The sequence below is a fragment of the Prosthecobacter vanneervenii genome (assembly GCF_014203095.1).
Classification (GTDB): domain Bacteria; phylum Verrucomicrobiota; class Verrucomicrobiia; order Verrucomicrobiales; family Verrucomicrobiaceae; genus Prosthecobacter; species Prosthecobacter vanneervenii.
In genome coordinates this window covers 57437-114313 of the sequence record NZ_JACHIG010000011.1, presented here as the reverse complement: position 1 = coordinate 114313, position 56877 = coordinate 57437, and the positions used below count along the sequence as shown (strand labels likewise).

Sequence of the window (56877 nt, the reverse complement as noted above, 5' to 3'; positions counted from 1 at the left end):
ACAAGTGACAAAACCGCGGTCTGCCCGCTGCAAGGTGGCACGCTCGCTGCGCGTTTGGTTTTTGGTGGGAAGTGATGTAGGATCACCCCCTCCGAACCCCCACATGACCCCGCGTTTCCAGTTTCCCTCTCTCGTTTTGGGCGGCTTTGCCGTCGCCTGCTCGGCCGCGTCCGCCGCCGAGTCGTTCCCACCGGACCAGATCGAGTTCTTTGAGAAAAACGTCCGCCCTGTGCTGGCGGAGCGCTGCTACGACTGCCACGGTGCCAACAAGCACCAGAACGGCCTGCGCCTCGATTCACGTGCCGCAGTTATTCACGGCAGCGATTACGGCAAGGTCGTGGAGCCCGGCAATCCCAGCGCCAGCAAGCTGATCAAGGCTATCAACCACGCCGCAGGCGTTGAGGCGATGCCGAAAAAGGGCGACAAACTGCCCGCGCCGCAGATCGCAGCGCTGGAAAAGTGGATCAGCATGGGCCTGCCTTGGCCCGCCGAAGCCGCGCCTGCTGCGCACGCCAAGGCCGACCCCATGCAGCACTGGGCCTACAAGCCGGTACAAAAACCCGCCCTCCCTGCAGGTTTCACCGGCAATCCCATCGACGCCTTTGTGGGTGCCAAGCTCAAGGCGGCTGGTCTTGATTTCGCGGCACCCGCTGATGCCGCCACGCTGACTCGCCGTCTCTACCTTACCATCACGGGCCTGCCGCCCACGTACGATGAGCTGCAGAAAAAGCAGGATCCTCAGAAGCTGGTCTCCGAACTTCTCTCCAAGCCCGCCTACGGAGAGCGCTGGGCGCGCTTCTGGATGGATGTGGTGCGCTACGCCGACACCAATGGCTACCAGGTGGCCGGACGCAGCAACTTCTACCCCTACGCCTACACCTACCGTGACTGGATCGTGAAGGCGTTCAACGACGACATGCCTTATGACAAATTTGTGAGCTATCAGCTCGCGGCAGATCGTCTCACTGCCAGCACGCCGAACTCTCCCGACCTCGCCGCACTGGGCTTCTACAATGTGGGAGAGCGCTTCATCAATGACCGCCTGCTCATCGCGGATGACCGCATCGACGTCATCGGCCGCGGACTTCTGGGCCTCACCGTGGCCTGCGCCCGCTGCCACGACCACAAGTTTGACCCCATCCCCAGCCGCGACTACTACGCGCTCTACAGCATCCTCAACAGCAGCGACGAGCCGGACGACACCGCCATGCCCGTCATCGGCAAAGCGGCCAATGAAAACGACGCCAAGGACTACGATGCCAAGGTGGCTGAGATCGCCAAGAAGGAGCTCGACTTCAAGCGCACCGTTTATGACGAATTCCGCAAGCCGGAACGTCTGGCCGAATACCTTGCCTTTGCTCAGGAGACCGTGGACATCAAAGACAGCACAGACTTCAAAGGCAAGGCTGGCCAGATGAAGCTGCGCGATCGCGTGGCCAATCAATGGCGCGATTTCCTCAAACGCTATGCACTGACTGCCAAGCCGCACGCTGCCATGGTAGCCTGGAGCCGCTTTGCCAAGCTGCCCGAGGCTGAATTCGCCGCCAAATCCCCCGCCATCGTGCAGGAACTGGCCAAGCCAGAGAGCGGCTGCACGCCCGAAGTGGCCGCCGCATTCGCCCAGACGCCGCCAAAGTCCATGAAGGACGTGGCCCTCTCCTACGCGCGCATCATTCTCGACAGCAAGGTGGAGCCTGTGCGCCAGCTCATGCAGGACAAGCTCTCCCCCATGTCCGTACCGGTGGAGGGTGCGAATGTGTTTTTCACCCGCAAGGACAGCGAGACCGTGGTGCGCTACAACAACGAACGCACCAAGCTCGACAGCACGCATCCCGGCACACCACCGCGCGCCATGGTCATGCTGGACAAGCCCAAACCGCAGGACGTCCGCGTCTTCATCCGTGGCAATCCTGGACGTCAGGGCGATCCCGCTCCACGCGCCTGGCTCACCATGTTTGGCGGCGAGAAATTCACCGACGGCAGCGGCCGTCTTGAGCTGGCCAAACACATCGCCAGCAAGGACAACCCGCTCACTGCACGCGTGATCGTTAACCGCGTCTGGCTGCAGCACTTTGGCAAACCACTCGTCTCCCAGACCAGCGACTTCGGCGTGCAGACTCCAAAGCCCGTCCAGGCGGAATTGCTCGACTATCTCGCAGCCACCTTCATGGAAAACGGCTGGAGCCTCAAGAAACTGCACACCTTGATCCTCACCTCCCGCACCTTCCAGCAGAGCAGCCATGCCACGCCGGAAAAAACCGTGAAGGATGCGGAAAACGACCTCATCAGCCGCTTCAACCGCCAGCGCCTGGACTACGAAACCATGCGCGATGCAATCCTTGCCGCCACGGGCGAGCTAAACACGACCAAGCACGGCGGCCGCCCGGTGGAGCTCAACGCCAAGGACGCCGACACCCTGCGCACCCTCTACCTCAAAGTGGATCGCTACGATCAGGCAAGCGTGCCTGCTATGTTTGACTTCGCCAATCCAGACGGCCACAGCCCGCAGCGCTTCAATACCACCGTGCCACAGCAGGCGCTCTTTCTCATGAACAGCCCCTTCATGCGCGGTCGGGCCGATGCCATCGCCAAAGCCACACCGCTCAATGGCACCACGCTCGACTCCGAATCCATCCGCTCCATGTACCACCGCGTGCTTGCTCGCGATCCCAAGCCCGACGAAGTGGAGCTGGCCCAGCGCTTCGCCGCCGATGCAACTGCTCTCAATGCCGAGAAGCCCTTCCGCTGGAGCTACGGCACCATGAAGTTCTCCCGCACACCCGATGGCAAGCCATCATTCACCGACTTCCAGGCCTTTGCACATCTGACTGAGCGCGGGAATGGCGGCCAGCGGCTTTGGAGCCCCGCCCCAAAAATCCCAGACCCACAATGGGGCCACGTCTTCTGGGCCAACTACGGTGGCCACGCTGCACCTGACGGACTCGTCGTCACGGCACGCTGGCATGCTCCCAGTGACATGAAAGTCTCCATCGACAGCACCCTCAGCCGCAGCAGTGATCGCGGTGATGGCGTGCGTGGCTGGATCTACAACATGCGCACCGGCATCTTGGCCGAGCAGCTCTGCACACCGCAGAACAAGAAGATCCCCATCCAGCTCACCACCGAGGTCAAGCGCGGCGACATTCTCTGCTTCATCATCCACAACGAAGGCGGCACCGACAGCGACAGCTTTGACTGGCAGCCCACCATCAGCCGTGCTGACAACGGAGAAATGCTCACCAACCTCAAGAACGACTTCTGCGACTCCAGCCGCTGGCCCTTCGGCCGCGCCAAGCCTCAGAGTCCCCTCAGCCAGCTCGCTCAGGTGCTGCTCATGAGCAACGAGTTCATGTTCGAGGATTGAGGCTTCAAAACTGCTTCTTACCGCGCCAGAGCGAGAAACTTTTTCTCCTCTGGCAGGAGAAGAGCCGTGGAAATTTTCTCGGCTATTTGAAATCCCGCAGCTGTATCACCACGAGTCGCCAGCATCGCCGCCAGGACGGCGCGTGGGCCAGGTTCCCAAGGCTGATCCCGCAGTTTTTTCAGCGCCTCCAGGTCCTGCACCCGATTGTGAAGGCGGAATGCCACCATGGCTCTGAGCAGCAGCAGGCGGGGGTAAAATGCGGCGTCAGCCGACGTTTGCATGGCAGCAATACGTGAAGCCACGAGCTCCATCGATTCCCCCGCCAGCAGCGCCAGATAATCAGCTCGAAATGCATTGGCTTGATTGCCTGGAGTCAGGCCCGCGACTTCCGTGGCCATCAGAAGCATGCCATGAGTGTCGTGGGCATCGAGATGCAAAGCATAGGCCTTCTCCAGAAGAGCAATGCGAAACTGCGGCGAGGATGCCAGAGCAGCCATGGCTCGATAGAAAGCGGCGGCAAGATCCTGAGCTCCGAGCTTTTCCGCAGCTTCCGCCACCTGCACCGCAGCTTGAGAATCCTGCCCACGGTCAGTGGCGCTGAAGGCCAGATTTAAATGCTGCTGCACACGGGAAACATCACCTCCTTGAGCGGCTAGGCTCCTGGCCAGCCAGAGATTGAATGAAACGGCACCAAGAATCTTCTCAAGGTCATGGTCCAGGGCCGCATGCAGTTCATCCCAGCGGCCAGCCTGCGCCAACGCTTCCAGTTTCAGCCGGGCCATGTCTGCGGACATTTCTTTCCATTTCAACTCGGCGGGCAGGAATGCCAGCAGGCGCTTGTGCTCATTCAAAGAGGAAAGCCAGCATGCGAAGGCCAGCCTTTGAGACTCCTCCTTGTCGGCCACAGTCGCTGTCTCACGATTCAAGATGGCATCACGCTCTTCCGGCCGGAGCCGCACGAGAGCTGCAAGCACCGCGTAGCGGAGCGCTTGTTTGTCCGCATGCTTCACTCCCTCCACGATCTCCAACAGGCGCTCCCCCTCCCCGGCGGACAGCAAAGGATCGGCGGAAAGGATGCCGATGGCTTCCACAGCATACGCTCCCCCCTCCCGAGCCATGCGCCAGAGCCTTTTCCGACCACGCTCACGAATTTCTGGATGCGGTTGCTTGAGATCGAGAATCGCCAGTTTAAGCGAAGTCTCAACGTCATCGCTGCCGGCGTTCAGCGCCACCCTGAGCCGTGCGTCCGCCTCGCTGTCTCGTCGCTCCATTTTCAGCAGGTAGGCTTCTGCCTCGGCAGCCTCTGCGCTGTTTGAACGCACGGTTTCGGGCAGTTGCGCCAGAGTTTTGTGCGCAGCCTCATAGGAACCCAGATCAACCTGGGCGCGCATGAGCTTGATGCTATCCTCATGGGCGGTATCTCGCGTGCTTGAAAGACGCTGAAGCGTTTGAATGACGTCGGAGGGATGGGCGTGCGTTCGAATCTGAAAATCCGCAATAGCTCGAACCACTTCAGGATCATCCGGCGCTCTTTCAAAGGCTTCCCGCATCCAGCGCGCGGTCTCGCCCCACTCCTCCCTTTCCATTTGGGAGCGGGCTGCCGCCAGAAACTCGCCAGCCTGCCGGGAGCGCCACCACCGCAGAGCAGGTCGGCCTCCCAGCCAAATGGCAGCCGAAAGCAGAAAACCGCTCATCAAGATCAGGCTCATCCATGAGGATCTAGGCCGAGGCCTGCGTTCAGCAGACGCACTGGAGCGGCACTTTTTCATCTGCATGACTGGGGGCAAACAATTTGGGAAAATAGAAAAGATGACCCGGCGGGAGAAATCTCCCCACCGGGTCATCCAAGCAGGCAACACATCAGTTACACACGACGACGGCGAAACACCGCGCCGCATGCACCAAACCCCAGCAGCAGAACCCGCGAAGGTTCCGGAGCCGCAGACACTGTGGTCAGGCTAAGGTTGTCATAGAAAGCACCGGCAGGCAGTACGACCTTGCTGACTCCGGAGAGCGCAAGAGACGACTGGCTGACCGAGAATCCGGGAGACGTCTGGTTCACATCGATGCTGTAAAGCAGGGTATCCAGGGCGTTGTAGAACTCGATCGCCGTGCCAAACGGGGTGCCAAGCGTGCTGTTGTCCAGCGTCACTCCAAAGGCCGAGATGTTCTGCGGAGTGCTGAAGCTGAACAAGACCGACTGGTCCACCGCATCAAGCGCATTGCCAGAGATCGGCGCGCCATAGCCACGTGCTGATGGATCTCCCACAGTAATGGCTGGTGCGGTGGTGTCAGGACGGTAGCTTGGTGCAGGCAGCGGATCGCCGTTGGCATCGAGGGTTTCGATGTAGGCGTAAGCGGCCGATACGGTTCCGACGAGAGAGTCGCCGGAGACATTAGGCGTGGCATCGGAGGAGAACGAATAGTTCAGCACCGTGGCCGCCTGAGTGCTGGCGCACATGGCGGCCAGCGCGAGTAAAGGAAGAAATCGCTTCATGAAGATGACAGATGAAGGGCCTGTTATTTGGCTCCGCCGATGGCGGCCTGCATTGCTTTGAAGAAGGCGTCGGTGTTGTCAAAGACACCGGTAAAAGCGGCGGCACCACGTCCACCAGCTGAGAGGGGAATGTCGGAGGCCGTATGAACGGCGCTCTGCACCCCAGTACCAGGCTGCTGGCCGGTGACCAGGAAATTACCAGCGGTGTCGCGGGCAATGGGGTCCTGGTTGTAGGTCGGATTGGTCAGCCAGTCTTCGTAACGGTCAGAGTTGCCGGCATAGCCAATCAGCATGCGGTAGTCCACATCCATCGTGGTGGGATAGCCGTCGGCCGCATTGGTGTAAGCAGGGAACTTGGCGTTGTCATAGGTGCCTACGACAGGAGCGCGGAGCTGCGCGGCCCCGCCACCCGATGCAGCGCGGGTGACCAGGGAGCTGTTGGTGACAAGACTGCCGCCAATGATGTTGATGCCGGCGCACTCATGGTCGGCGGTCACAATGATGAGCGTGTCGGGGTTTGCGGCCTGGAAGGCAATGCACTTAGCAACAGCGCGATCAAGTTCGATGGCATCATGCACCCAACGCTCAGTGTCCATGTTATGAGCCTGCTTGTCCACGGAGGCTGCCTCGATCATGATGACGAATCCATTGGCGTTCTTGCTCAGCACGCTCAGCGCCTTATCGGTCATTTCCTCCAGCATGGGCTGGTCAGGATAGGTGCTGATCAGGCTCCCTGCCGCAGCAGTTCCGGTGCGACGGTAGGCGATCTTGTCCAGCGAAACGTCCATGTGCCCGGAGTTGAACAGCCCGAGCAGCTTGGTTTCGCTTCCAGTCATGGCGTTGAGCCCTGCCAGATTCGGAGCATAGTAGAATCCCGCGGTCTGAAAATCAGCAATCAAGTCGCGGTTCGGATCGACCGCACCGGCGGGCACGCTCCAGCCAGCCTGGATGTCGCTCGGCACCACATAGTCAGCGCCGGAGGCGGTGCTGCTGTTGACACGACCGGAACCGCTCGTCGTGGAAGGAAGAAACCACTTGCGACCACCGCCCATGAGAACATGAAGGTTGTGATTGGTAGCAGCTTCATCCAGATACATGTCACAGATGCCGGTGCCAGCGCCGCGGTCCTGGGTGGAGACGGCGAAAGCAGCGGGCGTGGCGTCTTCCACATCTGCCGTGGTGACAATTCCAAGCCACTTGTTCTGCGTGCGGGCAAGGTAGTTGCCCATGTGCTCGACTCGTGGGTTGTCCCACTTGTCTGCAGTGTCATCAGGGAACACTCCTTCCTGGCCATTGTTGGCCTTGTTGCCGGTGGAATAGCAGTGGGCGCCAGGGGCGGAGTCAGTGACAATCGAGTTCAGGGAATGCGTCGTGACGATGCCGGTGACTGGCAGCGTGTCGATGGCCAGAGGATCCACGGCCTTGCCAAGCGCAGCTCCTTTGGAGACGATGCGCGCAGCAGTGCGGTGGGCGATCCCAGTGCCATCACCGATGACCCAGATGATGTTCTTTGCCTTGCGTCCAGCGTTCAGGGTGATGCTTGCGATCTCAAAGTTTCCCGTTGCAGAGGCTTGAAGAGAGTCGCTCTGCGTGGCTTCCACCGTCAGTGTTTTCACACCTGGGGTGTTGTTGGAATACGCACGGACAGTGGCGCTGAACTTGTCAGAACCAATGCTGGTGATGGCAGAGGCGCCAGTGGCAGGAACCACGGCGACGCCATTGACCTTGAAGACGACGCTCGTGATCGTCTTCCCGGCATCAGCCTGAATGGTGGCCTGCAGGTCAAATCGCTGGGCCGGAAGGAAGCGTGAGATGTAGGGAGGTGTGGCGTCGTTATAGCTGAACAGTGCACTGGGCGGGTTCAGACGGGTGACGGAGGGCGCCGCGAAGGCGCTGCTAAGGGCGCTAAGGCCGCTCAACGCAGCAATGAAGTGCGTGGCATGTTTGAGTTTCATGGAGTGTCGGAGGTGAGGTTGTTGTCTCGGTTTCTTCTGGGGTTGAAGAAAGGGGCGGGGATGTCTGAGCGCGGCAGCGCACCCACATCATTGGGCAGCGGCACTGCCCGGCCTGTCTGAAAGGCAATGGGCTTCCGCACTTCCAGCAAGGCTCCGGTCTGGGCATCAGTCACGGCTTCACAGTGGAGCCGCAGGTGTGAGACCCGGCCGCTCAACTCCTGGTGAGATCCCAGCTCAAGCGTGCCATAAAGGGTCATTTTTTCCCGCCTCCAGGCAGGTGCATCATTTCCCCTCACAGGCAGGATGACATAAAGCATGTGGGGAGGAATGCTGTCCGCCAGCCCCTCTTCACGCTCATTATAGACACGTGGAGTCGCGCAGAAAAGAAAGGCGCTTGTGTCGATGTCGGCATGCCTGACCATGAAGCCCGTGATGCAGATCTTTCGGCCGTTCAGAGCCTTGATTTTGGTGGTGTATTCCAGCCCCTTGGGTCCGGCTGGCGTCACAAACACTTCATCAAAAGAGAGTGGCTCATGAACCCTGCGACTCTCTTCAGGAAAAGTCTCCGTTTCCTGCTCCGCCTGGGTTGGCCCTCCCTGTTTGTTCTCCTTGGATTCCTCGGAGGCACTGTCTCCCGCCAGCACCATGAACAGCACTGCAGCCAGTGCAGCGAGAGGAATCAGCAAGGTAAGCGGGCGGAGTTTCATCGCCGCCGACAGGAGCACTCATCATTTTGGCATCAATGAATCAAGCGGAACGAAATCGTTCCGGGAACGTTTTCGTTGCACAGACTCATGAGTCAAAAATGTTTCAATGAACATGTCCTGTCTTCTTCGAAAAAGAAGACTTCATCATCAGCAGATGGTGAACGTTGTGTCACTTGCCAGTCAGACCCAGCTCACTCTTCTGATGAAGCTGGCCCTCTGATTTCCCTCGGAACATGACCGGTTATTCCAGAACTCATCACACCAAAAATCGCCACGCCATGAAATGCTTGTTCATGGTATTGATTCTTGTTGAAGTTCATGTCCAATCAGAAAACCCGTCCTCATTCACTCCACCTCACCCTTATTCTTTGTCCCGCTACGAAACCATGTGGGAAAAGAATCCCTTCACGCTCAAGACAACGCCGGCCGTGGAGCAACGCGCCCCCTTTGCCGATCACTTGGTCATCGCTTCCGTGTACGGAAACCTGGCAGATCCGACCGTGGTTCTGGCCAATGTTAAAACTCACGAAAGGATCCGCCTGCAAACGAGCCGGGCGAACGGCAGCGGCATCCAACTGGTGCGCTTGTACAGGGGGAATGGAAAACGGGATGACATGCTGGCCATTGTGTCCATGGGCGCAGAGAGATCCGAAATCCGATATGGCACGGATTACCTGAAGCAAGTGTCAGCCTCCGGGGGCACCCAGCCAACTCAGTCTGTCCTGCAAAAACGCCAGCAGTCTCTCAGTCAGCACTCGGGCGGCGTAGCTCAGCCGCCGCCATCCACACCGCCGCAGGTTGCAGGAGGCAGCGCTTCAGCCCCCGGTTTCCTGCCAGGGGCCGCCCCTCAGCAGGAAGGATGGCTCGTCGCTGGTTCCTCCAATCAATCCACCGGCGGCGGCACACAAAGCAGCCAGACTGGCTCCTCACAAAGTGACAATCACACATCGACACCATCATTGGCTGAGGGGCCTTCAGGCACTGCGTATCCGTCTCTCCGCCGCTACACCTTTCGCTCTGGAGATGAATTCCCCATCCCCAACCCTGATCCTCAGTAGGCACACGATGCTTGGCGTCTAGTGGCCAGCCAGGCGTCATTCAGCAAAGCTGCACGATCAGCCAAGCTGCGAGCGCAGATCCACCACCTTCGTCCTGGCAAACTCGTCATGCAGCGTACGCTTGTTGCCGCGAAAGATCATCAGGGTGTCGATGAACATGAAGATGAAATTGACCACCGGAATCAGATAAACGACCTGCAATGCCACAATGCGCCGGGTGATGATACGCGCTCTTTCACATGGGCCTCCTTCGATGTTATCGATGCGAATTTTAAGAGCCTTCTTGCCAATCGTCTGGCCTTTGATCAGAAAATTCCAATTGATGCCGATCATGACGAGCAGCCCAACAATCGCCCAGAGGATGTTCTCAGCTCTGAAGGCAAACATGGAGCCGCCAGCCGCCTGGCGAGACATCTCCCTCTGAAAGGTGCCCGTTAAAAATTGCAGCGGCATAAATATGGCCATGAGGATGAGTGAATCGAGAAATGACGCGCAGAGCCGATGCCAGCGGCTGGCGAGAGGCAGTTCCTGATCGGGCAATGGCGCAGTCAAAACGGCGGACTGCGGTGCGGCGTAAGGATTGAATTCTTCATTCATGACAAAAGGCGCTTATCACAAAGCCCGCTCACGAGTCGATGCCAAACCGCTCCGACGGCCTGAAACAGCCAATTGCCACATCCCCTCCCCCGGCATGGACTTTCCTGCCCGGCCTCGACGATCTACCCTCAAACCGGCAAGATCACGCATTCCTTGTCGTACATGCCCCCGATATTGACCTTCCATTTCAACCCTTAGCACACCATGTTCCGCATTCCTGGCGTCCCCGGCAAAGACCTTTGCGACAAAAACCTCGGCTTCTCGCGCCGTGACATCCTGCGCGTGGGCGGAGGATCCATGATGGGCCTCACGCTCAACAATGTCCTCCGTGGCCAGGCCATGGCGGCAAACTCCCCCAACGCAGGCCGCGCCGGCTGGGGCAAGGCCAAGCATGTGCTCATGATTTACCTCCAGGGCGGCCCCAGCCACCTGGACCTCTGGGATCCAAAGGAAAACGTGCCGGACAAGGTGCGCAGTGCTTTCAAGACTATCCCGACCAAAATCCCGGGAAAGCACTTCACCGAGATCCTTCCCGGCCTCGCCAAGGTGAACGACAAGTTCACCATGATCAATTCGATGAGCTACACGCCCAATGGTCTTTTCAACCACACGGCGGCCATCTACCAGATCATGACTGGCTACACGACGGACAAGGTCAGCCCCTCCGGCCAGTTGGAACCGCCGAACGCCAAGGACTTCCCGAATTTCGGCAGCAACATCGTTCGCCTCAAGCCGCTGCAGGAGCCCATGCTCCCCTTCGTGCAGCTTCCCCGCCCCCTGCAGGAGTCCAACGTCGTCGGCAAAGGTGGTGGTGCTGGCTTCCTCGGCAAGGCCTACGATCCCTACACTCTCTTCCCCGATGGCGATGACCTCGACATGGGCAAGATGGACCGCATCAAAATCGAAGACCTGCAGCTCCGCCCCGATCTGTTCAGCGTGCGCCTGGAACGCCGCGCCAAGCTGCGCGATGCCATCAATGACCAGATGCCCCAGATCGAGGCTGCCGTGAAGGACATGAGCCTGGACAGCTACTACAGCCAGGCCCTGAACCTCATCTCCAGCGGCCGTGCCCGCGATGCCTTCGCCCTCGATCGCGAGCCCGCCAAGCTGCGCGACCGCTACGGACGCAATACCTTCGGCCAGAGCTGCCTGCTCGCCCGCCGTCTGCTTGAAGCCGGAACCCGCGTCGTCGAAGTCATCTGGCCCAAGGTCGCCAACTCCGACAACCACTCCTGGGACCACCATGTGGGCCTGACCGAGCGCATGAAGAACAAGTCCGGCCCCATGCTGGACCAGGGCCTCAGCGCCTTGTTTGAAGATCTGGACGCCAGTGGCCTGCTGGACGAAACCATCGTCGTGGCTCTCGGTGAATTCGGCCGAAGCCCTGAGAAAGGCGTGTCCACCAGCGGCAACGGCAACAGCGCCGATGGCCGCGACCACTGGCCATACTGCTACACCGCCATCGTCGGCGGTGCCGGCATCAAGCGCGGCTACGTCCACGGCAAATCCGACGCCACCGGCTCCGCCCCCGTGGAGGACGCCGTGCATCCCACCGAGCTCCTCGCCACCATCTACCACGCCGTCGGCATTGATCCCGAGACGATTGTTTACAATCACCTCAACCAGCCGCGTGAGCTGGTGAAGGCCAAGCCGGTGACAAAGCTCTTCGCCTGATCTGCTGATAAACTTCAAACCCGTGGGGTAGGACGAAAGTCCTGCCCCATTTTTGTTATTCCGGCTTCTGCGGCACCTTGGCCAGCAGGCTTGTATCGTAGCCCTGCATCGCCATCCTCTCCAAAATGCCGTTGTAGGTTGCCTCATCGAGCACCGGTTTACGGCTGAGCACCCAGGCCAGTTTGCGATTGGGATAGCCTACCACGCTCCAGCGGTAGTCCGGGTCGAGATCAATGATCAGATACGGCACCTTCAGCGGCCAGAAAAACTGTACGCGCCACTCGGCATTAGTCTCCTTATTGTGCACCCAGGCCACTCCCTTCCACTGCTCCAGCGGCGCGTCTAGACTGCCGCGTCGGAAGAGGAAGATGTTATCCATCCGTCCATCTGCACGCAGCGCGTAGCGGTCCAGCGTGCCCACCTTGCCCTTTTCCAAAAGATACGGGATGTGAGCAAAGACGAACCAGTCACCTTGATAGCGCTGAAGATCGACCTTGGGGACCGTTTTCAACGGCATCTGTTTCATGGAGGCGCAGGAGATCAGGCCGGGCATCAGGCAGCCGAGAATCAAAGATCGAAAGAGCATGCCTGATTAACGAATCCGATGGACGCGTGGACATGAATTAAAGCGTATCATCTCCAAATGCCTGCCGCCCCTACGCTCGAATCCCGCCTCGCCTTCCGCGAGTGCCCTCGTAGTGCCCATGTGATGCTGCAGCGCTGGGAGAAGCTGGCTTTCCTGCACTGGCGCTGGGATCCTGCGGATATCCAGCGCACACTGCCACCCGGCCTGTACGTTGATACCTTTGAGGGAGACGCCTGGCTGGCCATCGTGCCGTTTTTCATGCGCGGCATCCGCCCGCGCTTCTGCCCTCCCGTTCCAGGTATCAGCAACTTTCTGGAACTCAATGTGCGCACCTACGTGCATGACGAACAGGGCCGCTCGGGTGTGTGGTTCTACTCCCTCGACTGCAATCAATCCTTCGCCGTCTGGACTGCGCGCACCTTTTTCCATCTTCCCTATCAGCATGCCCGCATGCAGGCTGCGCACAGCCAGGGATGGATCGACTACCGCTGCAAGCGAAACGGAACCACCGTCGAATCTCGCTTTCATTATCGCATCGCATCCGAAACACACGCGGCGGCACCGGGATCATTGGAGTTCTTCCTCGCGGAGCGTTACCTGCTGTTTTCACAGACATCTCGCGGACTGCGCTGCGGGCAGGTGCATCATGCTCCGTATCCTCTGGCAGAGGCAGCCGTGCACACATGGGACGTCAGCCCGCTGTTACAGGCAGGCTTTGCAGATCCAAAACGACCTCCGGATCACCTCATAGGGTCGCCAGGCGTGGATGTGCGGGTGTATCCGCTTACCTCATGAAAACCGAAATCCCCGCCTCCACGACAGGCTTCACCGACCGCAGCACTTTGTCGGTGGAGGGAATTTCTCTTTCTCCGCAAATCTGATCTGGGAGATTTTCCATCTGTGGTGTGAAGCGCACGCTCACCTTCCCATAGAGCTTGCCTCCCTCAAAGTTGGCATAGCCGCCGTAGTCCCAGCCAAAGCCGGAGATCTTGAAGGCCTTGCCATTGACCTTTTCCACTTCTTCCACGGTCATTCCCACCCGCAGTCCGTTGTCAAACTTCCAGGCCTTTCCAACGATGGAGATGTCAAACACGATCTGGGCTTTTTCCTTTTCCGGATCCCAGGTGATCAACAGTTCCCGGTCTGTGTCGGGAAAAAGTCGTGCCCCATCCACTTCTTCGCCATCAGCCCCTGGGATCTTCTGAAACTTGAGGTTCTGCTGGCCATAGGCACGTCCGATGTCCTTGAGCGTCATGCCCGGCTTGATCAGCCCCACGCGCGTCCCAGGCACCACCGTGTTGTCCTTGGGATCAAATTCATCCGCATGGAGGCAGACCGGCAACAGCAGCAGGCAGGCAAAGATTCGGTTCATGCTGGGACACATCCACAGCATGTCTTCAAATCAAGCGTCTTTTACTTTGAGAAAAGGCCACGTGCGCATCTTCCAGCTCCACGCCAGAAAAGCCAGCGCCCCTGCCAGCAGCGCTGCCATGCCATACCCCACCAGCGTGCGGTCCGTGGTCACGAGAAGATAAGTCCACCCCGCCAGGGCCAGCAGCGCCGGCAGAGGATAAAGCCACATGCGAAACGGTCTTTCCAACTCAGGCTTCATGCGCCGCAGCAGCACCAGCGCACCAATCTGTCCGGCAAACTGCACCACGATGCGCGTCGTCAGCAACGCATCGATCAAAGTGCCCAGCTTTACAAATGTGGCTGCCGCCGAAACAACACCTATCACAATCAGTGACACATGGGGAAATCCCAGGCTTGCATGCAACCTCCCAAAAACCTTGAAAAAACTGCCATCTCTTGCCGCCGCATACGGGATGCGGGAATAACCCAGCAGCATGGCGAAACAGCACGCCACCATCGTCCACAGCACCAGAAGGGTGAAAAGCTGCGCAAAGCCGCTGCCATAAACTTTCGTCATCATTATAGTCACCACCGGCTCGCTTACTCCCTCCGTGCTCACGAGCTCCCGCCATGGCACCACTCCTATGATCGAAAGATTCACGGCAAAATAAATGAGCGCCACCAGCACCAGGCTCAGCATGACTGCACGCGGAATCACCCGCCCAGGCTGCTTCACTTCATCACCGATAAAGCAGATGTCATAGTAGCCCAGATAGTCATACATGCCGATCCGCGCCGCCGCCCCCAGCGCCACCCACTTGGTGACATCGAAGCTCCAGGCATCCGCAGGGAAATCAAAAGCAAGCTTCGCATCGAAATTTCGGACGCCAGTCCAGATCACCACCGCCATTGCCAGCAGCACGCCTGCCCATAGTGTCATCATGATGCTGCCGATCGATTCAATGCGTCGATAAAGCAGCACGATCATCATCAGCCCCACCACTGCACCTGCGCTCAACCGCGCCAGCTCACTGCTCTGCGGCCATAGCGACTGCAGATACTGCGCCACCCCCACATAGGCCGTGGCCAGTTCCAGCGGCCCGCTCAGGATGAACTGCCAGATGAAGAGAAAGCCCATGAAGCGCCCCCACTTTTCGCGCCCGTATCCCTCCCTCAGATAGACATACGATCCGCCGGACTTTTGCAGCGCCGCCCCCAGTTCGCTCCACACCAGCCCGTCTGCCAGCGCCAGAATCAGCGCCACTCCCCAGCCCAGCATGGACTGTGGCCCGCCCATCGTAGCCATCAGTGCAGGGATCGTGATAAACGGCCCGGCCCCCAGCATGTTGGACATGTTCAGCGCCGTGGCTTGCAGCAGGCCAAAGCGGCGATCAGGTGCTATGGCATCAGCCTGTTTCATACAGTCATGATTGTCCAGCCGCCGTCTTTTTCATACGCTCCTCCAGCCAGTCAACCAGCACACTTTCAGGCATTCGATTTTCTTCCGCCAGCTTGGCGCATGCTTCAGCTTTATGCCGCATTCTCTCATCCTCCAGGCAGCGCTTCAGCAGCGGCAGTGCACGGTCAAAGTTAAACCGGCTCACATCCAGCTTCACCCCCACTCCCATCTTCTCCAGCCGTTCGGCATTGTCCGGCTGATCGCAGGCCATCGGCACAATAAACTGAGGCAGCCCGGCCATGCACCCCAGAGCCAGCGTGCCAATCCCGCCATGATGTACAAAAACACGCGCATGTGGCAGCAACGCACTGAAAGCCGCATATTGCACCGCATGGATCGTACTCGGCAGATCATCAGGTATCTGGCTCTGATCGCGGCTCAAAAACACCGCCCTGCAGCCCAGTCTCTCGCAAAGCTTCACCGCTGTGGTGAAAAAATGCAGCGCATGGTGATTGCCCGTCCCCAAGGTGAACACCACAGGCTTTTCGCCTGCGTCCAAAAACGCACACAGCTCAGCCGGCAATGCTTTTTCCGTCGACAGGTCCTCTCTCGGAAAATCCCATTGCAGACAGTTTTTGGGCCAGTCGGGTTGCGGTTGCCCATACCAACTGGGAAAGAGCGCCAGCACACCCTCAGGCGGATAGCCCCATTCGCGGTTTAGCTTTCTCGGCGGCATCACACCATGCGCCAGACAACTCTCACGCACATAGGGCATCACAAAGCTGTCATACGGTGCCACCATGGCAAAGATCATCTTGCGCACAAAGACCGGCAGAAGACGCAGCAAACCAGCAGCGAGAATGCCCGCAGGCACCTCATACGCACTGACGAAACCCATGGGATAGATGACGACTGAGACAAACGACACTCCCAGCTTCTCGCGCAACAGACGCGCGGCAAAGTTCGATCTCGGAGCCAGCAGCAGGTCAGGCGCGCCATTGCATGCCATGTCTTCAAAAAAGGCCTTCAACCGCGGCTCCAGGCAGCGCCCCGCGCAAGCAAAGCCCAATTTCAGCCCCTCGTGAGGATGCCACGCCGCCGGGTTTTTCAGCATCTCCTCAAAGCCGCCATCATCCATCGCCACATACTGCAGGCCCGCCCGCTCGGCGGCTGCCCGGAAGGACTCGATCCAAATCATCGTCACCCGATGGCCACGCTCGACCAGTTTTCGTCCCAGAAAAATATACGGCAGCACATCTCCTGCGGTGCCATGGGGTAGAAGGACGATTTGACTCATAGATGGGGACGGCTTTTGCCACCTGACTTCATTCATTTTCACCTGCCGTCAAAGTCGAAAGACAGATGTTGTGCATCAGATCGCATGCCACAGTTGCACCTGGCGCTGATCTTGCAGCCAGCACTTGATAAAGTCCACACACTCATGGGCATGCGTCATCCCGATCATATGACCTCCGTTTAAATACGCATCCGCATGGGCAGGCACGTTCACCAGTTTGTCCAGCTTGCCATGGATTCGGATCACACGGGCATTTGGCGTATCAGCACCCTCCCAACTTGAAATGGCATCAAACATGCCCCGGTAAAAAGCTGCCTGGCACGCGCAAAACATCTGCATGGAGTCCAGCACAGCCCTCGTCAGAGGAGTGCCTCCACGCCCCCAGACAAACTCCAGCCAAGGCTGTGCGCGCCGCAGCAGAGTCTGCACCAGCCGTAATGGCAGCACACGTGTCAGCAGTTTCATCCTGCCGGTCGTCACGAAATCTCGACCCGATGTGGAACTGGCCACGAGAACCACCGCATGCACGGGCAGAAACTTCGCGATCTCACAGGCCACGATTCCCCCGAAGGAAGAGCCCACCAGCACAGCGCCCGGTGGCAGCTGCCACTTTTCTGCCATGAATCTGGCCACTTCAGGCACGGAGGATGGCCCGTGATATTCCTCCCATTCCAGCCGCGTGCAGCCCGGCAGCTCTGTCCAGACGTCAGGATAGTTGCGCCTGTCAGCCCCCAGTCCCGGAATGAGATAAATCGGAAGCCGCTCCTGTGTCATGCTTGTGGGTGTTGGTTCCGGCATTTTTCCTCCAGCCACTGCAGCATCACAGCCGGGTCACGTTTGGTTTTCATGCGTGCGGCATGCTCTACAGCCCTGGCACGCATCGTCGGGTCCGAAATGCAGCGCTGCAGCAGCGGCCGCGCTCTTTCTGTCGAAAAACGACTGGCAGGAATGCTCAGCCCCACGCCCAGCTGTTCCAGCCGCTCGGCGTTGTCATGCTGATCCAGCGCCATGTCCACCACCAGCTGCGGTATGCCTGCTGCCAGGCTTTGAGACATGGTTCCGATTCCGCCATGATGCACAAAGGCACGGGCATGCGGCAGCAGCGTGCTGAAGGGGGCATAAGCGGTCACATAAACGGAAGGCGGCAGTTCCTTGGGCACCTGCCCGGCTTTGGCACTGATGAAAACGGCTCGACACCCCAGCTGCTGCGTCAGCTCCAGAGCTGTGGCAAAAAATTTCTCGGCGTGAAACTGCCCGGAACCCGCCGTGAACATCACCGGTTGGGGCCCCTCCTGCAGAAAGTTCATCAGCTCCTGCTCCAACGGCTTTTCATCCACCATATCCTCCATTGGAAAATCCCACTGCAGCAGATTGCCGGGCCAGTCAGGCTGCGGCGCTGCAAACCATGCTGGAAACAAAGCCAGCACCCCATCCGGCGAATGCCACCACTGCCGCCACAAGCTCATAGGCCGCGTGACAGCATGCTCGTCGCAGCATGCCCAAACGCCGCGCAGGGCCATGAAGTCGAGCGGGTTGGGCATGGCCAGCACAATCTTGCGCAGCCACAGCGGCAGTCTGCGCAGCCAGCGAAAGACCCGTGCCACCAACGGCGGCGCATGCGCACTGACAAACATCATGGGATAGAGGTGCACGCTTATCAGCGGGATTCCCCGTTTCTCACGCATGAGCCTGGCTCCAAAACAAATCATCGGGGCAAGCATCAGATCCGGCACGCCTTCCCTGGCGATGAGCACCTCGATTGCCTCCACGTAATATCGCGTGGCTTCACCCGCGTGCTGATAGGCCACTTTGGAGCCATGCACCTCGCGCCAGAGATCCGCCTCATTCAGCATCCTTTCCACCACGTCACTGCCCAGTGGAATGAAGTTCAGCCCTGCGCTGGCAGCCGCTTTCTCATGAATGCCTGCCGTGATCATCGTTACCCGATGGCCTCGCCTCAGCAGCAGGCGGCCAAGCCAGATAAACGGAAACACACTGCCGGAAGTGCCGAAAGGCAGCAGCAAAATGTGGCCGGGGTCACGGTTTTCAGACAATGCATCCATAGGCAAAAAAATCAGACGATGGCCGCTGAGGCTGGGCTTGCGGGCTTCATTTTTGTTTCGAGCCACTCCGCCAGCTCAGAAACCGGTTTGCGCTGGCGCAGCCGCTCCGCGCACTCTTTTGCACTGCGTCGGATGCCCTCGTCCTCCAGGCAGCGCATCAGCAGGGGCAGCGCATTCGCCACGGACCATCGGTTCAAATTCAGCTGCAGCCCTGCGCCCAGGCTTTCGACAAAGTGAGCATTGTCAAACTGGTCAAAAACCATGGGCACGATGATCTGTGGCAGCCCGGCGGCAAAACACTGGGAGAGGGTGCCCATGCCCCCGTAATGCACACACACGCTCACATGCGGCAGCAGCAGGCTGAATGGCACATAAGTCGTGGTATGAATGGTATCCGGAAGATTGTCTGGCACCTGATCTCCCTGACGGATCACAAAAACAGCCCGGCTGCTAATGCGTTCCACCAGCTCGGCAGCCACACTGTAAAATGGCCTCGATCGCGTGGCATCACTTCCGAAACGAAAAACAACCGGCGCTTCCCCCGCATCAAGAAAAGCAGCCAGTCCTGGCTCCAGTTTTTTCGAGTGCACGAGATCTTCCATGGGAAAATCCCACTGATAGGTGTTCACCGGCCAGTCAGGCTGCGGAGGCACATACCACGCAGGAAAAAAAACCAGGGAGCCATCCGGCGAATAAAACCAGTCCCGCAGCCAGCGTGGCGGCTTCTCTCCCGGCTCTGTGCAGCATTGCCTCAGGTGCGGCTTCGCCAGGTGATCATAGGGTGCCACCCGATGAAGCAGGGCACGTCTCACAGGCAGCGGCAGGATTCGCAGCAGCTTTCCACACGGCACACCCAGCGGCACTTTGTGCGCGCTCAGCAGCTGCAGCGTGCTCATGTGCGTGGTGATCAATGGTGCTCCCAGCCGCGATCTTAAAATGGGTGCGGCGAAGCTCATGATGGGCGCCATCAGCAGATCCGGCCTGCCATGACTCTGCATCCACTTCGTCACTGCGTTGATGCACATGACGGCACAACGGCCCGCAAAATCATAGGATAGCCTGAGACCTTCATGCATCTTCCAGTAACCGGCATTTCGGATCGGTTCTTCGCAGTCGTCCTCCCCATACCCTCCGAAATCCAGCCCGGCCTCGCGCACCATGTCACGGTATTCCTCCAGCCAAAACAAGACCACCTCATGTCCACGTGCCTTCATCTGGCGTCCGATCCAGATCATCGGCAGCAAGTCGCCCGTGGTTCCTATGGGAAGGAGATAAATTTTAGCCATGCACGTGAAATAATAGCCTTGCCAGCCCAGCCTGACTTGAGACTCGGTTCTCCGTCAAGCCTTGAGAAAATGGCTGCTCGAATAAATGAGGCTCCAGTCGTCCCCGAACCTCAGGCAGCCGGTTGAATGGGCTGCATGCACGCCTCGATCATGCTCATCAGATCATCAGCACCGGCCGTGTGTCTGAGCTTTGTGGCGCATTCCTTCGCAGCCAGCTGGATGCGCTCGTCATTCAGCAGCCTCTTCAGCTCCGTTTCCACCCTGCCAGCTCTAAACTGCCGCACACTCAGCCCCTTGCCCGCACCCAATCTTTCCAGCCGGTCAGCGTTGTCAGGCTGGTCGTGCGCCATGGCCATGATCAGCTGTGGCACACCTGCGGCAAATCCCTGGGACATCGTGCCGACTCCGCCATGATGCACAAACACCGCCGCATGCCGCAGCAAGGTGCTGAAGGGGGCGTATTCCACCGTGATGACGCCTGCCGGCAGATCCTTCGGCACCTGGCCTGGATCACGGGTCACAAACACCGCCCGGCAGCCGATTCGACGCACCGCCTCCGCCGCCACGACAAAGAAACGTGAGGCCTGCACGTTCGCGCTTCCAGGAGTGAAAACGACGGGGCGCTCTCCTTGATCTAGGAACGCCTGCAGCTCCGGCGTCAGAGCCTGCTCTTTCGCAAGATCCTCGAGCGGGAAAGTCCACTGCATCAGCTTAACCGGCCAGTCGGGCTGCGGCTGCGCAAACCACTCTGGAAACAGAGCCAGCACCCCGTCCGGAGAATCCCACCACTCGCGCCACAGGCTGCGCGGCGGCTTGACGCCGTTTGCCTGACAAATCCGGCGCACTGTTGGCAGGGCAAAGAGATCCACCGGATTGGGCAGAGCCAAAAACAGCCGCTTCAGCCAGACGGGCAGCTTGTTAAACAAACGCATGGCCGGATGCAGCAGCGGCGTCTCATGCGCACTCACAAATACCGCCGGCTGCAAATGCACCGTAAGGAGAGGGATGCCGTGCTTTTCACGCGCCAGTCGTGCGGCAAAGGCTGTGACAGGTGCCAGCATCAGATCCACCGGACCGCAGCTTTCGATCGCAGCCAGATAAGGCTCCACGGACTTGGCGGCAAAATCGAAAACGACTTTTGTGCCGATGCCTGATTTCCAGATGCGCGGATCTCGCATCATCACCTCAAACTCATCCCTCTTGCCGAGGGAGATAAACTCCAGCCCGGCCCTGAGCGCATGCTCTTCAAACAAACACGCGGTGATCATCCGCACCCGATGCCCGCGCGCCTTGAGCTGCCTCCCCAGCCAGATGAAGGGAAAGACATCGCCGGCGCTGCCAAAGGGAAGCAGTAGGATTTCAGCCATGTTGCTTGCCTGTGGTCCAGCGTTTGAGCAAGGCAGGCAGTGCCTGCGGGCGCGACATCGTTACATACACACCGCCCACCACCGCTGCGGCTCCGCACAGCCAGAAGATGTCTCCAGGTGTCCAGCCCAGGCGGGTGTTCAGCTCCTTCTGCAGCATCGCGGCGGCAGAGATACCCACCCAGGAAAGCCACGAGGCCGCGCCCTGCACCGCCCCCTTGCGATCCGCCGGTGGCCGATGCTGCAGCACAGCCGCCAGCGGCACGATGAACATGCCTCCTCCAATGCCCAGCAGCGTGAGGCAGATGGTAAACACCGTCCTGGAAATATCCGCACATCCCAGCACGAAACCCATGACCGCCATCAAAAACGCCCCAAGTGGGATCAGCCCATATTCCACGTGATCTCCGCTTAGCTTCCCCGCCAGCATGCTCCCTGACGCCATGCCAATCGCCAGCGCCACCTGCAACGCGCTGTTTTCCATCGGTTTGATGTGCAGCACCTGCTCAGCGTACAGCACCAGATTCATCTGAATCAGGATGGCGATGAAAAAGAAGCCCGTGTTGCCCAGATTCGCCCGCCACAGATCACGATCTGTGCGCATCCAGCGAAACTCCCGCCACAGATCCCCCAAGAAATTGAGCCGCAGTGGTTTGTCTGGCGATGCAGCCGGGACTTTGGTGATCCCCAGGCTCATCAGCCAGCCTGTCATCGCCAGCCCCAGCAGGATGGCCCCTGCCCATTCCGGCTTGTCTGCAAAGCTCTCTGCCAGCCATGCTGCCGCCAGCGTGCCAAAGATGGCCGCCAGAAAGGTCAGCATCTCGATCACTCCATTGGCCCATGAAAGCCGAGACGCAGGCACCAGCTCTGGAAGCACCCCATACTTTGATGCCGCAAAGAACGCACTGTGCACCCCCATGAGGCAGATGCTCGCCAGTTGCAGCCCCATTCTGCCGGAGGCCAGCGCATACGTGGCAAAGAGCATGATGCCGATCTCCATCACCTTCACCCCCATCATCACGCTCCTCTTGCTGAATCGGTCCGCCATCCAGCCGCCCAGCATGGAAAGCAGCAGAAACGGAATGGCAAAATACATGCCCGAGTCAGACACCAGTGCGTCCAACTGTTCCTTCGGCAGCTTCCGCGCGATAACCAGATAAACCACCAGCCACTTGAGTACATTGTCAGAAAACGCCCCCTGAAATTGCGTGCCCATCAGGCTCCAGAAGCCGCGCTGCCATGAGGTGGTGGGGGGTGGAGATGCGATATCGTTCATGCGCGTTTGGCGGCAGCTTGTTCAGGCGTAGGGCAGAGTTTCTTCAGCACGAGATGCGTGGGCACATAAACCACGATGCTCAGCAGCGCGACCCATGCCACGAGATAAAGATCGGGATGCATCCACGCCTGCGGTTGTGCGTCGTTCAGGCCAAAGACGTAGTTCACGTTGCGCGGCAGGTTTGGGTCTGTAAGCACGGCCCCTGCTGGGGGCAGAAACGCATACGCCACCACGCACAGCCCCGCCGCCGAGGTCGTCCACCCCTTCAAAGCACGCCGGTCATACCCCAGCCGGGCAACGAGAAACACCAGCAGAAACGGCAGCCAGCCATGGAAGAGCGACAGGCCGCGCAGAAAAAGCGGCCTCTTTTCATCAAACATGTAGGCCGTCATGCCGCTCATCTGGAATCCACAGAGCTGCACCACGTAGTCCACGCACCAGAGCGCCTGCGGCAGCAGGATCCCCACCGCAGGCAGGGAGATGAGCAGCGGGCTCTCCCGCCAGATGCCTACCAGCGTGAGCAGCAGTGCCACATCACAAAAATAAAGAAAATTGGTGGGTCCGTAATGGTGCCAATAAACAGGGATCAGTACCGCCATAAACGCGGTGTAGCCGAGCTTGAGCCAGAGGGGAATCGCGGGTGATGAACTCGTTTTCATGTAGCTTGAGCTTCCAGTCTCCCGTCCTGTCTGACCAATCGACCATTTGTGAGCTAGCATTGAGAAAATGCATAACCCACCGCAGCCTGGCTACTGCACCGCCAGACAGACCATGTCTCCGGCGGCATTGCGCACGTAGATGTGGCCATTGGCCAGCACCGGCGTGCTCCAGCAGCGCCCCGTCAGAACGGGTGTGCGGGAGATGGGCTCAAATTTGGCCTCACTGGCCTTGGCGATGATGAGTTCCCCCTTGGCCGTCATGATGATCAGCTTGCCATCGGCTGCCATCAGCGAGCAGAAGCCCACGTCCGGCGCAGTCCACTTTTCCGCGCCCGTGGCAAAGTCGATGCACTTCAAGCTCGCAGACTTCCCTTCATCCCCGTCGCTGCCATACAGATGGCCCTCGATCAGCACGCTGGAGTTAAACTGGTTTTTCATCACCCGATTGCGCCAGACCTCCTTCGGCTCAGCGGAGGCCAGGTCCAGCAGCGCACAGCCTTTGTTGTAGCCGGAGGAAATGAAGAGCTGCGTGCCGCTGAGTATCGGGTCCGCCGCATTCACCCCATAGCTGGTCGACCACGTGTGCTCCCACAGCACACTGCCGTTCGTGGGATCCACTCCCTTGTAGGCTCGTCCGGAGCTCAGCACCACCTGCGCCTTGCCGTTCGCCGTGATCGGATAGGGCGTGCAGTACCCAGAGCTGGCCTTGTCACTCGTCCACACCATTTTGCCCGTGGCCTTCTCCACGGCGGTGCCCGCCTTGCCCACATTCACGATGAGCAGATTGCCCAGCACCAGCGGCGAACCTGCAAACCCCCAGTCAGGAATGTCCGCGCCCGTTTCCTTCTGAATGTTCTTCTGCCAGTCGATCTTCCCTGTCGCGGCATCAAAGCAAATGAGGTCTCCCCAGCGGCTCAGATGGTAGGCCTTGCCATCGGCGATCGTCGGTGTGGCCGAGGTCCCGCCTTCGTAGTACTTGTCTCCCAGATCGGCGGCATAGGCGTGCTTCCACACTTCCTTGCCGCTCGCAGCATCAAAGCAGAAGACCGTGTCCTTCCCATCCGCGTGTCCGGTAGTGTACACCTTTCCAGCCGCTACGGCAAATGAGGCAAAGCCGGTGCCGATCTGTGCACCCCACACTTTTTTGACTGCTGTTCCGGCCAGTTTCTCATTGGAGATGCCGTCATGGTTGGGACCGCGCCAGATGGGCCAGTCGGCTGCCTGCAAAGTGGTGGCGGCGGCAAGGAGGAAGAGCGTGCGTTTCATGCTCGTGAAATGGAGCGGAAACACCGCTGCTGGCAAGCCCTGATCTCGATTGCGCCGCATTGCGCGTATCCTGTGCAGGCACTCTTTGCGCTCGCCGTCTGCCTCAACATGTGCTTCTTCCACCGCCCATGTCAGCCACCGCCACGATCACCAACATCTCCTGCTACCAGTTTGCCGAGCTTTCCGGATTAAAGGAAATGCGTGCCCGGCTGCTGGAGCGTTGCAAGTGCCTGGGCCTCAAAGGCACCATCCTGCTGAGCACCGAGGGCATCAATATGTTCGTGGCCGGCGTGCGTGAGAACGTGGACACTCTCGTGGATGAACTGCGCGCCATCCCCGGACTGGAGCCCCTGAAGCCAAAGTACAGCGAAAGCACGGATCAGCCTTTCCGCCGCATGCTCGTCCGTATCAAAAAGGAGATCATCGCCTTTGGCGTCGAGGGCATCGAGCCCGCCAAGTACACCTCCCCGCGCCTGGAACCTAAGGTCCTCAAACAGTGGCTGGATGAAGGCCGCCCGATCATCCTTTATGACACACGCAATGACTACGAGGTAAAGCTCGGCACCTTCAAAGGCGCCGTGGTGGCCGGCATTGACACTTTCCGTGATTTTCCTGAAGCCGTGCGCCAGCTCCCACCGGACATGAAAAAAGCGGAGGTCGTCTCCTTCTGCACCGGTGGCATCCGCTGCGAAAAAGCCGCCCCATTCATGGAGCGCGAGGGCTTTGAGCATGTCTGGCAGCTTGAGGGTGGCATTCTGAAGTACTTCGAGGAATGCGGCAGCGCCCACTATGAGGGCGAGTGCTTTGTCTTTGACCAGCGTGTCGGTGTCGATCCCGGCCTGCATGAGACTGCCTCCTCCCAGTGCTTCGCCTGCCAGACCCCGCTCTCCGCAGAAGAGCAGGCAGATCCCCGCTACGTGGAGCATGTGTCCTGCCCCTACTGCTTCAAGACCACCGAGCAGCAGCAGCAGGAAAATCTGGAGCAGCGCCACGCGGCCCTGCGCAAAGCGGTGACCCCGCTTCCAGGCAGCGTGCCCTATGATCAGACGCGCCCACTCAATGTACCCGAGGCCTGCGACCATCTCACCATCCTGAACTGCCTCTGCCATGTGATGCCCCACATCCCACGCGAGGAATGGCTCGCCGTCTGCGAAGCTGGCCGCATCGTCACGGATGACCGCACCATCGTCCCTGCAGATCAGATCGTGCGCGCCGGAGAACGCTACCTCCACCTCAAGCCAGCTCAGCGCGAACCGGATGTGAATGCAGACATCCGCGTGCTTTTTGAAGACGAGGCTATCATCGTCCTCAACAAGCCAGCCCCCCTCCCTGTACATGTGGGCGGCAGGTTTAATCGCAACACGCTGCAATACATCCTCAACACCGTCTGGCATCCCCTCAAGCCGCGCAGCGTGCATCGCCTCGACGCCAACACCACCGGCGTCACCGCGCTGTGCAAGACACGCCATTTCGCCAGCATGGTTCAGCCCCAGTTTGAACAAGGTGAGGTCGAGAAAGTTTATCTGGCCCGCGTCAAAGGGCACCCGTCCCAAGATGAGTTCGCCTGTGAAGCCCCCATCAGCAGCGAGGCCGGCAAGTTGGGCGGCCGCAGCGTGGATCCCGATGGCCAGCCAGCCCGCACCGAGTTCCGCGTGCTGCGCCGAGATGCCGATGGCACCGCCCTGCTGGAGGCCCGACCGCTGACCGGCCGCACCAATCAGATCCGCATCCACCTCTGGCATCTCGGTTTCCCGATTGTGGGAGACGCCGCCTATCTCCCCAATGGTGAAATCGGCGAGACCCAGACCCTCGCCGTCGGCGATCCGCCGCTCTGCCTGCATGCTCAGCGCATCTCTTTCACCCATCCTTTGACCAAGGAACGCGTGACCTTTTCCGCAGAGCCGCCAGAGTGGGCGGCATGACCCGCACTCTAGCCGATCCCGCCCACCGCCAGACGCTGAAGGAGTTCTACCACCGTACCCTGCTGCAGGATGTCATGCCATTCTGGATGCAGCACGGCATGGACCGCGAACATGACGGCATCATCACCTCTCTGGATCGCGACGGCTCCATCCTGGACACAGACAAGAGCATCTGGTTCCAAGGGCGCGCTGCATGGATGCTATCCACGCTCTACAATACCGTGGAGAAACGCCGCGACTGGATCGATGCCGCCGGCTCCTGCCTCGCATTTCTCGAAAAGCATGGCTACTCCACCGACGGCAAACTCTTCTTCACCGTCACCCGTGAGGGCAGGCCGCTGCGCATGCGGCGCTATGTTTTCAGTGAGGCCTTTGCCGCCATCGCTCATGCCGCCTACGCCAAGGCCACCGGAGATGAAAGCTACGCCGAGCGCGCAAAGCGGGACTTTGCCACCTACTTGAAGTACTCCTTCGAGAAGGGCATGATGCTGCCCAAAATCGAGCCCAACACACGCCCCACCATGGGCATCGGCGCGCTGATGATCGGTATCGCCACAGCGCAGGAGCTCAGGGTCAATCTTGGCGACATCAAAATCTCTGGCCATAGCTGCTCCGAGTGGGCAGACCGTTTCATTTTGGAGATTCAGCAGTTCTTCTTCAAACCAGACCTCGGCGCGCTCATGGAGGTCGTGGCACCAGACGGCGCCATCATGGACCACTTCGATGGCCGCACGCTGAATCCCGGCCATGCTCTCGAATGCGCCTGGTTCATCCTGCACGAGGGCCGCTGGCGTGGCGAGAAAAGCTATATCCGGCTGGGCCTTCAGATACTCGATTGCATGTGGCGACGCGGCTGGGATCCCGAGCATGGTGGCATCTTCTACTTCCGCGATGTCTTTGACAAACCAGTCCAGGAATACTGGCACGACATGAAGTTCTGGTGGCCTCACAATGAGGCCGTCATCGCCACTCACCTCGCCTGGCAAATCACCGGAGATCAGAAATACGCACAGTGGCACCAGCAGGTGCACGACTGGAGCTTTGCCCACTTCCCGGATCCTGAACACGGAGAGTGGTTTGGCTACCTCCACCGCGATGGCTCACCCTCCGTGCGGTTGAAGGGAAACATGTGGAAGGGCCCCTTCCACCTGCCACGCATGCTTTGGTACTGCGACCAGCTTCTGCAGTCCACGGAGAGCTAGGCGGTTTTCCGGTAACAAAAGCTCCAGAGCAGGCTTGAGCACACGGGCTGCGCCCGCTAGCTTTTACTCAACAATCATGGCTATCACGATCGACGACATCCTCCAGGCCGCTGAAGACCATCAGGCCAGCGACATTTTTTTGCAGGAGGGGGAGGTGCCTCGCATGAAGATCGCCGAGCAGCTCATGATCTTTGGAGATGACCCCATTCTGCTGCCCCAGATGGCCGGCCTTTGGCAGGCCTGTGGTGGAGACACCCTCACAGACACAGACCGCGACTCCGGCCTCATCTCACGAAGCCACGTCCGCTTTCGTGTCAATCTCCACAAAGTCCTTGGCCGCATGGCCGCCGTTCTGCGCCGCATCCGCACAGACATTCCTCCTCTTCATTCCCTAGGTGCGCCCGACTGGCTGCTGCAGCGCTGGGCGCAGAAGCAAAACGGCCTCATCCTGGTCACCGGTGCCACCGGACAGGGAAAATCCACCACACTGGCCGCGCTGCTGCAGTGGATGAATGAAAACATCGCCCGCCATGTCGTCACCATTGAGGACCCCGTGGAGTACGTTTTCACCAACAACCGCTGCCTCTTCACCCAGCGCGAGGTCGGGCGAGACACCCCCAGCTTTGCTCGTGGGCTGCGCAGCGCCATGCGCCAGGCACCAGACGTCATCTTTGTCGGAGAAATCCGCGACCTCGAAACGGCTCTCACCGCACTCCAGGCCTGCGAAACCGGTCACCTCGTCCTCGCCTCCCTGCATTCCGCCAACGTGTCCGAAACCATGGAGCGTTTCGTGAACCTCTTCCCGGCGGAGCAGCTCAGCATGGGCCTGCACATGCTCGCCCACCAGATGATTGGAGTCTTGTGCCAGAAGCTTGTTCCCAATGTCCAAGGCAAGCTCATCCTGCTTCCGGAATACATGGAAAACGGCGGCGCCATTCGTGACTGGATTTCCAAGCGCACTCTCGCAAACGTCAATGACTACATGAACCGCGGCAGCGACCCAAACACCCGCACCTTCATGCACTCAGCCGTGGCCGCTTATCAGGCAGGCATCATCTCAGAAGCCGAAGCGGCTGCTGCCGTGGGCAACGAAGCCGAATTCCGCCGTGCCGTCCGCGGCATCTCATGATTTACCCCGCCCCCTGATATGCACGACCACGATCTCATCGAATATCTTTCCATGGTCACCACCCGGGGTGGCTCTGACCTACATCTCAGCGTTGGTGCCCCGCCCATGGGCCGTATCTACGGCAAGCTCCAGCCGCTCTCCAGCGTGGTTCTCGGCGTCAATGATGTTCGGGATCTCGTCTTTGGCGCTTTGAAGGAAACCCAGCGCGCCGCCCTGGAGCAGGATTGGGAGCTGGATTTTGCCATTCAGGTGGAAAGCCTCGGACGCTTCCGTGGCAATGCCTGCTACGTCTTTGGTCAGATCGAGGCATCCTATCGCTTCATCCCCGACCAGATTCCAGAGCTCCGGGACCTTGGCCATGGCCCGACAGTCGAAAGCCTCTGCACATTGCGCAACGGCTTGATCCTCGTCACCGGCACCAGCAACTCGGGCAAGACCACCACCCTCAGCTCGATGACGCAGCACATCGCTCGCGAGCGACAGGCCAGCATCATCAGCATCGAGGATCCGATAGAGTACGTCTTCAAGCATTCCCGCAGCATCGTGCGTCAGCGTCAGGTGGGCACGGACACCCACGGCTTCGCCCAGGCTCTGCGCAGCGCTCTGCGTCAGGATGCCAATGTCATCATCATCAGCGAGCTGCGCGACCTTGAGACCATCCGCACCGCCCTCACCGCTGCCGAAACCGGCCACCTCGTCATCAGCACCCTCCACACGCAGGACGCTCCCTCCACCATCTTGCGCATGATGGATGCCTTCCCCGAGGATCAGCAGGACTTCGTCGCCTCTCAGCTGGCCAACTGCCTCCAGGGCGTGATCTGTCAGAGTTTGATGCCTCGCCTTGATCAGGATGGACGGGTGATGGCCTCGGAAATCATGGTCAACAATCAGGGCATCGCCTCCTGCATCCGCTCCCGCAGGCTGCAGCAGCTCCCCAGCCTGATCCAGATCGGCGCCAATGAAGGCATGCACACCATTGACGACAGCGTCAGTCATCTGGCCACCTACGGCTTCATCTCTCTTGAAGATGCCCTCCTGCGCGCCCGAGACAGGGATTTCGTGCTCACAGCCTACGAGAACAAGGTCGAAGGCCGCAGGCGCTGAAACAAAAAAAGCGGAACCAGTCTCCTGGTTCCGCTTCTGCATACACAGGGGAGGCCTGTGCAGGCTGGTTACTTGTTCTTGGCGTCGAACTTGGCTTTGCACTTCTCGCAGCAGAAGGCGACGGTCTTGCCGTCCTTTCCTGTGCTGGTGATGCTGGAATCAGCAGGCTTGCCGCTGATTGGGCATTTGTCAGCAGCCATGGCGGCTGAGGCAAAGGAGAGAGCGCAGATGGTGAACAGTGTTTTCATCGTGTTTTCTTGGTTAGTATGTTGAGCCCGATGGGAATCACCGGGCAGGAGTCGAAACGTCCGAGACTGCTCCTTTCTTGTCGTCCATTAATCTTTGCTTGTCTGCACAGAGACAAAACGGCTAAAAAATGGTTCACGCCCTCCCACCGACCTCCAGCCATGAGCTTCCTCTCCCGTGCAGCCACTGTCGCCAGTCCCGGCTTCAATCGCTGGCTTGTCCCTCCGGCCGCCATCGCTGTTCACATGTGCATAGGGCAGGTGTACGGCTTCAGCGTTTTTAAAAAGCCGCTCGCCCGAGCTCTCGGCATTTCTGCCCCTGTCACGGGCGACTGGAGCGAGGCCGATGTCGGCGTGGCCTATTCCATCGCACTCGCCCTGCTCGGTCTTTCCGCCGCGTTTTTTGGCAAATGGGTGGAGCGCAGCGGCCCGCGTAAAACCATGCTCGCCAGCATGCTCTGCTTTTGCAGCGGGCTGGTGCTCACCTCCCTGGCAGTGCGCTGGCACCAGCTCTGGCTGCTGTATGCAGGCTACGGCTTGATCGGTGGCATAGGCCTGGGCCTCGGCTACATCGCTCCAGTTTCCACGTTGATGAAATGGTTCCCAGACCGCCCCGGCATGGCCACGGGCATGGCCATCATGGGCTTTGGCGGCGGCGCGCTCATCGGTGGCCCGCTGGCCGAGGAGCTGATGAAGCGCTTCGCCAGCCCCACCTCCGTCGGTGCCGGTGAGGCCCTCATGGTGATGGCCGGTCTGTATGCCATATCCATGTCCTTTGGCGCACTGATCGTGCGGGTGCCACCGGACGGCTGGCAGCCTGCTGGCTGGGTCCCTCAGCAGCATGTTTCCAAGCTCGTCACCACCGCCAGCGTCTCCGTGGATACCGCCTGGAAGACACCTCAGTTCTGGCTGCTCTGGGTCGTGCTCTGCATGAACGTGAGCGCCGGTATCGGCATCCTCGGCCAGGCCTCCCCCATGATTCAAGACATGTTCAAAGTCACCCCAGCAGCTGCGGCGGGGTACGTCGGCCTTCTCTCCCTCTGCAATCTGGGTGGCAGGTTCTTCTGGTCCTCCATGTCCGACCTCACCGGGCGCAAAGCCATCTACTGCATCTACTTCATTCTCGGTGCCGCCCTCTATGCCAGCGTACCCGCCATCCAGGGCCGAGGCAGTGTGACTCTCTTCGTCATCGCCACCGGTCTCATCCTCACGATGTATGGCGGTGGCTTTGCCACCATCCCCGCCTATCTGCGCGATCTCTTCGGCAGCTATCAGGTCGGGGCCATCCACGGCCGCCTCATCACCGCCTGGTCCATGGCCGCCATCATCGGCCCGCAGCTCATGGACCGCCTCTCCGTGGCCAACAAGAAAACCATGCCGCCAGAGCAGGCCTACAATTCCATTTTCCACCTCATGGTCGGACTCCTCGCCATCGGCCTCATCTCCAATCTCCTCGTCCGTCCGGTCAATCCCAAATACCACCTGCCCGAAAGCCCCAAAACCTGATCTGCCATGAAAGCCCTCACCCTCTTCATCGCCTGGACGTGGATCGCCGTGCCGCTCGGCTGGGGCGTTTACCAGTCTGTGCAGAAATCGCTCCCACTCTTTGGCATTACGGCAGTTGCGAAATAGCCCCGGCATCGCTTTGTTGCCGCCTCGCATGCTCTCGAACGCCACCCTCTTCCTCGCCCGCCGCTACCTGCGCGCCAGGCGTTCGTTTGTCTCTGTCATCACCATCATCTCCATTCTCGGCGTCGCTGTCGGTGTCCTCATGATGATCGTGGTCAGCTCCGTCATGAAAGGCTTTGAGGGCGAGTTCCGCAAAGTGCTCATCGGCTCCGAGCCGCACATCCTCCTGCACCCGCAGGATAAAAAACCTGCCGACGCCAGATCCACCGCCGAGATCCTCGCCAAAGTGCGCGCTCAGCCGGAAGTGCTCGCCGCCAGCAGCTACATCAGCAGCGTCATGTATGCCGAGCACGACGGCATGCAGTCCGGTATGGACGTGCTCGGCCTGCCTCAAGACGGCGCCAAGTTTTACATGGCCAAAATCTCCAGGCACAAGCTGGAAGGCTCTCTGGACCTCACCCCCGGTGGCCTCGTCTGTGCAGACTACGTGGCAGGACAGCTCAATGCCCACCCAGGCGACCGCATCAGTGTCTATGCCTCCAGCAATGTGACCAGCGCAGTCAAACGTTTCCGCATCGCCTCGGATGAGCAGGACGAGACCAAACGCCACGCCGCGTATGAGCAGATCAAACTGCATCCCAAGGAGATCTCAGTGCAAGGCACCACCCGGACAGAATCCGCTGGCGCTTATGGCTATGTCACACTCGAAACGGCACAGCAGATTTTTGGCTTCGGAGACCAGGTCAGCGGTGTTCTTATCGAACTCAAGCGGCCTGATGAAGTGAAGGACGTGATCACACGCTTCACCGCCGCCGGTTTGATCCCTGCCGGATGGAGCGCTTCTTTGTGGACCGACGCTGGCGATGCACGCCTCGCCGCCATGAGCAACGAGCGTGTCATGATGTGGATCGTGCTGCTCATCATCGCTGTTGTTGCTGCCTTTTCCGTCATGAACACCACCATCACCGTCACCACGCAGAAGCGGCGGGAAATCGGCGTTCTCACCGCATTGGGTTCACGCCAGGGCCAGATCATTGGAATTTTCGTCTCCCAGGCCGCCTTTGTCGGCACCCTTGGCACCCTGCTCGGGCTGGTCTTGAGCGGCCTCGTGCTCCGATTCCGTGACGACATCCGCATGGGCATTGCAGTACTCAGCGGTGGCAGCACGAATGCGGACTCTGGCATGTTCCTTGCCACCATTCCCGCTCAGATCGAGCCCTGGTTCATTGCCGTCACCTGTCTCGGTTCCATCACCCTCTGCCTCCTCGCCGCCCTGCCCCCCGCCTGGCTCGCCGCTCGTGTCGACCCCGCTGTCGCGCTCCGCGATTAAACATGAACAAACCTGGAACTTACGGTGATCTCCCCTCATTGAGCTGCTGTTAGTCATTCGGATTTACTCATTCGTCATTTTCTCCGTCCCCATGACCAACGCCCCCCTCTTTCTCGCCCTGCGTTACCTGCGGCCCACGCGTTCGTTCATCTCGGTCATTACCGTAATTTCCATGCTTGGCGTCATGCTCGGTGTCGGCGTGCTGGTGTTTGTCATGTCCGTTTTCAGCGGCTGGCAGCGCGAGTTTCGTCAGATGCTCATTGGCTTTGAGCCGCACGTCATGGTGCAGCCGGTCAGCAATCGTGAAGGAGCGCCCGACGGCCCCAAATCTGTGGACTGGAGAGAGCTGCGTAAAGCCCTGGCCCAGCTTCCCGAAGTCGAATCCGCCGTACCAGTCGGAGAAGGTGTCGTTGTCGTGGAAAACGCTGGCAGCCTCCAAGGAGTAAGCGTCATCGGCCTCACAGACGAAAAAGACAACGCTCTTCTCAACAAGCTCTCCAAGCACATCAAGGAAGGTCGTTTCGACCTCAAGGGCGACTCCCTCATCCTCAGTGACAAATTTGCCCGCGAGCTCGGGGCCAAGGTAGGAGACACCCTCGTCGTTCATGCGGCAGACAGCGTGAACCAGTTCATCACCAAGGTTCGCGAAATCCCTGAGGACGCCGAGGAGAAGAAACGCGCTGAGGCTCTCGACAACGTCACCGTGCTTTCCAAAGACCTCACTCTCGTCGCCACCCTGCGCGCCGATACCGCCGGGCAGCGCGGCTATGTACCGCTCCACGTCGCCCAGGAGTTTTTCAATCTCGAAAGCAGGGTCAGCGGCATCGAACTGGAGCTCAAAGATCCCGACAACGCAGAACGCATCATGGACAAAGTTTACCAGTCTGGCGCTGTTCCCTACGGCTGGGGCTACCGCACCTGGGTGCAGGAGCACGGCATGATGCTCGAATCTGTCGAAAACCAGCGCACCATGATGTGGTTTCTCCTTCTCTTCATCATGCTCGTCGCAGCCATCTGCGTGATGAACACCACCATCACCGTCACTGTGAAAAAACGCCGGGAGATCGGCATTCTCACCGCCCTCGGCACCCGTGCCTGGCAGATCATCGCCATCTTCGTTTCCCAGGCAGGCATTGTCGCCCTCGTAGGCGTCGTGGCGGGCCTGGCCGGCGGCTTCTTCTTCCTCGGCATCCGCAACTGGCTGCGCGACCAGATCGCCAACCTCACCGGCCGCGACATCTTCCCGCAAGACATCTATTTCCTCTCCAGCATTCCCGCCCACACAGACATCACCGACCTGCTGACCATCTGCTCCACCGCTGTGGCCCTCTGCCTCATGGCCGCTCTGGTCCCCTCCTGGTTTGCAGCTCGCGTCGACCCAGCCGTGGCCCTTCGGGATGGAGGCTAGGCCGGCAGCATCACCAGCCTCCGCATATCACCCACGTTTTCTCCACTGCTCCAAATGCCGGACGAGGGTCTCGGCCGTGAGGGATTCCGTGATGCCGTCTGCCAATGTCTTTTTTTGACCAAAAATGGTCTCAGCCCTCACGCGATAGTAAAACCGGCTGCCCGACTGCAAATGGGTGTCGTAAACAAAACCAGTGATATGTCGAGGTTCAAAGTTTTCCCTCCATGAATAAAAAGGCCCGAAGCTGTTCAGGATGTTCAGCCTGCCTGCATCGAACTCAATACGCCTCCTGTGGAGCAATGACCACAAGGCTCCCCCCAGGATGAGCGGTGAGGTGATTCCCCAGAATAGCCGGAAAATGAGAGGCGCACCATTGGCATTCATGACCAAAAATGCCGTCATCCAGACACTCCCAAAAAAAAGCAAAAACAGCCCCGTCGACCTGTTCCGCGCCTGTGAACAGTCGATAAAGAGAGGCAGGCCGGCTTGATCAAAACCAGACTGGATTCCACGCGCCTTGAGTCTCGACATCAGATCTTCCAGGCTCAGCGTCACCGTTTCCACGGGAGCTTCCGCCACCGCCTCATCCGACTGCACCTCATTGTGAGATGCAAACACCGGCAGCAGCAGCATGGCAAGCTTGCTTCCATTCGAGCTCCCGACCTCCATCGTCCACACATGCCGCTCCCCCTCGGTCATGACGATGCTGGTTTCGCCCTGTTCAGAACACGGTAATCCCTTCGGAATATCAATGCGCAGTGGCAGCGCAAAACCGCCGCCCACTTCCCGCCTTGCTTCCGCAGCAGACAGCATCTTGGTGCACTCCCAGATCGTTTCTTTGGCCGTGTTGTTTGAGTCGCCACTTACGCGTGTGATGTGCCGCTGGCACATCACACGCACGGAGATCGCGCTCACGGGAGAAAGACTGCGTTCAAAAAGCAGCTCGCCTGCCATCACAGCGCCAGGCCTCACCGGAAGGCTGCCGAGTCGCAAAGACGGGCGCCCAAAAACCATTCGCACTTTGATCCGAAGCCATGCGAACCTCAGTAGAATCAGGGCCAACGCAGATGGCAGCAGCGCCAGCAAGGCTAGGGTGGATTTTGCCAGCTCGCCTCCCAGCACCACGGCCAGCGCCAGTGGCAGTTGCACCACCATAATCCAGCAGCCACCCCCTAGGGTGAATGGCAGACCGTCATAGGAACCACGCACCACGCCTCCTGCCCACTCCTGCTTCCACAGCCAGGGCTTGTCAGGATTCTGCACGGACAGCCGGTAGTTGATACGAGCTTTTCGCGCCTGCAGCCATCCGCCCACCGACACTAAAAATCCCGCCAATGGGAATACGGTGGGAAAAATGGACATCATCAGCGCCAGTCCCCAGCGCAGATCTCGAAACAGCACAGCCTGTTCCGGCCTGGAAGGATTCACAAAGCAGCGAAACGGAAGATTTTGATCTTTGCATTCCCGGAGTCTTTTGAACACCTGCTGCTGAAAATCCCCTATGTTATCTGAACCACCGGAAAAACTCACCTTGTCGCCATGATAGCTGCGCCGGTCGAATTCATAGTGATAGCTGGCCTCCACCTGGTATGTCGCGTCCCCTTCACTGCCCCGCGATGTCTTGAGCTCTGCAGACTCGATCCGGCACGGCACCTCTTCCCATCCGCGCGCCGACCACCAGGAGTTCATCACTGGTAGATAGAGGTAAAGCCCCACGGCCAGGCCGATCAGGATAAACGGCAGCCCAAAGAGCACGGCGCAACCGCCGCCGAGCTGGTTCAAGTTTCGAGAGGTCGTGTGTCTTCTTGCTTTCAGCATTCTCCAAGCTTGCCACAAACCGACTGACTTCCGCAACATCTGCGTATGGTGCCGCCCATGCCGACAGCCTTTCAACCCTACGGCCCTTCTCACAAGGCGGTGCTGGTCATCACTCTGGTGCTCTTTGTCGTCATGCTTCTGCTGGCACGCACTCGCTGGGCGCACCTCTCACAGCGCCTGTTGGGCGGCGCGCTGCTGGGCCTCTACCCGGTCAGTCTCGTCATCAATGCCCTCTACGGCTCTCTCAATGCCCAGACAGGCCTCCCGCTTCAGTACTGCGACATCGCAACCCTCGCAGGCGGCATGGCCCTCTGGACCCGCCGTCCCTTCTACTGTGAGATCGTTTACTTCTTCGGCATCGCAGGCACCCTCCAGGGTCTGCTCACGCCGGCGCTGATCTATGAGTTCCCAGACCCGCGTTTTTTCATGTTTTTCGTCATTCACAGCGGGGTGCCAATCGCGGCATTTTACGTCGTCAGCGCCATGAAAATCCGCCCTCGTCCCTGGGCCGTGCCCCGCGTCATGCTCTTCTCACTGGCTTGGTACGCCTTGGTCGCCGTGGTCAATCTCGTCCTAGGCACCAACTACGCCTTCCAGTGCGCCAAGCCGGTCCACGCCAGCCTTTTTGACAAACTCGGCCCCTGGCCGTGGTACAATCTGAGCACCATGCTGGTAGGGCTGGTCTTTTACTCCGTCCTCTACCTCCCCTTCGTCCGCCGGAACCGCACCCTCCCGGCCCCTCAGCCCCTCCCCCGGTCCGCCTGACCGAGATGTCGCTTTGCATTTCCAAATTTGCCCCCATAATCGCGGCCCCTCCATTCCCACCCCCCAGCCCAGCTTACGAAAAATGAAAACCCCAGCATGGACCACCGAAGACAGCGCCGAGCTTTATGGCATCCGCGAATGGGGTCATGAGTATTTCGACATCTCCAAAACGGGCGAGGTCGTCGTCAATCTCAAGGATGGCAAGAAAATCAAGCCAGTCTCCCTGGCCTCCATCGTCAAAGGTTTGCGCGAGCGCGGCACCCAGCTCCCCCTGCTCATTCGCTTTGGTGACCTGCTTCGTGGCCGCATCGATGAGCTAAACGAAGGCTTCGCCTCCGCCATCAAAGAAGGAAAATATCAAGGCGTCTATCGCGGCGTTTACCCCATCAAGGTGAACCAGCAGCAGGAAGTGATTGAGGAGATCACCCGCTATGGCCGCAAGTACCACTACGGCCTCGAAGCCGGTAGCAAGCCCGAGCTCATCGCCGCTCTCAGCTACATGCACGATCCTGAAGCCTACATCGTCTGCAATGGCTACAAGGACGAGGAGTTCATCGACCTCGCGCTCAACGCGCAGAAAATGGGCCTGCAGGTCATCCTCGTGCTCGAAATGCCCACCGAGCTCGACCTCATCCTCGAGCGCTCGGAAAAGATGGGCATCCGCCCCACCCTCGGCGTCCGCTTCCGCCTCAGCGCTGAAAGCGCCGGCCACTGGAGCGGCTCCGGCGGCGACGCCAGCGTCTTCGGCCTGAACATCTCCCAGCTCATGCACGTGGTGGATCATCTGCGGGATAAGGGCATGCTCGACTGTCTGCGCATGCTGCACTACCACCAGGGCTCTCAGATCCCGAACATCCGCGCCATCCGTCAGGCCGTCACCGAGGCCACGCGCGTTTACGTCGGTCTCGTCCAGGAAGGCGCGCGCATGGGCATCCTCGATCTCGGCGGTGGTCTCGCCATCAGTTACGATGGTCTCAAAGGCGCCACCGAGGCCAGCAGCAACTACGGCACCAAGGAATACTGCGCCGACATCATCGAGGCCATCACCGAAGTGACGGCTGAGGCCGGTGTTCCCCACCCCGACCTCATCACCGAGTCCGGCCGCGCCATCGTGGCCTATTACTCCGTCCTCATCATCAACATCCTCGACATCAACCGCTTCGAGCCTCGCAAGAGCGTCGCTGAACTCGAGCTCGACAAGGACGCCCCGCCCCTCCTGCGCAATCTTTACGAACTCCGCATCGATGCTGAAAAGCATGCCACCAAGACCTCCCGAGACCGCCTCCAGGAGATCTACAACGACGCCATCTACTATCGCGACAAGCTCCGCAGCGAGTTCAACTACGGCAAGGTCAACCTCCGCGAACGCGCCCATGGCGAAGAGCTCTACTGGGACATCCTCACCTGGGTGTCCAAGATGCTCGAAAGCTGCGGCCATGATGGCAGCCAGATGGACCGTCTGGACACCGTCATGACCGATTTCTACTACGGCAACTTCAGCGTCTTCCAGAGCCTGCCTGACCTTTGGGCCATCGACCAGATCTTCCCGGTCATGCCGATCCACCGCCTGAAGGAGAAGCCCACCCGCAACGCCGTGCTCTCAGACATCACCTGCGACAGCGACGGCAAAATCGACAAATTCGCCCACTCCAGCGGCATCAATCCCACTCTGCCGCTCCACGATCCGCAGATCGAGAAGGGCCACGAGTACATGCTCGGCATCTTCCTTGTCGGTGCCTATCAGGAAACCCTCGGCGATCTTCACAATCTCCTCGGCGACACCAATGTCGTCAGCGTCCGCGTGGAAAACGGCAAGGTGAAATACAGCCGCGAGCTCGAAGGAGACAGCGTCTCCGAGGTGCTCACCTACGTGGAGTATGATCCCAAAGACATGCTCACCCGCTTCCGCAACCTCGCCGAAAGCGCCGTCATCTCCAAGCGCATCACCGCCACGGAACGCCGCGAGATCATGGAGCGCTTCGAGGCCGGCCTGCGCGGCTACACGTATTTCGAGAGCTGATCCTCAGCCTCACATAAAAGTCACTTTCCGCAGGATCGCCCGCTGCAGCATCTCCAGATACTGCACACAGGGGATCTCATGCCCGCCAAACATCGCCAGATGTGGTGTGGTCCACTGCGTGTCATGCAGCAGGAATCCACGTTCGTGCAGACGTCGTTGCAGGTAGGTCAGCGCCACCTTGGACGCCTGCGGCTCGCGGCTGAACATCGACTCCCCAAAAAACGCCCCCCCGATGCTCACGCCATACACCCCGCCACGCAGCTTGCCATCCCGCCAGACCTCCGCGCTATGGGCAAACCCCAGCCGGTGCAGCTCCTCGTAAGTATCCATGATGGTGTCCGTGATCCACGTGCTCTCACGGTCCGCACATCCGCGGATCACATCGCCAAAGGCCGTGTTCCACCGCACCTCAAAGGGGTGCTGCTTCAGGTAGCGCTCAAACCTTTTGGGCACATGAAAATCCGCCACAGGCAGGATCCCCCGCATCTTGGGCCTGTACCATGAGATGGACCCGTCCTCCTCCCCCATCGGGAAGGCGCCCTCGCAGTAGGCATTTAAGAGGTCCACAGGCTCGATTCGCTGCATGCTCCAGTCTTGAGTTCCCGCTTTAAAGTTTCAAGCCGTGTGATTCAAACTTTGAACTTTAGCCCCGAAACTTTACACTGAGGAAGAGTGAACCTCGCCAATCAGATCACCGTCTTCCGCATCCTGCTGATCCCCGTCTTCATCGGGCTGGTCATCTACTACGGCGACAGCGCCCGCAGCGAACACCCGGATGAGGCCCTGCGCCGCTGGGCTGCGGCGGTCTTTGGTATCGCCTCCATCAGCGACGCCTTGGATGGCTGGATCGCCCGCCGGTTCAATCAGCGCACCCGCTTCGGGGCCATCATGGACCCCCTCGCGGACAAGCTTCTCATGCTCGCCGCCATCATCCTGCTCAGCTTCACCGCCTGGCGGCAGCATTTCCCCCTCTGGTTCCCCATCCTCGTCATCGGGCGCGATCTCCTCTCCATCGGCGGTGCCTTCATCATCGACCACTTTGCCGGAAAGGTGCAGATCCACACCCACTGGACCGGCAAAACCGCCACTTTTGCCCAGATGGCCGCCATTCTGTGGATCCTCCTCGATCTCAAGCCTGAATGGCTCATCTGGCCTACTCTCTTCGCGGGTTCCTTCACTGCCCTCTCTGGAATCATCAATCTGGTGGACGGCTACCGCCAGCTCCAGTCTGCGGGTCACGATTGACGCGGGGGTCTCACCGTGCTCCTTGAGCAATGCTCAAAACCGTCGCCATCGTCGGACGCCCCAATGTGGGCAAGTCCGCGCTCTTCAACCGCCTTGCCGGCAAAACCATCTCCATCGTCCACGACCAGGCCGGTGTGACTCGGGACCGCATCGTTGCGCAGTGCCGCCGCGGCCCGGCTTGGTTTGAGATCATGGACACCGGCGGCATCGGCGCCAGTACGGACGACGTCCTCACAGACCAGGTCCAGACGGAGGCCTCCATCGCCCTCGATGTGGCCGACCTGCTCCTCTTCGTCGTGGACGTCGTCGATGGTATCACCACCATCGACCAGAGCCTCGCCCGCGAGCTGCGCCGCACCAACAAGCCCGTCATCCTCGTCTGCAACAAGGCCGACTCCCCCAAGCGCAAGCTCAATGCCGGTGAATTCGCCCGCTTCGGTTTCGCAGACACCGTCGAGGTCAGCGCCGCGCACGGTCTCGGCATCGATGATCTGGTGTCCCTCATCTCCACCCGTCTCGATCTCAAGGAAACCACCGAAACCGAGGAGGCCATCGCCCGCCAGAACTCCCGACCGCTCAAGCTCGCCATCGTCGGCCGCCCCAATGCCGGCAAATCCTCGTTGGTAAACGCCATCCTCGGCCAGGATCGTGCCATTGTCAGCGACGTCGCCGGCACCACCCGCGATGCCCTCGACATCAAGGCCACCTACAACGGCAAGCACTACCAGCTCATTGACACCGCAGGCATCCGCCGCCGCTCCAATCTCGACACCGTCGTCGAGATCTCCAGCGTGGACCGCAGCCTCCAGAGCATCAAGCGCGCCGACCTCTGCCTCCTCGTCATCGACTGTGCCGCCGGAGCCAAGATGCAGGACCGCAAGATCGCCCAGATCATCCTTGAAGAGCGCAAGCCCTGCATCCTCGTCATGAACAAGTGGGACCTTTTCCACCCGGACGCCAAACAGAAAGACCGCATCGAGCATCTGGACGAGATCATGCGCCGCGAGTTCTTCTTCCTCAACTACGCCCCGCTCGTGGCCATCTCCGCCAAGAACAAGGACCATATCGGCAAGCTCTTCGTGCAGATCGAAAAAGTGCGCAACGGCGCTCAGAACCGCATCAGCACCGGTGCTCTCAACCGCCTGCTGGCCAACGCCATCGAAAACACTCCCGGCGCTCTCGGCCGAAGCACCCACAGCTTCAAGCTCCTCTACGCCACTCAGGTGAATGAAGCCGAAGGCTTCGCCATCCCCGTCCCGCACTTCGTACTCTTCGCCAACCGCGCCTCCAAGCTCACCGAAAGCTACATGCGCTATCTGGAGAAAGTCATCCGCGACGAATGGGACGCCCCTGGTGTTCCATTCAAGATGAGCGTGCGCGGCAAAGGCCCCAAGAACGCCAGGTAGCCGCCTGCTTGTCAGATGCCTGCCTGCCTTTGGACTTTGGCACTCGTGGCTTCCATGCCATCACGATGCTGACTAGGCTGCCGTATGCCTACCATCCAGACCACCACCGTCGGCTCCTATCCTGTCCCCGAATGGCTCAGCGCACTCCCCAGCGAGGCCGCCGTCATCGACGCCACCCGCGTGGTCTTCGACACCCAGCGCCAGGCCGGCATTGATCTACCCACAGATGGCGAGCTCTACCGCTTTGATGTCAACCATCCCGACACCAACGGGATGATCGAATACTTCGTCCACAAGCTCGGTGGCATCGACAGCAGCGTGGGTCGTGCGGACGCCGCCGCATTCCGAACCAAAAACGAAATGGCCTTCCGCAGCAAGCCCGCTGCGGTGGTTCGCGGCCCCATCACCGAAGGCGTTTTGAATCTTCCCGAAGACTGCGCCCGTGCAGCCAGAGTGGCCGGAGGTGCATTCAAGTTCACCCTCACCAGCCCCTACATGCTGGCCCGCACGCTGCTCGACACTCACTACCACGATTTCGCAGCCCTCAACATGGCCATCGCCGATGCCCTCGCTGCTCAGGCGGCCGAACTCCAGTGCGACTGCGTGCAAGTCGATGAGGCCAACATCCCCGGCAATCCCTCAGACGCCCCCATCGCCGCCGCTGGCATCAATCGCGTGCTCGACGCCGTCAAAGGCACCAAGGCCGTGCACTTCTGCTTTGGCAACTACGGCGGCCAGACAATCCAAAAAGGAGAATGGGCCGCACTCATCGCCTTCCTCAATTCCCTGCGTGCCGACCATCTCGTTCTCGAGCTCGCCCATAGGCCCGCCACCGACCTGGACGCCCTCAAAGACTTAGACCCAAAAATCGGCGTCGGCCTCGGCGTCGTGGACATCAAGGTCAACCACATCGAAACCGCCGATGAAATCGCTCGCCGCATCGAAGCTGCGGAAAAAAAACTCGGCTCCGGCCGGGTTGGGTTCATCCACCCAGACTGCGGCTTCTGGATGCTTAAGCGAAGCGTGGCTGATCGAAAAATCGCGGCTCTCGCAAAAGGACGTGACAGGTTCGAAGGACGGTGATTGCATGCACTCACCTGCCTATGAAGCGCTTCTTTCTCCTGTCCTCGGTGCTCGCCCTGGCCTCATGCGCCAGCTTCATCAACATGCACCGCATGCACGCGGCGCAAAGCAAACTGCAGGCCACACGCACCCTGCAGCAGTCCGGCCAGTGGGACGCCGCTCTTGAAATGGCCGAACGCATGCACTCCAGCGTGGCCAAAACCATCCAAAGCGCCCCCACTCAGAAAAGCCCCGGTGGCAAGGTGGACCTCCGCCCCCTCCTTACCGGCTGGGAAAGCGGTCCCTTTGCAGCCCTCAAAACAGCGCTGCAAAAGCACGACGCCAAAGCCTCCACTGCCGCCTTCTCCTCCCTCCGCCAGCAGTGCATGAACTGCCACACCGTGATCGGCAAAGCCGACCTCAGGCTCAAGGAGATCCCGTAGCTTAGATTGGTTCTTGCTCGTTTCTGGTGAAGAATTATCATCGCACATGACCGCATCTGTTCTTCGTCAGGCATTTCTGCAATTGCCAGCCACTGAGCAAGCATCATTGCTGGATGAGCTAATCATCGACTCATGCGATGCCGCATGGGAAGCTCGACTTGCTGGCGAGATGGAAGACCGGGTGGATGCAGTCGAGCACGGTGAGATGAAACTGCATTCTGCATCGGATGTTTTGACCGAGCTCAGAGGCATGTCGCGTGCATGAAGGTGCTATTCACGGATGCTGCTCGCGCAGAGTCGCTGGAAGCTTTCTCTTACTACCAGGAGCGCTCAGCAAAAGCTTCGGCCCATTTTCTGCAATGCCTTGAAGCCGCCACATCATGGTTGTCCCGGTATCCGACCACCGGCAAGCCGCTTTCGCGTCGGACTCGACGCTATCTGATGCGGACATTCCCATATTTAATTATCTACCGGATTCTTGAAGAAACAGTGTGGGTGGTTGGCGTAGTTCACGAAAAGCGAGACCCACGAAACTGGCGTAGCTTGTTGTAGCACTCACGCCAGCCCAAACAGCTTCTTCAGCGCCGCCTCATCCGCCCTCGTGGCCAGAATGAAGCTCTGCTTGCCGTCGCTCCAGCTGGCCATGTTCCAGTTCTTGCACGACTTAAACTGTGGCTGCAGTTGCGGCGGCACGTTGGACATGCCGTCATTGTTCATCACCACCAGGTGGGCTTCCTTCCCGGGCTCAATCTCAAAGCAGATGATCGAGGCCGAGCGCCCGGCCACCTTGATGCACTTGCAGGCCAGCACAGGCATGGCCCCCACCTTGCCGGGCAGATGCTCAGGCGCAGGTGACTGGTCAGCCACCAGCATCTTTTTGATGGCCTCAAAGTCACGCGACAGGTGCACCTTGGACACGCCATATTCCACCTTCGTCACTGCGGCAAGAGACTCTGCCTGCCATCCAGGCATGTTGCTTTCCACCGGCCACAGCAGCGTCCAGCCCAGCGCAATAGCAGCAGCCGCCGCAGCCAGGGTGGGAATCATCCATCGCATCGGGCGTCGCGCAGGCTTCCGCGCATTTTGCAAAATGCTTTCGCGCAAACCCGCAGGCACCGTTGCCGCAAAGACCTCGGCCACCTGTTCATCAAACGCCGTGCGCTTCTCCAGCCACGCACCCAGCTCGGGATCGCTCTCCGCCATCGCACGCGCCTCCGGCGACGCATCCTGCGGACGGAGCGTCGTGGCGTCGAGTTCGAGTCTGGCTTCTTCGCGGTTCACGATGCGGTGATGGGGATGATGTTGGTAGGAGTGCTTTTTTCGAGGCGATGCAAAATGGCACGCAGACTGTCCTTGGCGCGGGAAAGTCGGGACATCACCGTGCCGATGGGCACGCCCAGCGTCTCGGCGATGTCGCGGTATGATAGCTCTTTGAGATAAAAAAGCACCAGCGGAGCACGGTAGTTCGGTTCCAGTTCTTCCAGCGCGGTCTGCAGCGTGGCGCTGTCCACACGAGGGTTTTCGCCATCGTCCTCCTTCTGCGTGGCACCATGCACCTCGGGCTCAAACTCCACCTCCTCGTACTTCTTCTCCCGCCGCGCGATGGCCAGCCACTCACGGTAGATCGTGGTAAAGAGCCAGGTCTTCACCTTGGAGGCATCTCTGAGGGTATGCCCCTTCTTTGCCCATTGCAAAAAGGTCTGCTGCACAAGGTCCTGCGCCGTCGCCTCGCGTCGGCTCATGCTCAGCGCAAAGCGGTAGAGCCCCTGATAGTGGGCATCCACGATCTGCTCAAAGCTGGGCACAGGATCAGTCACGCAGCGAGGTATCGTGCGGGTTGCAGGCAGTTCAATGCCGAATTGAAGGGCGAGTTCCATGAATTCATGGGCGGGAGATGCAGGTAGGAGGCGGCACCGCGGCGTTTATTCCCGGCTTTTCAAAATTTTTTTCGGCGCAGCAGCAGCTCATCCACAGAAAGCCTGCCCGGTCCAAAAATGAAGACGGTCATCGCAGCCAGCAGAAAGAGAAAAGGCGGTGCCGTCACAAAGGAGTCAGGATCCGACCAGATCGTTTTGACCACATCCAGATGCGCCGTGCCATAAGCCACCAGCATGGTGAAAATGAGCGGCACACAGGTCATCCGGGAAAAAAGCCCTGCCAGCAGCAGCAGCCCGCCAAGACACTCCGTTCCGCCGGCCAGGTAGGCGTTGAGCTTCGGAAACGGAATGCCCAGCTCGGTGAAAAAGGCCGTGGGCGCGCTGATGTCGCTCAGCTTGCCTTTCCCCGTCTGGAAAAACTGCCATCCCCAGTAGAGGCGGATGCTCAGGAGAAAAGGATTCGGCAGCCAGCTGGCGGCACGGTCGAGAAGAGAGTTGGCAAGTGTCCAGGGTTTCATGATTTGCGGGGGGAGTTTTTGACGAACCAGCCGAGCTGGGAAAATTCGGTGAACCAGTCTCGGATCTGCACTGGCCAGTCAGTCTCAGCGCCGGCCTCGGCCAGCGCGGCCTCGATGGCCTCGGCCAGCGGCAGACCATCCCTTAGTGCGCAGAGCAGGCCATGGGCCTCGGGAGCCAGCCGTTTGAAGTAAAGCTGGTTGTCATGGCGGTGCACCGCCAGATGCACACGCTCACGCCTGAGTCTCGGCGCTTTCCCCACTTCCGCTCGGGCCGGTGCTTCCGACACAGCCTGGCTGGCGGATCCCCGCACATCAGCATCTGCTTTTTTCAAAGCCGTGATGAAGTGATCCACCGCATGCTCGGTCTGCAACAGCACCACACAGGGCTGCACCCCCAGTCGCAGCGTTGCGGGATCCTGTCCCAGCAGATCATCCACAGGCACCGGCTTTTTCTGTGCCTCATCAAAGGCCAGCGTCTGCGCCCATTCCACCCGGGCAATGTCTCGCGCCCTGGGCTCTGTGATGAAAGCAGACAGCTCGCTCCCCAGATTCCTCAGAGTCCATGACGTGCTGGGATGCTGCGCCAGGTAGTCCCGGCAGAGCTGATGAAATCGACGCTCGCCCAAAAACGCCCGTAGTGCCGGGTAGTCATCGTAAAGACAGTCCAGCAGCCGAAACCAATATTGCCGCGCATAGATCTCCAGCCGCTCAAATCCGCTCATACGGTCATTCGGCGCCATGAACTCCGCCTGCGTCCCCTTCCGCAGCCGATCCTGCTTCGTCAGCGGCTGCATCAGTGCGGCAGCCATCGTGCGCTGGAGATGGCGCAGATCTTCATTCGTTCGTAGCTTCTCAGACGGCGTGTGCATGCTCATGCAAATAAAGGTTGGCTTTCAGCGCTTCGGCATGGACCTCGTCAAAGCTGGGAATCTTGTCGTCCCACTCCAGCAGCGTGGCGGTCCTGCCGCATGCTTGGATCGCAGCCGCATAAAGTTCCCACACAGGATCCGGCACCGGATGATCATGCGTGTCGAGGATCACGTGGTCCAGCCGCGTGTGCCCGGCAATGTGGATCTGCCCCACGCGATGGTGCGGCACAGCTCTTAGGTACTCAAAAGGATCAAACCCATGATTTTGCGACGACACATAGATGTTGTTTACATCCAGCAGGATGCCGCAGTCGGCACGCTCCACCACTTCGTTGAGAAACTCCCACTCCGTCATCTCATTCTGGGTGAATTCAGCGTAGCTGCTCACGTTCTCCACGCAGATGGGCACCTCCAGAAAGTCGCGCGCCTGCCGTATTTTTTCAGCTGTGTGTCTGGCCACGCTCATCGTGTAGGGCATGGGCAGCAGGTCGTGCGAGCACCGCCCGTCCAAGCTTCCCCAGCAGAGATGATCAGAGAGCCACGGTGTATTCGTGCGCTTCACCAGCCGCTTCAGTTTTTTCAGATGCTCCCGGTTCAGCGGATCGGCATTGCCAAAGTACATCGACACCCCATGCTGCACCACGCGGTACTGCTCCAGAATGCTGTCCAGAATCTCCAGCGGCCGCCCGCCATCGACCATGAAATTTTCGGAGATGATCTCAAACCAGTCGCACACCGGTTTCTTCTCCAGGATGTGCCTGTAGTGCGGCACTCGAAGCCCAAGACCGATGCCGAGATCAGTGTGGCCGTTGTGTGGGTTGGCAGGCATGGAAAAAAAGAACGTGAGAAGAATTCAGAATGACGAATGGGTGGGAGCACGCGAACGCTTGCACACCCCCACCCATTCAGCCTGGGGGGATCAGGGCTTCTTCGGCATGGTGTTGCAGCCGCCTTTGCCCTTGCAGGAGTTCTTGCCCTTGCAGCCGTTGTCACCGGACTTGCAGCCGCCCTGGCCCTTGCAGTCGTTGTGTCCCTTGCAGGTGTGCTGGCCCTTGTCTGCCATCTTCTCGATGGAGACGCCAAGGCTGGCGGCCTTCTGCGTGGTGGTGGTCTGGGCGGCGTAGGCTCCGGAAAGGAGACCGGTGAAGGCGGCGGCGGCGATGATGTGCTTGGTGCTCATGGCAGTGATGGTATGCGTTGTATTATTTGGAGTTCCGGCAGGCCGGGTGGTTCCGGCCATCGCAGCGTGTGAGCACCCGCCCCGGCGATTATTCCCACAGACCTGAACTTTCTTTTAGCAGGGGGCGGAAAGGCCTGCTTTAGTGCCCGCCTTCGCGTGGGCCTGCACCACGTCCTCCCTTCTCCATGGCATCTCCCAAGCACATCCACCTCATCGGCATCTGCGGCACCGCAATGGGCTCCACCGCAGTCGCGCTACGCGCTCTCGGCCACACCATCAGCGGCTCAGACAGCCAGGTCTATCCGCCCATGAGCGACGTGCTGCGCAACGCAGGCATCACCGTCACCGAAGGCTACAAGCCGGAAAACCTTCCCCTCAATGCCGATGTCTATGTCGTCGGCAACGCCATCTCTCGTGGCAATCCCGAGCTCGAGGCCCTGCTGGAGAAAAAGCTTCCTTATGTCTCCATGGCAGAGATGCTCAAGCGCGAGGTCATTCAGGGCAAACGCAGCTTCGTCATCAGCGGCACCCACGGCAAGACCACCACCACCACCATGCTCGCCTGGATCTATGAGCACGCGGGCAAAAACCCTGGCTTCATGATCGGCGGCGTTCCCGAAAATTTCGACTCCGGCGCCCGCTTCACGGACTCCGACCTCTTCGTCATCGAGGGGGACGAATACGACACCGCTTATTTCGACAAGCGCAGCAAGTTCCTTCACTACCTGCCCGAGTGCGCCATCGTGAACAACATCGAGTTCGACCACGCGGACATCTTCCGCGACCTCGATGAAATCCTGCTCTCCTTCCAGCGCTTCCTCAACACCGTCCCACGCAACGGCCTCGTGCTTATCAATGGAGACGACCCAAACTGCCTCAGCCTGCGCGCCAAATGCCCCGCCCCGCTCAAGACCGTGGGCCTCGGCACAGATTGTGACTTCCGCATCACCATCACCGGCACCACGCCTGAAAGCACCCAGTTTGCTATCAACGGCGTCGCCTTCGAAGTCCCCATGGTCGGCGAGTTCAATGCACGCAATGCAGCCATGTGCGTCTGCGCCGCCCGCTTTGCAGGATTGAGCGATGACAAGATCCGCGCCGGCCTTGAGAGTTTCCGTGGCATCCGCCGCCGCCAGCAGGAGCGCGGAGAGGCCCACGGCATCACCATCATCGACGACTTCGGCCACCACCCCACCGCCATCCGCGAGACCCTGCGCGGCCTGCGCCAGCGCTACGCCGGACGCCGCCTCTGGGCCCTCTTCGAGCCGCGCTCCAACACCAGCCGCCGTAACGTGCTGCAAAACGAGCTGATCGACGCCCTCACCGAAGCCGATGGCTCTGTCATCGCCGCCGTCGCCAATCCTGAGAAGGTAGCCGCAGACCAGCGCCTGGACACCGCCAAGGTGGCCGAATCCGTCACCGCCCGTGGCAAGCCCTGCTATTTCGATGCCAGCACCGACGCCATCGTCAGCCGCCTCAAGCAGGAAACCCGCTCCGGCGATGTCATCGTCGTCTTCAGCAACGGCGGCTTCGACGGCATCCACGACAAGCTCCTCAAGACCCTCTAGCCAGAAGCCGTTGACACTGCTTTTCAGATCTACGGCAAAGCCGCTCATCGGCTTGGCAAACAACTGTCAACAATAGTCAACAACGGTAAACCACCGTCAACGGGCCTCCGGCCCTAGTACACGATCTCCACCTCGTCCCCTACGCGCACCTGGGTAAAGAATTCCTTCGCCTTTTCATACGGCAGGCGGATGCAGCCATGCGAGGCTGGCTGCCCAGTCACATAGCCACTGTGCAGACCGATGGCGCTGCAGTTCAGGCGCATGAACCACGGCATGTTCACATGATACAGCGTCGATACATGCGAGGTATGCTTGTCCGTGATCACGTAGCGCCCGGCCGGGGTGCCATAGCCCTCACGTCCGGTGGAAACCATCGTGTGGTTGATGATGCGCCCCTGCTTCGTCACCCAGGCGCGCTGGCTGGAAAGATCCACCGTCACCAGAATGTCCGGCTCAGAGTCAGGGTCGCGACCTAAAAGCACGCGCATGAGGAAGAGGTAGCCCTGCGTAGCGGCAAAGTTGATCGGGTAGCGGTGATAGCGTGTGGTGCCCATCCCTGGCCTGGCCCCTGCACGCATCAGGGTTACAGCTCCTTCCACATCACCGCGTGCGGCACAGCAGATCAGTGGGGTGATTCCCCGGTCGCTCTCCATCGCATTTCGCAGATCCTTGATGGTGCAGCGGTCGATGACCTGCTTCGCCACCGGTGTGTTAAAGCGCGTGTTGGGGTCCGCTCCAAATTCTAGCAGTGCTTTCAGCACCGGGGCATTCCGTCGCAGAGACGCCAGCGCGATAGGCGGCTGCTTTTCATGTGCTGGCTGATTCATGTCCACCCCGGAAAGTGCCAGGACATACACACAATCTGCACGCCCCATGCGCACCGCTGCACACAGCGGCGTATCCCCGCCCAATGTCTTTTCATGGGGGGAGATGCCCATCGCTATCAGTCTTGCCAGATGCTGGGCGTCATCATTCAGCACTGCCTGGTAAGCCTGCGGCAGAGCGTCCGTGCGTGGCATCAGCCGGGTCCAGTGATCTGCGATGGGATCGACGATGGGTCGCCAGACTGGAGCCTGCACCACGATGGTTTTAGGCTGCACGGGATTTTCGGTCTTCTTGGCCACCGCCATTTCTGGGTCCTTCTTCTCAGCCTTCGGCACGGCAGGCATCATCTTTGCTTTTGCAGCCTCTTCAGCGCGCCGGAGAGCTGCCTTGTCAGCACCAGGCGTCACAGGCGCAGGCCTCACCGGGCTGAACTCAGCATTAGCAGGCAGGGCAGGTCTTACCTCGGCCCCGTGCTCGCCGCCTCGTCCATGCCTCAGCTTTCCAGTCTCAGGCTGTGCCGCCAGCACATTGACACGAAACAGCTCATGATTCTTCAGCAAATGGATGATGCCGCTGCACATCCCCACCCCGACCAGCGGCGGGAGGATGCATGCACCTAACATGTTGAACCACTTGCTTTTCATTTTTGCGTCACAGGCGCGCCATCCATAACAAAAATGATATAGGTGTCGAGCCCATATTTAGTCAGCGGGTATCATGCCACCCCAAAAATGGCTTTCCGCCGTTTTGAAGCCGCCAAATTAAGGCGGTTCAGCAAACTTTTATGGAAATTCCAGAATTTGCTATGAATGTGCTTGATGGTCATGCGGCCCAAAACATCAGCATCTCAGCACTCGCCCTTGCTGCGCATGCTTTTGGGTGCGTTTTGTTTCTGCACCCTGCCATGCAAGGCCATCGTTTTTGAAGCCACGGGAGACCCCGGCCACAACACTACAGCACCCACCGGTGCCTTCGCCAATTCAGGCTGGCAGTACGAGGGCACCTATGGCTCTTACCTCGGCACCATGATCGCGCCGCAGTACTTCATCACCGCACAGCATATTGGCACTCAGGGCACCACCTTCACCTCCAGCGGCATTTTCAATGGTGGTTCGGACATCACCTACAACATCGACACCGCCGCCAATGGCGGCCTCGGCTACTGGGACATCTCCGGAACCGACCTGCGCCTCTTCAAAATCCAAGGCACCTTCTCCACCTACGCTCCTCTCTACACAGGCTCCTCGGAGGTGGGCATGACGATGGAGATCAATGGCAGAGGCGGGCCCAGGGGTGCGGATGTCATCGTCGGCGGCACCTTGCAGGGTTGGGAAGCCACCTCTCCGGATGGCGTCGCTCGCTGGGGCAGCAACACCGTCAGCAGCATCTACTCCAGTGCTGTCGGAAATCTCCTCACCGCCACCTTCAGCGCCAGCGGCACCGCAGAGGAGGCCACTCTCTCCAACGGCGATTCCGGTGGCGGAGTCTTCGTCAATGACGGCGGCATCTGGAAACTCGCCGGCGTAAACTACAGCGTGGACGGCATGTTCGACACCAACAACACCGTTGGAGACGGCTCGGAATTCAATGCCGCACTGACAGATCGTGGCGGTTTGTATCAGGGCTCCGATGCCTTCGGCTGGACCTTCATCCCCCAGCTGCCCGTGGACAATCCTTCCAGCATGTACGCCTCCCGCATTTCCACCAGCTCTGCGGAGATCATGGCGATCACCGCAGTGCCAGAGCCCGGCTCCGCCTTGCTGGCCATGCTCGCCCTTTCTTTCGCGGTCTTCCCGCGCAGGCGGATCACGCGGCGGGCTTGAGTTCCGCAAACACCAGCCTCCCGGCGCTCGTCGGCAGGGTTCCAGACACCACCACATCCACCGTCTGTCCGATCAGGGAGGCCGCGTTGTTCACCACGATCATCGCTCCGTCCGGCAGATAGCCCACTGCCTGGTTTTTATCCTTCCCAGGTTTGGTCAGCGGCAGCCGCAGTTCATCTCCCACTCCCAGCTCGGGATTTAGCGCCGCAGCCAGCTCTCGCAGACTCAGCACTGTGATGCCCCGCAGGCGCGCCACTTTTGCCAGATTGTCATCACTGGTCAGCAGGCGCGCATTCAGCTCCCTTGCCAGCGTCACCAGCCGCACCTCCACAGGCATATCCGCCATGCCGTCCTCATGGATGGAAACCTTCATCTCAGGCCGGGCACGCATTTTCTCCATCATTTCCAGCCCTCGTTTCCCGCGCAGCGTTAACGCTGGTTCGGCAGAATCCGAAAGCCGTTGCAGTTCATCCAGCACACAGCGCGGCACCACCACGGCTCCGCTTAAAAAGCCAGTGCCGAAAACACCGGGCAGCCGGGCATCTATGGCCGCATCCGTGTCCAGCAGCACAGGCTCCCCCTCAGAACCGTCACGGCGGAAGCGGATGTATGGGATCAGAAAGGCAAACTGGTCGCGGTCACTGCGCAGCGCAAAGGTGACTCCGAAAAACGCCAGCGTTCCATAGATGCAGATCTCCACGATGTTTTGCAGCGCCACGCCCTCCTCATGGTTTTGAAAATACGCCAGCTGAAACACCCCGATCCGCGTGATCAGCCACGCGCAGAAAAGACCCACCGCCAGCCCCAGCGTGGCATGGGAAAAATCCCTTAGCGTGAACTGCGCCAGAATCACGTCCAGTACCATCAGCATGCCCATGAAAACCGCCCCGCTCACCGCCCCTACCCACGCATCCTGCTGCAGCCCCAGGGCAATGGCGATGCCAATGAAAACCGAGAACGCAAAGAAAAGCGCACGCACGAGGCGGATGGGCCAGGATGTTTTCATGGGAAATTCACCATGATTAAAAGGGCAAATGCCAGCCCGGGCAAAAAGATTCTCCCCATGAATGATTTCTCACTGCCTGAAGGCCAGCCCACCTCTTCGGGTGAACTGCAGCTCCACTCCGGCGGCCGCAAAGGCCATTCCCATCTCTTTTTCCAGATCGGCCACACTGCGCCCCACCAGAATGCACTCTCTCACAGCATCCCCCTCCTCCATGCCTTGCTCCATCGCCATCAGCAGGGCCTGCACGCCAGCGCCATCTCCAGCACGGTCCAGATAGCACAGGTAAAAAGTTAGCAGCATGGACGAGGCACGGTTCTCGCTCGCCACCGGAGTGTCCTGCCCTGCAGCCCATGTTCTAGAGTCCATCGCCAGCAGTTCAGCCAGGTTCAGCACTCCAAACCTCACCGCCTTCCCCATCTGCCGCGCCCCTGCATTTCGCAGGCTTTGCCTGAGCTGCTCCATGATCTGCGCCGGAGATGTCCGGGCATTTTGCCCTTCCTCAGATGGCAGCAGCTCCGCCATCAGCCATGTCGGCTTAATCCTTCCAGGTGTCTGCACCTGCGGCACAGCTCCTTTTGCGGGTGTCGTTGATGCCACGACGGCTGGATGACTCTTCCTCAGCCCATACGCCTGCCCGGATGACTCAACCGTCTGCAGCGGCGACTTCAGGCTTCGCGCCTCCACCAGCGGAGACTCGCGCATGGCCATGGCCCCGCTCGGATTAGGCGTCTCCCTCTTCAGCCACAGCACAAAGGCGGTCACGCCTGATGCTGCGGTGAGCAATATGGCCGAACGCAGCGTCATCAAAACGCCCCTCCCCCCACTCCGCCGTCGTTTGCGAACGAGTTCGGTTTGGTCCACCAGCACCATAGGGGCGCAACTGGGAGCGATGGGATGCATGTCACTGCGGTACTGACCGGGCAAAGCACTCAGCGGTCAAGCATACCGGGCTAAGTCATTCCTCACATCCCCTCTCACATCCGCGTCTCACTGCATCATCGCCTGAGCCTTCTCGGCCATGACTTCCTCGCCCCGGAATGCAGCCAGCGCCGGCCTCCTCAATTGGGGGTCTTCATCCAGCGTCCGCTCAGCCAGTTGCCGCGCCAGCCTCACCAGCCGTGTATCCGCCAGCAGCTCCCCAAACAGCAGTGGAGCTTGGCCGCTCTGCGCGTTCCCCAGCACATCCCCCGGCCCGCGCCGCCGCAGATCCTCCTCGGCAATTTGAAAGCCGTCGCTCGTCTCCTCCATGATCGCCAGCCGCTGCCGGTTTTCCTCATCTTTGTCATCCACAAACAGCACGCAATAGCTCGTATGCGCCCCGCGTCCGATGCGTCCTCGCAGCTGATGCAGCTGTGCCAGCCCAAAACGCCCCGCGTCATGAATGAACATCACCGTCGCATTCGGCACATCAATGCCCACCTCGATCACCGTCGTGGAAACCAGCGCGTCCAGCTTCCCGGCCCGGAAGCGCTTCATCACATCCTCCTTCTCCTCCGCGCTCATCCTCCCATGCAGCAGCCCCACCTCGCACGGAGCCAGCAGCTTGGACCACTCCTCATGCCCCTTTGTCGCCGCGCCAGCTTCCAGCTTCTCCGACTCGTCGATCAGCGCATACACAATATATCCCTGCCGCCCCTCCTCGATCTGCTCCCTCAGAAACTTCGCCGCTTCCTTCAGCTTCGTTTTCGGCCTCACCTTCGTGATGATCTTCACTCCGTCGCGCGGCCGTTGGTCAATCGTCGAGACCTCCAGGTCTCCGTAAATCGTCAGCGTCAGCGTACGCGGGATCGGTGTCGCCGTCATCACTAGCACATCCGGCGTATCCCCCTTGCGGATCAGCTTCGCCCTCTGCGCCACGCCAAACTTGTGCTGCTCGTCGATCACCACGATCCCCGTGTTGTGCATCAGCTCCTCATCATGCAGCAGCGCATGCGTGCCGATCACGATCTCCGCTTTGTCAGAGCTTCGCTTTCCTCGCATCAGCTCCAAACCTTCCCCATCCTCCCGTTTCGATCCCGTCCTCAGCGCCACCCGCAGCCCCAGCGGTTCCAGCCACTTGCGCGCATTCCGCGCATGCTGCTCCGCCAGAATCTGCGTGGGTGCCATCAGCACCGCCTGCCGTCCGGACTCCACCGCCCGGAGCATCGCCGCAAACGCCACCACCGTCTTCCCGCTGCCCACATCCCCATGCAGCAGCCGGTTCATCGGATTCCCCGACGCCATGTCCTTGTGGATCTCTTCCAGACAGCGCATCTGCGCCGCCGTCAGCTGGAAGGGCAGCTCGTTGAAAAAGTCCTTCAGCAGCTCACCCGTTCCGACCTGCCTGCGCCCGCCTGACTCGATGACCTGTCTCTTTCTCCGCGCCACGCGGAGCTGATATCCATAAAACTCCTCCAGCGCCAGGTAGCGCTTCGCCTGCTCCAGACTCTCCGCGCTCGTGGGAAAATGCACCTCCTTCAGCGCCTTCGCACGCGACATCCCGGCAAACTCCCCCTCCGCGCTTGGCGTCGGCAGCAGATCTTCCACAAACGCATCCGGCAGCCCCTGCAGCACATGCCACACCGCCACCCTCAGGGCCTTCTGCGTCATGCTGCCTCTCAGTCGGTACACCGGTGTGATGCGCCCCGTGTGGATCTGCTCCGCATCATCATCCGCTCCACCTTTGATGATCTCATACTCCGGGTGTGCCATGCTCAGCCGGCCCTTCGTATCCTTGATCACGCCATAGACGATCAGTTCCTGCCCTTCCGCCAGAACCCGGCTCATGAAGGGCATGTTCCACCACTTCAGCGTCAGCTGCTGTCCCAGCAGCCCTGTGGCATGCTGCACCACCGCCTCAAACACGCCCGACCGACCACCAAAGAACTTGGTCCCCGTCTTGGTCACCAGCACATGGTGGCACGCAGGCTGCAGTCCCGCCTGAAACGCCAGCGCCTGCATCTGCCGCCGGTCCTCATGCCTGAAGGGCATGTGCCACACCACATCCGCCGCCGTCTTCACCCCCTCCTTGCCCAGCAGCCTCGCAGCATGCGCTGGCAGGCCGGGCACTTCAGAAAGGGAAAGGTCGAGTGGGATCACAAGAGTGAGATGGAATGCAGGATCGACGCTGTCAAAGACGATCTCGGTTCAAGGCACCGCCTTCTCCATCACATAATCATCCATCACAAACCCGCTGCCAATGTCACTCACCACATCCTCGGTGAATCGAAACCCCGCACGCAGATAGGAGCGGATAGCGCCGGCATTCTTCTTGTTCACCCGCAGCCGCACGATCTTGCACTCCATCTCACGGGCCCGTTCCTCCGCCCAGCGCAGGGTAAATACCCCCAGCCCATGCCCATGCACCTCGGGCAGCAGATACAGCTTGTTGATGAAAAGCACGGGCTCAAACAGCTGCTTCTCAAAGGAGATGTATCCCACCGGCCTCGGCCCTGCCACCTCCACCAGCGCATACCACACATCGCGCGCCTGCATCTCATGCGCCATCGCCCCCGGCTGATACCAGATCGAAAGCATGTAGCGGATCTGCGCCTCGCTGATGATGCCCGGGTAATACGCATGCCAGATTTCATGCCCCAGCCGCTGCACCACTGGCAGCTCAGCGGGCCCTATCCGCCGCACACGCGCCGCCAGCGCACTGCGCGGTTGCTGTTGGATCGTGTTCACGGCATGCAGCCAGGTCTCTTCGTCCCTTGCGGGCGAAAGCCGATGCAGATGGGCGGCTATCTCCTCCTGTGTCGGCTCCACCACCTGCTCCTCACGGATCTGCCGCTGATCTGCGGGAAATTCCGCCTCAGGCAGAATCAGCCGCGCCAGATGCCAGCACGCCCAGGCCCGCCAGGTGCGCAGCTCCTTGTTTGGCTCCACCATCCGAGTGGCCAGGTGCTGCCAGTGCCGTCGCGGATTGCCAATAAACTGTCCCTCCACCCGGTGCTGCATGATCCACACCAGCGCCAGGTAAGGCAGCGGCCATTTCGCCAGGATCGGCTCATCCGCCGCCAGCGGCAGGGAAAGCGCGCGGTTGATCAGCAGAATGCTCTTTGCCGGAAATCCCTCTCTCCAAAGGCTCTGCGCATAGTGCA

At 59.8% G+C, this 56877-nt stretch carries 53 protein-coding genes (2 of these 53 only partly in view); 23 read left to right on the top strand and 30 right to left on the bottom strand.

Features of this window, described 5'->3' with window-relative positions; translation table 11 throughout:
- Both HNQ65_RS21515 and HNQ65_RS21510 read left to right on the top strand, forming a co-directional pair.
- A protein-coding gene (locus HNQ65_RS21515) for a dipeptidase (RefSeq protein ID WP_184342890.1) crosses the window boundary here: on the top strand, position 1 shows a 1-nt sliver of it. It extends 1319 nt beyond the left edge of the window; just 1 of its 1320 coding nucleotides falls inside the window; its start codon lies beyond the left edge, outside the window; the stop codon is cut by the window's left edge — 1 of its three bases falls inside, at position 1.
- 102 nt (positions 2–103) lie between these two features.
- A complete protein-coding gene (locus tag HNQ65_RS21510; protein ID WP_184342888.1) occupies positions 104–3364 on the top strand; it encodes a PSD1 and planctomycete cytochrome C domain-containing protein in 3261 nt (1086 codons plus the stop codon).
- 17 nt (positions 3365–3381) lie between these two features.
- On the opposite strand, the gene HNQ65_RS21505 is transcribed toward HNQ65_RS21510, so the two are convergent.
- The 4 genes from HNQ65_RS21505 to HNQ65_RS21490 are packed head-to-tail and all read right to left on the bottom strand — an operon-like array spanning position 3382 to position 8502.
- Positions 3382–5262: a hypothetical protein gene (locus HNQ65_RS21505; RefSeq protein WP_184342886.1), complete on the bottom strand. Its 1881-nt coding sequence runs from the start codon at positions 5260–5262 to the stop codon at positions 3382–3384.
- On the bottom strand, positions 5229–5861 hold the full coding sequence (locus tag HNQ65_RS21500; protein ID WP_184342884.1) for a PEP-CTERM sorting domain-containing protein: 633 nt from the start codon (positions 5859–5861) through the stop codon (positions 5229–5231). Before HNQ65_RS21500 ends, HNQ65_RS21505 begins: the two co-directional genes overlap by 34 nt.
- Before the next feature lie 23 nt (positions 5862–5884).
- Positions 5885–7816 (bottom strand): alkaline phosphatase, encoded by a 1932-nt coding sequence (locus HNQ65_RS21495; RefSeq protein ID WP_184342882.1) that lies wholly within the window; start codon positions 7814–7816, stop codon positions 5885–5887.
- The gene (locus HNQ65_RS21490; RefSeq protein ID WP_184342881.1) at positions 7813–8502 is read right to left on the bottom strand and encodes a hypothetical protein; all 690 of its coding nucleotides are present in this window, start codon (positions 8500–8502) and stop codon (positions 7813–7815) included. The genes HNQ65_RS21495 and HNQ65_RS21490 overlap by 4 nt, the downstream gene beginning before the upstream one ends.
- A gap of 254 nt (positions 8503–8756) precedes the next feature.
- Between HNQ65_RS21490 and HNQ65_RS21485 the strand changes: the two genes are divergently transcribed.
- Positions 8757–9581, top strand: coding sequence for a hypothetical protein (locus HNQ65_RS21485; protein ID WP_184342879.1), 825 nt, complete (start codon positions 8757–8759; stop codon positions 9579–9581).
- A gap of 57 nt (positions 9582–9638) precedes the next feature.
- Here HNQ65_RS21485 and HNQ65_RS21480 read toward each other — a convergent pair whose 3' ends face one another.
- The gene (locus HNQ65_RS21480) at positions 9639–10178 is read right to left on the bottom strand and encodes an RDD family protein (protein WP_184342878.1); all 540 of its coding nucleotides are present in this window, start codon (positions 10176–10178) and stop codon (positions 9639–9641) included.
- Positions 10179–10382: 204 nt separating this feature from the next.
- On the opposite strand from HNQ65_RS21480, the gene HNQ65_RS21475 reads away from it, so the two are divergent.
- A complete protein-coding gene (locus HNQ65_RS21475; RefSeq protein WP_184342877.1) occupies positions 10383–11852 on the top strand; it encodes a DUF1501 domain-containing protein in 1470 nt (489 codons plus the stop codon).
- 55 nt (positions 11853–11907) lie between these two features.
- Here HNQ65_RS21475 and HNQ65_RS21470 read toward each other — a convergent pair whose 3' ends face one another.
- Positions 11908–12438: a lipocalin family protein gene (locus HNQ65_RS21470; protein ID WP_184342876.1), complete on the bottom strand. Its 531-nt coding sequence runs from the start codon at positions 12436–12438 to the stop codon at positions 11908–11910.
- 57 nt (positions 12439–12495) lie between these two features.
- On the opposite strand from HNQ65_RS21470, the gene HNQ65_RS21465 reads away from it, so the two are divergent.
- Complete coding sequence (locus tag HNQ65_RS21465; RefSeq protein WP_184342875.1) at positions 12496–13233, top strand: YqjF family protein; 738 nt, start codon at positions 12496–12498, stop codon at positions 13231–13233.
- Here the strand turns inward: HNQ65_RS21465 and HNQ65_RS21460 are convergent.
- The 10 genes from HNQ65_RS21460 to HNQ65_RS21415 all read right to left on the bottom strand — a co-directional run bounded on the left by HNQ65_RS21460 (position 13223) and on the right by HNQ65_RS21415 (position 24401).
- Entirely contained in the window at positions 13223–13810 is a 588-nt protein-coding gene (locus HNQ65_RS21460; RefSeq protein ID WP_184342874.1) for a hypothetical protein, read from the bottom strand. The genes HNQ65_RS21465 and HNQ65_RS21460 overlap by 11 nt on opposite strands.
- Before the next feature lie 30 nt (positions 13811–13840).
- The gene (locus HNQ65_RS21455) at positions 13841–15211 is read right to left on the bottom strand and encodes an APC family permease (protein WP_184342873.1); all 1371 of its coding nucleotides are present in this window, start codon (positions 15209–15211) and stop codon (positions 13841–13843) included.
- A 4-nt stretch (positions 15212–15215) separates the two neighbouring features.
- Entirely contained in the window at positions 15216–16487 is a 1272-nt protein-coding gene (locus HNQ65_RS21450; RefSeq protein ID WP_184342871.1) for a glycosyltransferase, read from the bottom strand.
- 75 nt (positions 16488–16562) lie between these two features.
- Positions 16563–17261, bottom strand: coding sequence for an alpha/beta hydrolase (locus HNQ65_RS21445; RefSeq protein WP_184342869.1), 699 nt, complete (start codon positions 17259–17261; stop codon positions 16563–16565).
- Positions 17258–18550, bottom strand: coding sequence for a glycosyltransferase (locus HNQ65_RS21440; RefSeq protein ID WP_184342867.1), 1293 nt, complete (start codon positions 18548–18550; stop codon positions 17258–17260). Before HNQ65_RS21440 ends, HNQ65_RS21445 begins: the two co-directional genes overlap by 4 nt.
- Positions 18551–18561: 11 nt before the next feature.
- Positions 18562–19836, bottom strand: a complete 1275-nt coding sequence (locus HNQ65_RS21435; RefSeq protein WP_184342865.1) for a glycosyltransferase — start codon at positions 19834–19836, stop codon at positions 18562–18564.
- Between the two features lie 110 nt (positions 19837–19946).
- On the bottom strand, positions 19947–21203 hold the full coding sequence (locus HNQ65_RS21430) for a glycosyltransferase (protein ID WP_184342863.1): 1257 nt from the start codon (positions 21201–21203) through the stop codon (positions 19947–19949).
- Positions 21196–22476 carry an MFS transporter gene (locus tag HNQ65_RS21425; RefSeq protein ID WP_184342861.1) on the bottom strand — a complete coding sequence of 427 codons (1281 nt, stop codon included), beginning with the start codon at positions 22474–22476 and terminating at the stop codon, positions 21196–21198. Before HNQ65_RS21425 ends, HNQ65_RS21430 begins: the two co-directional genes overlap by 8 nt.
- Positions 22473–23135, bottom strand: coding sequence for a hypothetical protein (locus HNQ65_RS21420; protein ID WP_184342859.1), 663 nt, complete (start codon positions 23133–23135; stop codon positions 22473–22475). The genes HNQ65_RS21425 and HNQ65_RS21420 overlap by 4 nt, the downstream gene beginning before the upstream one ends.
- 90 nt (positions 23136–23225) lie before the next feature.
- Positions 23226–24401 (bottom strand): outer membrane protein assembly factor BamB family protein, encoded by a 1176-nt coding sequence (locus HNQ65_RS21415; protein ID WP_184342857.1) that lies wholly within the window; start codon positions 24399–24401, stop codon positions 23226–23228.
- Between the two features lie 128 nt (positions 24402–24529).
- Between HNQ65_RS21415 and HNQ65_RS21410 the strand changes: the two genes are divergently transcribed.
- From HNQ65_RS21410 to HNQ65_RS21395, 4 genes are all read left to right on the top strand, one after another.
- Positions 24530–26323, top strand: coding sequence for a sulfurtransferase (locus HNQ65_RS21410; RefSeq protein WP_184342855.1), 1794 nt, complete (start codon positions 24530–24532; stop codon positions 26321–26323).
- Complete coding sequence (locus HNQ65_RS21405) at positions 26320–27525, top strand: AGE family epimerase/isomerase (RefSeq protein WP_184342853.1); 1206 nt, start codon at positions 26320–26322, stop codon at positions 27523–27525. Before HNQ65_RS21410 ends, HNQ65_RS21405 begins: the two co-directional genes overlap by 4 nt.
- A gap of 76 nt (positions 27526–27601) precedes the next feature.
- Positions 27602–28654: a type IV pilus twitching motility protein PilT gene (locus tag HNQ65_RS21400; RefSeq protein ID WP_184342851.1), complete on the top strand. Its 1053-nt coding sequence runs from the start codon at positions 27602–27604 to the stop codon at positions 28652–28654.
- 18 nt (positions 28655–28672) lie between these two features.
- A complete protein-coding gene (locus tag HNQ65_RS21395; protein ID WP_184342849.1) occupies positions 28673–29758 on the top strand; it encodes a type IV pilus twitching motility protein PilT in 1086 nt (361 codons plus the stop codon).
- 68 nt (positions 29759–29826) lie between these two features.
- Here HNQ65_RS21395 and HNQ65_RS21390 read toward each other — a convergent pair whose 3' ends face one another.
- Entirely contained in the window at positions 29827–30006 is a 180-nt protein-coding gene (locus HNQ65_RS21390; protein WP_184342847.1) for a hypothetical protein, read from the bottom strand.
- Between the two features lie 159 nt (positions 30007–30165).
- Here HNQ65_RS21390 and HNQ65_RS21385 point away from each other — a divergent pair, with 159 nt between their 5' ends.
- The 4 genes from HNQ65_RS21385 to HNQ65_RS21375 all read left to right on the top strand — a co-directional run bounded on the left by HNQ65_RS21385 (position 30166) and on the right by HNQ65_RS21375 (position 34370).
- The gene (locus HNQ65_RS21385; RefSeq protein ID WP_184342845.1) at positions 30166–31509 is read left to right on the top strand and encodes an L-lactate MFS transporter; all 1344 of its coding nucleotides are present in this window, start codon (positions 30166–30168) and stop codon (positions 31507–31509) included.
- A gap of 6 nt (positions 31510–31515) precedes the next feature.
- The gene (locus tag HNQ65_RS27135) at positions 31516–31635 is read left to right on the top strand and encodes an MFS transporter small subunit (protein ID WP_456239219.1); all 120 of its coding nucleotides are present in this window, start codon (positions 31516–31518) and stop codon (positions 31633–31635) included.
- Positions 31636–31663: 28 nt separating this feature from the next.
- Positions 31664–32962: an FtsX-like permease family protein gene (locus HNQ65_RS21380; RefSeq protein ID WP_184342843.1), complete on the top strand. Its 1299-nt coding sequence runs from the start codon at positions 31664–31666 to the stop codon at positions 32960–32962.
- Between the two features lie 91 nt (positions 32963–33053).
- Complete coding sequence (locus HNQ65_RS21375; RefSeq protein WP_184342842.1) at positions 33054–34370, top strand: ABC transporter permease; 1317 nt, start codon at positions 33054–33056, stop codon at positions 34368–34370.
- Between the two features lie 27 nt (positions 34371–34397).
- Here HNQ65_RS21375 and HNQ65_RS21370 read toward each other — a convergent pair whose 3' ends face one another.
- Positions 34398–36152: a DUF3592 domain-containing protein gene (locus HNQ65_RS21370; RefSeq protein WP_184342841.1), complete on the bottom strand. Its 1755-nt coding sequence runs from the start codon at positions 36150–36152 to the stop codon at positions 34398–34400.
- Between the two features lie 93 nt (positions 36153–36245).
- Here HNQ65_RS21370 and HNQ65_RS21365 point away from each other — a divergent pair, with 93 nt between their 5' ends.
- Both HNQ65_RS21365 and speA read left to right on the top strand, forming a co-directional pair.
- Positions 36246–36953: a YwaF family protein gene (locus HNQ65_RS21365; protein WP_184342840.1), complete on the top strand. Its 708-nt coding sequence runs from the start codon at positions 36246–36248 to the stop codon at positions 36951–36953.
- 82 nt (positions 36954–37035) lie between these two features.
- Positions 37036–38973 (top strand): biosynthetic arginine decarboxylase, encoded by a 1938-nt coding sequence (gene speA / locus HNQ65_RS21360; protein WP_184342839.1) that lies wholly within the window; start codon positions 37036–37038, stop codon positions 38971–38973.
- Between the two features lie 9 nt (positions 38974–38982).
- On the opposite strand, the gene aat is transcribed toward speA, so the two are convergent.
- Positions 38983–39558 (bottom strand): leucyl/phenylalanyl-tRNA--protein transferase, encoded by a 576-nt coding sequence (aat, locus tag HNQ65_RS21355; RefSeq protein ID WP_184342838.1) that lies wholly within the window; start codon positions 39556–39558, stop codon positions 38983–38985.
- Between the two features lie 87 nt (positions 39559–39645).
- Between aat and pgsA the strand changes: the two genes are divergently transcribed.
- From pgsA to HNQ65_RS27115, 6 genes are all read left to right on the top strand, one after another.
- Entirely contained in the window at positions 39646–40218 is a 573-nt protein-coding gene (gene pgsA / locus HNQ65_RS21350; protein ID WP_184342837.1) for a CDP-diacylglycerol--glycerol-3-phosphate 3-phosphatidyltransferase, read from the top strand.
- Between the two features lie 29 nt (positions 40219–40247).
- Positions 40248–41624, top strand: a complete 1377-nt coding sequence (gene der, locus HNQ65_RS21345) for a ribosome biogenesis GTPase Der (protein ID WP_184342836.1) — start codon at positions 40248–40250, stop codon at positions 41622–41624.
- Between the two features lie 84 nt (positions 41625–41708).
- Positions 41709–42707, top strand: coding sequence for a cobalamin-independent methionine synthase II family protein (locus tag HNQ65_RS21340; RefSeq protein ID WP_184342835.1), 999 nt, complete (start codon positions 41709–41711; stop codon positions 42705–42707).
- 20 nt (positions 42708–42727) lie between these two features.
- Positions 42728–43129, top strand: a complete 402-nt coding sequence (locus HNQ65_RS21335) for an outer membrane protein assembly factor BamD (protein ID WP_184342834.1) — start codon at positions 42728–42730, stop codon at positions 43127–43129.
- 46 nt (positions 43130–43175) lie between these two features.
- Positions 43176–43394: a hypothetical protein gene (locus tag HNQ65_RS21330; protein ID WP_184342833.1), complete on the top strand. Its 219-nt coding sequence runs from the start codon at positions 43176–43178 to the stop codon at positions 43392–43394.
- Positions 43391–43681 (top strand): type II toxin-antitoxin system RelE/ParE family toxin, encoded by a 291-nt coding sequence (locus HNQ65_RS27115; RefSeq protein ID WP_184342832.1) that lies wholly within the window; start codon positions 43391–43393, stop codon positions 43679–43681. Before HNQ65_RS21330 ends, HNQ65_RS27115 begins: the two co-directional genes overlap by 4 nt.
- A 3-nt stretch (positions 43682–43684) precedes the next feature.
- On the opposite strand, the gene HNQ65_RS21320 is transcribed toward HNQ65_RS27115, so the two are convergent.
- From HNQ65_RS21320 to HNQ65_RS21295, 6 genes are all read right to left on the bottom strand, one after another.
- Entirely contained in the window at positions 43685–44410 is a 726-nt protein-coding gene (locus HNQ65_RS21320; protein ID WP_184342831.1) for a hypothetical protein, read from the bottom strand.
- Positions 44407–45006, bottom strand: a complete 600-nt coding sequence (locus tag HNQ65_RS21315; protein ID WP_184342830.1) for an RNA polymerase sigma factor — start codon at positions 45004–45006, stop codon at positions 44407–44409. The genes HNQ65_RS21320 and HNQ65_RS21315 overlap by 4 nt, the downstream gene beginning before the upstream one ends.
- Positions 45007–45065: 59 nt before the next feature.
- Positions 45066–45524, bottom strand: coding sequence for a DoxX family protein (locus tag HNQ65_RS21310; RefSeq protein WP_184342829.1), 459 nt, complete (start codon positions 45522–45524; stop codon positions 45066–45068).
- Positions 45521–46393, bottom strand: coding sequence for an HvfC/BufC N-terminal domain-containing protein (locus tag HNQ65_RS21305; RefSeq protein ID WP_184342828.1), 873 nt, complete (start codon positions 46391–46393; stop codon positions 45521–45523). The genes HNQ65_RS21310 and HNQ65_RS21305 overlap by 4 nt, the downstream gene beginning before the upstream one ends.
- Positions 46377–47222 (bottom strand): MNIO family bufferin maturase, encoded by an 846-nt coding sequence (gene bufB, locus HNQ65_RS21300; protein WP_184342827.1) that lies wholly within the window; start codon positions 47220–47222, stop codon positions 46377–46379. The genes HNQ65_RS21305 and bufB overlap by 17 nt, the downstream gene beginning before the upstream one ends.
- 90 nt (positions 47223–47312) lie before the next feature.
- Positions 47313–47573, bottom strand: coding sequence for a hypothetical protein (locus tag HNQ65_RS21295; RefSeq protein ID WP_184342825.1), 261 nt, complete (start codon positions 47571–47573; stop codon positions 47313–47315).
- A gap of 185 nt (positions 47574–47758) precedes the next feature.
- On the opposite strand from HNQ65_RS21295, the gene mpl reads away from it, so the two are divergent.
- Positions 47759–49141, top strand: coding sequence for a UDP-N-acetylmuramate:L-alanyl-gamma-D-glutamyl-meso-diaminopimelate ligase (gene mpl / locus HNQ65_RS21290; protein ID WP_184342823.1), 1383 nt, complete (start codon positions 47759–47761; stop codon positions 49139–49141).
- Between the two features lie 113 nt (positions 49142–49254).
- Here the strand turns inward: mpl and HNQ65_RS21285 are convergent, their stop codons facing one another.
- Complete coding sequence (locus HNQ65_RS21285) at positions 49255–50589, bottom strand: L,D-transpeptidase family protein (RefSeq protein WP_184342821.1); 1335 nt, start codon at positions 50587–50589, stop codon at positions 49255–49257.
- Between the two features lie 246 nt (positions 50590–50835).
- On the opposite strand from HNQ65_RS21285, the gene HNQ65_RS21280 reads away from it, so the two are divergent.
- Positions 50836–51789 (top strand): trypsin-like serine protease, encoded by a 954-nt coding sequence (locus HNQ65_RS21280; RefSeq protein ID WP_343076579.1) that lies wholly within the window; start codon positions 50836–50838, stop codon positions 51787–51789.
- Here HNQ65_RS21280 and HNQ65_RS21275 read toward each other — a convergent pair.
- The 4 genes from HNQ65_RS21275 to HNQ65_RS27040 all read right to left on the bottom strand — a co-directional run.
- Positions 51773–52795, bottom strand: a complete 1023-nt coding sequence (locus HNQ65_RS21275; RefSeq protein WP_184342817.1) for a PIN/TRAM domain-containing protein — start codon at positions 52793–52795, stop codon at positions 51773–51775. The two genes, HNQ65_RS21280 and HNQ65_RS21275, sit on opposite strands and share 17 nt — an antisense overlap.
- Positions 52796–52864: 69 nt before the next feature.
- Entirely contained in the window at positions 52865–53557 is a 693-nt protein-coding gene (locus HNQ65_RS21270; protein ID WP_184342815.1) for a hypothetical protein, read from the bottom strand.
- A 225-nt stretch (positions 53558–53782) separates the two neighbouring features.
- A complete protein-coding gene (recG, locus tag HNQ65_RS21265; RefSeq protein ID WP_184342813.1) occupies positions 53783–55873 on the bottom strand; it encodes an ATP-dependent DNA helicase RecG in 2091 nt (696 codons plus the stop codon).
- A 48-nt stretch (positions 55874–55921) separates the two neighbouring features.
- A protein-coding gene (locus tag HNQ65_RS27040) for a GNAT family N-acetyltransferase (protein WP_184342811.1) crosses the window boundary here: on the bottom strand, positions 55922–56877 show its 3' portion. 124 nt of this gene lie beyond the right edge of the window; only the last 956 of its 1080 coding nucleotides appear in the window; its start codon lies off the right edge, out of view; it ends in the stop codon at positions 55922–55924.

What these genes read in the sequence shown, in the direction of transcription:
- HNQ65_RS21510 (WP_184342888.1), top strand. Translation starts at nt 104, where the DNA reads ATGACCCCGCGTTTCCAGTTTCCCTCTCTCGTTTTGGGCGGCTTTGCC.
- HNQ65_RS21505 (WP_184342886.1), bottom strand. Translation starts at nt 5,262, where the DNA reads ATGCGGCGCGGTGTTTCGCCGTCGTCGTGTGTAACTGATGTGTTGCCT.
- HNQ65_RS21500 (WP_184342884.1), bottom strand. Translation starts at nt 5,861, where the DNA reads ATGAAGCGATTTCTTCCTTTACTCGCGCTGGCCGCCATGTGCGCCAGC.
- HNQ65_RS21495 (WP_184342882.1), bottom strand. Translation starts at nt 7,816, where the DNA reads ATGAAACTCAAACATGCCACGCACTTCATTGCTGCGTTGAGCGGCCTT.
- HNQ65_RS21485 (WP_184342879.1), top strand. Translation starts at nt 8,757, where the DNA reads ATGACCGGTTATTCCAGAACTCATCACACCAAAAATCGCCACGCCATG.
- HNQ65_RS21480 (WP_184342878.1), bottom strand. Translation starts at nt 10,178, where the DNA reads ATGAATGAAGAATTCAATCCTTACGCCGCACCGCAGTCCGCCGTTTTG.
- HNQ65_RS21475 (WP_184342877.1), top strand. Translation starts at nt 10,383, where the DNA reads ATGTTCCGCATTCCTGGCGTCCCCGGCAAAGACCTTTGCGACAAAAAC.
- HNQ65_RS21470 (WP_184342876.1), bottom strand. Translation starts at nt 12,438, where the DNA reads ATGCTCTTTCGATCTTTGATTCTCGGCTGCCTGATGCCCGGCCTGATC.
- HNQ65_RS21465 (WP_184342875.1), top strand. Translation starts at nt 12,496, where the DNA reads ATGCCTGCCGCCCCTACGCTCGAATCCCGCCTCGCCTTCCGCGAGTGC.
- HNQ65_RS21460 (WP_184342874.1), bottom strand. Translation starts at nt 13,810, where the DNA reads ATGAACCGAATCTTTGCCTGCCTGCTGCTGTTGCCGGTCTGCCTCCAT.
- HNQ65_RS21455 (WP_184342873.1), bottom strand. Translation starts at nt 15,211, where the DNA reads ATGAAACAGGCTGATGCCATAGCACCTGATCGCCGCTTTGGCCTGCTG.
- HNQ65_RS21450 (WP_184342871.1), bottom strand. Translation starts at nt 16,487, where the DNA reads ATGAGTCAAATCGTCCTTCTACCCCATGGCACCGCAGGAGATGTGCTG.
- HNQ65_RS21445 (WP_184342869.1), bottom strand. Translation starts at nt 17,261, where the DNA reads ATGACACAGGAGCGGCTTCCGATTTATCTCATTCCGGGACTGGGGGCT.
- HNQ65_RS21440 (WP_184342867.1), bottom strand. Translation starts at nt 18,550, where the DNA reads ATGGATGCATTGTCTGAAAACCGTGACCCCGGCCACATTTTGCTGCTG.
- HNQ65_RS21435 (WP_184342865.1), bottom strand. Translation starts at nt 19,836, where the DNA reads ATGGCTAAAATTTATCTCCTTCCCATAGGAACCACGGGCGACTTGCTG.
- HNQ65_RS21430 (WP_184342863.1), bottom strand. Translation starts at nt 21,203, where the DNA reads ATGGCTGAAATCCTACTGCTTCCCTTTGGCAGCGCCGGCGATGTCTTT.
- HNQ65_RS21425 (WP_184342861.1), bottom strand. Translation starts at nt 22,476, where the DNA reads ATGAACGATATCGCATCTCCACCCCCCACCACCTCATGGCAGCGCGGC.
- HNQ65_RS21420 (WP_184342859.1), bottom strand. Translation starts at nt 23,135, where the DNA reads ATGAAAACGAGTTCATCACCCGCGATTCCCCTCTGGCTCAAGCTCGGC.
- HNQ65_RS21415 (WP_184342857.1), bottom strand. Translation starts at nt 24,401, where the DNA reads ATGAAACGCACGCTCTTCCTCCTTGCCGCCGCCACCACTTTGCAGGCA.
- HNQ65_RS21410 (WP_184342855.1), top strand. Translation starts at nt 24,530, where the DNA reads ATGTCAGCCACCGCCACGATCACCAACATCTCCTGCTACCAGTTTGCC.
- HNQ65_RS21405 (WP_184342853.1), top strand. Translation starts at nt 26,320, where the DNA reads ATGACCCGCACTCTAGCCGATCCCGCCCACCGCCAGACGCTGAAGGAG.
- HNQ65_RS21400 (WP_184342851.1), top strand. Translation starts at nt 27,602, where the DNA reads ATGGCTATCACGATCGACGACATCCTCCAGGCCGCTGAAGACCATCAG.
- HNQ65_RS21395 (WP_184342849.1), top strand. Translation starts at nt 28,673, where the DNA reads ATGCACGACCACGATCTCATCGAATATCTTTCCATGGTCACCACCCGG.
- HNQ65_RS21390 (WP_184342847.1), bottom strand. Translation starts at nt 30,006, where the DNA reads ATGAAAACACTGTTCACCATCTGCGCTCTCTCCTTTGCCTCAGCCGCC.
- HNQ65_RS21385 (WP_184342845.1), top strand. Translation starts at nt 30,166, where the DNA reads ATGAGCTTCCTCTCCCGTGCAGCCACTGTCGCCAGTCCCGGCTTCAAT.
- HNQ65_RS27135 (WP_456239219.1), top strand. Translation starts at nt 31,516, where the DNA reads ATGAAAGCCCTCACCCTCTTCATCGCCTGGACGTGGATCGCCGTGCCG.
- HNQ65_RS21380 (WP_184342843.1), top strand. Translation starts at nt 31,664, where the DNA reads ATGCTCTCGAACGCCACCCTCTTCCTCGCCCGCCGCTACCTGCGCGCC.
- HNQ65_RS21375 (WP_184342842.1), top strand. Translation starts at nt 33,054, where the DNA reads ATGACCAACGCCCCCCTCTTTCTCGCCCTGCGTTACCTGCGGCCCACG.
- HNQ65_RS21365 (WP_184342840.1), top strand. Translation starts at nt 36,246, where the DNA reads ATGCCGACAGCCTTTCAACCCTACGGCCCTTCTCACAAGGCGGTGCTG.
- speA (WP_184342839.1), top strand. Translation starts at nt 37,036, where the DNA reads ATGAAAACCCCAGCATGGACCACCGAAGACAGCGCCGAGCTTTATGGC.
- aat (WP_184342838.1), bottom strand. Translation starts at nt 39,558, where the DNA reads ATGCAGCGAATCGAGCCTGTGGACCTCTTAAATGCCTACTGCGAGGGC.
- der (WP_184342836.1), top strand. Translation starts at nt 40,248, where the DNA reads ATGCTCAAAACCGTCGCCATCGTCGGACGCCCCAATGTGGGCAAGTCC.
- HNQ65_RS21340 (WP_184342835.1), top strand. Translation starts at nt 41,709, where the DNA reads ATGCCTACCATCCAGACCACCACCGTCGGCTCCTATCCTGTCCCCGAA.
- HNQ65_RS21335 (WP_184342834.1), top strand. Translation starts at nt 42,728, where the DNA reads ATGAAGCGCTTCTTTCTCCTGTCCTCGGTGCTCGCCCTGGCCTCATGC.
- HNQ65_RS21330 (WP_184342833.1), top strand. Translation starts at nt 43,176, where the DNA reads ATGACCGCATCTGTTCTTCGTCAGGCATTTCTGCAATTGCCAGCCACT.
- HNQ65_RS27115 (WP_184342832.1), top strand. Translation starts at nt 43,391, where the DNA reads ATGAAGGTGCTATTCACGGATGCTGCTCGCGCAGAGTCGCTGGAAGCT.
- HNQ65_RS21315 (WP_184342830.1), bottom strand. Translation starts at nt 45,006, where the DNA reads ATGGAACTCGCCCTTCAATTCGGCATTGAACTGCCTGCAACCCGCACG.
- HNQ65_RS21310 (WP_184342829.1), bottom strand. Translation starts at nt 45,524, where the DNA reads ATGAAACCCTGGACACTTGCCAACTCTCTTCTCGACCGTGCCGCCAGC.
- HNQ65_RS21305 (WP_184342828.1), bottom strand. Translation starts at nt 46,393, where the DNA reads ATGCACACGCCGTCTGAGAAGCTACGAACGAATGAAGATCTGCGCCAT.
- bufB (WP_184342827.1), bottom strand. Translation starts at nt 47,222, where the DNA reads ATGCCTGCCAACCCACACAACGGCCACACTGATCTCGGCATCGGTCTT.
- HNQ65_RS21295 (WP_184342825.1), bottom strand. Translation starts at nt 47,573, where the DNA reads ATGAGCACCAAGCACATCATCGCCGCCGCCGCCTTCACCGGTCTCCTT.
- mpl (WP_184342823.1), top strand. Translation starts at nt 47,759, where the DNA reads ATGGCATCTCCCAAGCACATCCACCTCATCGGCATCTGCGGCACCGCA.
- HNQ65_RS21285 (WP_184342821.1), bottom strand. Translation starts at nt 50,589, where the DNA reads ATGTTAGGTGCATGCATCCTCCCGCCGCTGGTCGGGGTGGGGATGTGC.
- HNQ65_RS21280 (WP_343076579.1), top strand. Translation starts at nt 50,836, where the DNA reads ATGCTTTTGGGTGCGTTTTGTTTCTGCACCCTGCCATGCAAGGCCATC.
- HNQ65_RS21275 (WP_184342817.1), bottom strand. Translation starts at nt 52,795, where the DNA reads ATGAAAACATCCTGGCCCATCCGCCTCGTGCGTGCGCTTTTCTTTGCG.